Genomic DNA, 48,162 nt, shown 5'->3' on the forward strand with positions numbered 1-48,162 from the left:
CCCCCGCGGCGCCCGCCCCCGGCGGCGTGCGCATCCTCACCGGCACCCGGCGCGTCCGCCACGGCGGCGCCGAGATCCCGCTGACCCGCATCGAGTACGACCTGCTGCTGTTCCTCACCGAACATCCCCGCCGGGTGTTCACCCGACTGCAACTTCTCGCGAACGTCTGGGGCTACGAGCACGCCGTGGCGCGCACCGTCGACGTCCACGTCCGCCGGCTGCGGGCCAAGTTCGGGCCGGACACGCCGCTGGTGACCACCGTGTACGGCGTGGGCTACCGCCTCGCCGACGACGCCGAGATCGTCGTGGACCGCGACGCCTGACCTCGGCCGACCGGCACGCGGCGCACCCGGACCCGGGGTGCGCCGCGTTCACGTCCGCCGCTGATCCGCCATTGTGAACCCCCGGGGAGACCCCCCGTACCACCGCGAAACGGTGCTCTGCTGTAATCAACGGGCCTCGCACGCAGAGCGAGCGCACGGCTGCGATGTGTTCGTCAAATGTCACATTCATGCAACGCGGCCGCCCCTTGACCCTCGCAGAGACGCCGGGAAGCATCGATGAAGCGGCGTCCCGGGCCGTGGGGAGATACCCGGACCAGCCCAAGGAGGACCATGTCGGTCAGCCCCGCCTCGTCGCGCGCCGGATGGCATACGTCCCAACCCGCGGTCCCCGGTCGTCCCCCCGGCGGCCAGCGCCGTCCCGCCAACACCGCTGCCGCGCCCATGCTCACCGTCACCCTCACCATCCCCCTGGCCTGCGAGGAGTCGCTCACCCCGGCCGCCCGCCGGCTGCTCGACGCCGCCCGCGAGATGCTCGAACGCGGCGACGCGGTGGTCAGCGCGGGCACGGTCCCGGCCGAACGCCGGCCCGACGCCGTCCCGGCCGGCCGCGCTCCGGCGCGCCCGCTCGCCCCGACCATCCCGACCCTGCACATCCTCGCGTCGTCCCGGTCGGTGCTGCGTGACGGCGAGCCGCTGCCGCTGACCCGCCTGGAGTTCGACCTGCTGCTGCACCTGGTCGCCCACCCGCGCCGGGTGTTCACCCGGCTGCAACTGCTCAACGCGGTCTGGGGGTACGAGCACGCCGGCGTCCGCACCGTCGACGTGCACGTGCGCCGGCTGCGCGGCAAGGTCGGCGTGGACGTCCCGCTCGTCACCACCGTCTACGGCGTCGGCTACCGGCTCGCCGACGACGCCCGGGTCACCATCGACCGCACCGGCTGACCACCGGGACCACCACCCGCCGACCGCCGCCGGACGGAGCCCCGACCGCCCGGAGCGATCATGTGGTGACCCGCCCGCCCGCGCGGCAGGATGGTCCGATGCGCGTGCGCCCGATCAGCCCCGACCTGCTCGTCACCGAGCTGGCCGAGCGTCTCGCCCGCACCGGGACGCCCGGCCGGCTGCGGGTCGCCGTGGACGGCCCGCCCGCCGCCCGGCCGGACGCGCTCGCCGAAGCGCTCGTCGACCCGCTGCGCGCCGCCGGCCGGCCGGTGCTGCACGTGCGCGCCGACGACTTCCTCCGCCCCGCCTCGGTGCGCCTGGAGCACGGCCGCACCAACCCGGACGCGTACTACGAGAGCTGGCTCGACGAACCGGGACTGCGCCGCGAGGTGCTCGACCCGGCCGGCCCGGACGGCTCCGGCCGGCTGCTGCCGTCGCTGTGGGACGCCGCCGCCGACCGGGCCAGCCGCGCCGCGTACGTGGACCTGCCGCCCGGCGGGGTGGTGCTGGTCAGCGGCGCGCTGCTGCTCGGCGGCGCGCTGCCCTTCGACGTCACCGTCCACCTCGTGCTCTCCCCGTCGGCGCTCACGCGGCGCACCGATCCCGCGCTGCGCTGGACCCTGCCCGCCTTCGCCCGCTACGCCGACGAGGTCGTCCCCGCGTCCTTCGCCGACGTGGTGGTCCGGGCCGACGACCCGCGTCGTCCGGCACTCGTCGAGGCCGCCTGACCAGGGGCTGCGGACTCACCGGAAACACTCAGGAAACAGCCGGTTTGGCCCGCCGTGGGCGGGGGTAATCGCCCGGCTCACAGAGCACGGGTGATCTCGTCGCCCGCGCTCGCACAGTCGGACCGGGTCCGGGGCGCTGGCCGCCCCGGTCCGGTATGAGGACGTAGGAAAGGCAGGCAGCGATGCTCGTCCACGACACGACAGCCACCGGCCGCTCCCAGGCGGAGGTCGACCAGATCCGGCAGTCCCTGCGGTCGCGGTACGACGAGCTGACCGCCGAGTACGAGCAGACCGTGGCGCAGAGCCAGGTGCTGCGGCTGGTCGAGGTCGGCGACACCGCCGGCGACGACCAGGCCGACAGCGGCACCAAGACCGCCGAGCGGGACACCGCGCAGTCGCTGCTGCGGACCATCCTGGACCGGCGGGCCCAGTTCGAGCACGCGCTGACCCGCCTGGACGAGGGCACCTACGGCTTCTGCGAGGGCTGCACCGCGCCCATCCCGGTGGAGCGGCTGGAGATCTTCCCGTCCGCCACCTCCTGCGTGGCCTGCAAGCAGACCCGGGAGCGGCGGGCGGCCTGAACGCCGTTCCGGTTGCCGGTCGGTCCCCGACGCGGTGAACTGCCCCCATGGGTGACATCAAGGTGGGCACCGCCTCGTGGACCGACCGGACGCTGCTCGACTCCGGCTGGTACCCGGCGAGCGCCGACACGCCGGAGAAACGGCTGTCCTACTACGCCCGGCAGTTCCCGCTGGTCGAGGTGGACGCCACCTACTACTCGCCGCCGGCCGAGCGGACCGCCCGGCTGTGGGCCGAGCGCACGCCGGCCGGGTTCACGTTCAACGTCAAGGCGTTCAGCCTGCTGACCGGCCACCCCACCCGCGTCTCCGCGCTCTACAAGGACCTCCGCCCGGACACGGACAAGCGCAACGTCTACCCGGACGACCTGCCCGCGCAGGCGTACGAGGAGGTCTGGACCCGGTTCCTGTCCGCCCTCGACCCGCTCGTCGAGGCCGGCAAGCTGGGCGCGCTGCTGTTCCAGTTCCCGCCCTGGTTCACCATCAAGCGGGCCAACAAGCAGTACCTGCTGGAGGTGGAGCGGCGGTGCGCGCCGCTGCGCCCGGTCTTCGAGTTCCGGCACGCGTCCTGGTTCGACGGCGACAACGCCGAGGAGACGCTCGGGTTCCTGCGCGAGCACGAGCTGCCGTTCGTCTGTGTGGACATGCCGCAGGGACACAAGTCGTCCGTCCCGCCGGTGCTGGCGGCCACCGCGGACCTCGCGGTGGTCCGGTTCCATGGGCACAGCGACAAGTGGACCAGCAAGGACATCCACGAGAAGTTCGGCTACGACTACTCCAAGCGGGAACTGCGCGACTGGGCGCCGAAGCTGCGCGAGCTGGCCGGCCAGACCGGGCAGACGCACGTGCTGATGAACAACTGCTACCAGGACTACGCGCAGCGCAACGCCACCACACTCGCCGGCCTGCTGGACGCCTGAGCGTCTCACCCGGTACGGGTGAGGTCCGCTCACCCGCCCCCGGCGCAGCATGGACCGTGGGCGCCGGCTCGGGCGCCGCGACGAGGAGGTGGGTCATGACGGTACGGGTGGTGGCGGACCGACGCCGCGGTGGCGTACTGCACGTGGTCGGCAGCTCCGAGGCGGCACGGCGGGGCGAACGGCCCGGCCGGTTCAGCCCGACCCGGCTGTGGCGGGGCCCCAGCGGTCCGCCGCGCCGCGCCGACGACCGACGCTGGGAGACCGAAGCACGGGGGTGAGCCCGATGGCCGAACAGCTGTTGTCCGCGTTCGAGTCCTCGCTGGACAAGACGAACGTGATCCTCAAGGAGATCGAGTCCGCGTACGGCTGGCCGAAGGAACGGCGCAACCAGTCCTACGCCGCGCTGCGTACCGTGCTGCACCTGTTGCGGGACCGGCTGCCGGTGCAGGAGAGCACCGAGTTCGCCCAGCAGTTGCCGGTGCTGGTGCGCGGGATCTACTTCGACGGCTGGCAGCCGGAGAACGTGCCGATCAAGCTCAACCGCGACGACTTCCTGTACGAGGTGCGCCAGGGCTTCCCGTACGACGCCGAGGGCGGCGCGCAGCGGGTGGTGCAGGTCGTGCTGGACACGCTGCGCCGGCACGTGACCCAGGGCGAGTGGGAGGACGTGAAGGCCACCATGCCGGGTGACCTGCGTCAGATGATTCCCTGATCCGGCACCGGACCGGCCCGTCCCGCCCCCTCGGCGGGGCGGGCCGCGGGCGTCCGGGACACCGGCAGCCCGGCCCGCCGGGCCAGCCCGGCGAACGCGACCGCGTCGACGATCGCCGCGCCACCCGGGTCGTTGTTGAAGTAGACGTACGCCGGCTCGCCGTCGCCGAACGCCCCGGCCAGCCGGCGCACCCAGCCGGCCAGCGCGGCGCGCCCGTAGCGCGGCCACTGCCGTGCCCGGCCCTCGTGCAGCCGCAGGTAACCGAAGTCGGTGGTGCGCCACAGCGGGGTGACCGGCCGGCTGAGCCGGTCGGCCCAGACCAGCGCCGCCCGGTGCCGCTCCAGCACCCGCCGGGTGTCGTCGGTCCACCACGACGGATGCCGCGGCTCCACCGCCACCCGCACGTCGGCGGGAAACCGGCGCAGCACGTCGGCCAGCGCGTCCGGGTCGGCGCGCAGCGTCGGCGGGAGCTGCACCAGCACCGGCCCCAGCCGGTCGCCCAGCCCGGACGCCCGGTCCAGGAACCGGGCCACCGGCTCGGCCGGGTCGCGCAACCGCTTCACGTGGGTCAGGTAGCGGCTCATCTTCACCGCCACGCAGAAGTCGCCGGGCGTACGCTCCCGCCACGCGACGAACGTGTCCCGCTCCGGCAGCCGGTAGAACGCGTTGTTCACCTCGACGGTGGCGAACCGCGCGGCGAAGTGCTCCAGCCAGCGCCGCTGCGGCAGCCCGGCCGGGTAGAACCGCTCCCGCCAGTCCCGGTACTGCCAGCCCGACGTGCCGACCAGGAACATCGCCGCAGCCCTACTGAAGGTTGATCGGGAAGACCTCGAACGTGGCGCCGAACCGCGCGCCGAGCCGGCGCCCGGCCGGCCGGGCCATGCCCTCCAGGAACTCCTCGGCGTCGAAGCTGCCGTCGCCGAGCCCGCTCAGGTACGCCCCGTGCGCCCGCAGCGACGCCACGCCCCGGTCGAACGTGTCGCTCACGTCCACCCCGTGCCGGGCTGCCGGCGACCCGGCCGCCCACACCTCGCGCACCCGCGACCACGGCTGGATGCCGTCGGTGAGCTGCTCCGGGAAGATCCAGCGGTTGCCGGCGTCGCGGACCGCGTCCAGCGTGGCCCGGCCGCAGGCGATGTGGTCGGCCTGGTTCAGCGCGTACGCACCGTCCCAGGTCTCCCGGAAGTTGTTCGTCAGCACCACGTCCGGCCGGTGCCGGCGCACCACGGCGGCGATCGCCCGGCGCAGCGGCACGCCGTACTCCAGCAGCCCGTCGGGCAGGCCGAGGAACTCGACGGCCGACACTCCCACCACGGCGGCGGAGGCGCGCTGCTCCTCCTCGCGCACCACCCGGGCGCGCTCCGGCGACATCCCGTCGATGCCCGCCTCGCCGCTGGTGAGCAGGCAGTAGACGACCTCCTTGCCCTGCCCGGTCCAGCGGGCCACCGCGGCGGCGGCGCCGAACTCCAGGTCGTCGGGGTGTGCCACCACGGCGAGCGCCCGCTGCCAGTCCTCGGTCAGCGGGGTGAGCGGCTCCGGCTGCGTCACGTGCGTCTCCTCGCGTCGTCCTCCCGCCATCCTGGCATCCACCCGTCCCGGCCGCTTGCCCCGCGAACCGTCCGTACGGCGGCGTCCGGGCGTCTACGGTGTGGTTAGAGAAGATCGGGCGTGGGGTACCACCCGCTGCACACGGACCCCGGCACCACGCGGGGCGGCACACCGAGGGAGCACCCATGGCATTGAACGACGACGACATCCAGAGCAGCGGCGGCAGCGGCCTGGAGGGCCCGGCCGACGGCGGTGCGACCCCGGGTCAGCACGACGGTGGCGCGGACGGCGGCGCGGAGGGCCCGGCCGACGGCGGCGCGACCCCGGGTCAGCACGACGGTGGCGCGGACGGCGGCGCGGAGGGCCCGGCCGACGGCGGCGCGACCCCGGGTCAGCACGACGGTGGCGCGGACGGCAGCGCGGAGGGCCCGGCCGACGGCGGCGCGACCCCCGGCCAGCGCGACGGCGGCGCCGACGGCAGCGCCTGACACATGAGCACGACGCACGTCGACCCGCCGGGTGGCCACGGCCGCCCGGCGGTTCCGTTCTCCGCGACCGAGGCGCTGGCCCGGTGCGTGGCGGTGGAGCCGGCCAAGTTCGCCGCCGACCACTGGGGGCGCAGCCCGCTGCTGTCCCGCGCCGCCGAACTGCCCAACCCGGACGGCTTCACCGACCTGCTCAGCCCCGCCGACGCCGACGAGCTGCTCAGCCGCCGCGGCCTGCGTACCCCGTTCCTGCGGGTCGCCAAGGACGGCCAGCTCGTGCCGGCGGCGCGGTTCACCGGCGGCGGTGGCGCCGGCGCCGAGATCGGCGACCAGGTCCTCGACGAGAAGGTGCTGGCGCTGTACGCCGACGGCGCCACGCTGGTGTTGCAGGGCCTGCACCGCACCTGGCCGGCGCTCGTCGACTTCGCCCGTGACCTGGGCACCGCGCTGGCCCAGCCGTTGCAGGTGAACGCCTACCTGACGCCGGCCGGCAGTCAGGGCTTCGCCACCCACTACGACACGCACGACGTGTTCGTGCTGCAGGTGGACGGGCGCAAGCACTGGCGGATCCACCCGCCGGTGCTGGCCGACCCGCTGGAGCGCCAGCCCTGGGGCGGCCGGGCCGACGAGGTCTCCGCGACCGCCGACGGGCGCCCCGAGCTGGACGTCGTGCTCGAACCGGGCGACGCGCTCTACCTTCCGCGCGGCTGGCTGCACAGCGCCCAGGCGCAGGACTCCAGCTCGCTGCACCTGACCGTGGGCATCCGGGCGCTGACCCGGTACGCCGTGGTCGAGGAACTGCTCGCGCTCGCCGCCGAGGACGCGCGGCTGCGCGCGAGCCTGCCGTTCGGGCTCGACCTGGCCGACGCGGACGCGATCGAGCCGGAGCTGACCGAGACCGTCGAGGCGCTGCGCGACTGGCTGCTGCGGGCCGACCCGGCGGCGGTGGCCGGCCGGCTGCGCGCCCGGGTCTGGCCGGCCGCCCGCCCGGCGCCGATCCGGCCGCTGGCCCAGGCGCAGGCGCTGGCCCGGCTCACGGCGGACAGCGAGGTGGCGGTGCGCGGCGGCCTGCGCTGGCAGCTCACCCCGGCCGCCGGCGGACGGGTCACGCTGCGCGTGCCCGACCGGACGCTCACGCTGCCCGGCACCTGCGAGGCGGCGCTGCGCGCCCTGCTCACCGGTGAGGTGACGAGGGTCGGTGACCTGCCCGGCCTCGACGACGACGCCGACCGCCTGGTGCTGGCCCGCCGCCTCCTGAAGGAGGCCGTCCTGACCCCCGCCTGACGGGCGCGATCATGAGGTTGACCGGCGGCGCGACGGCGTGTCGCGCCGCCAACCTCATGATCGACGGCCGGAGAGGGGGCGCGTGGGGAGGGACGGTCAGCGGGTGTAGGTCACCGTCAGCAGGAGCAGGGTCGTGACCAGGCCGGAGGCGGCCACCAGGATCATCGGGCGCGGGGTCAGCACCGCGTGGCGGCGGTCGGCCAGCAGCCGGGCCGGCGCCAGCCCGATCACCGGGCCGAGCAGCGTCACCACCAGCGCCAGCACCGGCAGGCCCACCGCCAGGTCACCGCTGGAACCGGCGGCCAGCGCCCGCGCACCCACCCCCAGCGCGTACGCCACCAGCGCCCCGCCGATCCCGCACGCGACCAGCAGCGGGTTCACCGAGCCGGGCAGCTCACCCGGCGCCCCGGTGCGGTCCAGCAGCTCCCGGACCGCCCGCAGCAGCGGCACCGGATCACCGGCGGCGCCGCGTACCGGGCCGGGCGGGTCACCGAGCCGCCGGGCGCCCATGCCCAGCCGCGCCCGCAACTGCGCCCACAGGTGAGTGACCTCGCCGTCGACGCGCTCCACCAGCCGGGACGCCTCGGCCACCTCCGCCTCGGCCTGCCGCACCTGCTCCTCCGCCTCGGCCACCGCCCGGCCGGCGGCGGCCACCTGCTGGGCGTACCAGGTGTGCGCCTCGGCCCGCTGGGCGGACACCCGGGCGGTCAGCTCGGCGAGCCGGCGGATCTGCGCGTTGTACGTCTCACTGGCAACCGGTTCGTTCATCGGGAGGGACCATAAGGGATGATCACCTGTCCGGTGCGGTGCACCGCCCGGTCGAAGTACAGACCGCGCCACGGCCGGGGATACCAGTCCGGCCCGCCGCTGCCCGGATACAGCGAGGAGCCCAGCTCACCGCCCTGCACGTCCAGCGCCACCCAGGCGCCGATCTGATCCGTGCGCGCGCCCGCGCCGCCGAGGTCGACCCGCATCCGGGCCACCCCACGCCACCACGCCAGCACGTGCGTACGCCGTTCCGGCCCGTCGTGCAGGATCCGGCGCAACTGCTCCAGCCCGGTGCGCGTACCGGCCTTGCCGGCCAGCGCCGCGGCCGCCGCGTCCACCGCGTACAGCAGCAGGAAGTGCGGGGTACGCGCCGCACCCGGCGCGCCCAGCCCGTCACCCACCTCGGCCATCAGCTCCGGCACCGTCTCCTCGTCGTACCAGGAGGCGTCGCCTTCCAGGTCCTCGTACAGGGCGCGGGCCGCCGGGTCGGCGTCCGGGTCCAGGCAGGCGATCGAGAACCGGGCGGTGCCGGGCCGGTACTGCCGGGCCAGCGACCGGGCGGCGGCGTCGAGCACCGCGCACGCCTCGTCCACCCGGGTGCCCAGCACGGCGAGGTTGCGGCCCGGCGCGCGGGGCAGCCGCAGCGCCGCCGAGCGGGCCTGCACGTCGATGATCTCGCCGAGCAGCGCCACCGGGCTGCGCGGCACGCCCTGCTCCGGCGCGGTCAGCGCGCGGAAGTCCGGCGCTTCGGCCAGCTTCGGGATCGCGTCGCCGTCGAACAGCCGGGCCGGCGCGGCGTCCTGCGGGCGCATCCGCCACAGCCGGTGCTGAAGCTCGCTCCACGTCTCCCAGTCGCTGGCCGACGGGATCCGGGCCACCTCGTTCCCCTCGGCCAGGCCCGACTCGGCGTTGATCACCGCGTGGTGGCGGGGCAGCGACTGCGCCGCGTCGTTGCGCTCGGCCAGGATGCGCAGCGCCTTCGGCAGCGCGATCCGCAGCGTGAACTGGGCGACGAGCGCGGGCCGGCCCCACAGGGCCTCGATGCCGCGCACGTCCTGCGAGGCGAGCACCAGGTGGATGCCCTGCGACCGGCCCCGCCGGGCCAGGTCCTCCAGCAGGTCGGCGGCCTCCCGGGCGACCACGTCCCGGCCGGCGAGCAGCGCCTGGAACTCGTCGACCACCGCCACGATGCGCGGCCAGTGCCCCTCCGGGTCCACCGCGCGCAGCTCCGCCAGCTTGGTGACCTCGTGCTTCTTCGCCGCGTCGGCGCGGCGGCGCAGCTCCTCGGCGAGGAAGCGCAGCAGCGCCAGCCCGAACTCCCGGTCGGTGTTCACGTTGATGCCGACCAGCCGCATGTGCGGCAGCCAGCTCGGGTCGCGGCGGCCCTGCGCGAACCGGGCGAAGGACACACCCTCCTTGAAGTCGAGCAGGTAGAACTCCAGCTCGGCGGGGGAGTAGCGGGCGGCGAGCGCGCCGATCCAAGCGAAGATCAGGTTCGTCTTGCCGGTGCCGGACGGGCCGCCGATCAACGCGTGCGGCGGGTAGTCGCCGAGCGTGAGCAGCACCTGCCGCCCGTGCGGGCCCTCGCCGACCGGCGCGCTGAGCCCGTGCGCCGAGTCCTCCCGCCAGTACTCGTCCGGCGGCGGGAGCAGGTCGGTGAACGGCGTCGGCGGCGGGCCGGCGGCCACCCGGGACGCGACGGTGCGGCACGTCTCGGTGACCAGGGCGGGCGGCGGCGGCGCGTCGAGCACCACCGGCAGCCCGGCCACCCGGGCGTCGTCCCGCTCCACGGTGATCCGGGTGACGGTCGGGTCGTCCGGCAGCTCGATGCCGCGGACCACCAGGTGCACGCCGCAGGCCGCGCCGGTACGCACCACCCGGTCGAGCTGGCCGCGCTCGTGCCGGGACAGCTCGTCGCCGCCGAGCAGCACCGCCACTCGCCACGGCTCCGGGCGGCGTCCGGTCGCGGCGGCCAGCTCGCGCAGCGAGCCGTACTCACCGGCGAGCACCGTGGCGTTGATCCGGCGGATCTGCTCCACCAGGTCGTCCAGCAGCCGGCCCAGCCCGCCCGGCCCGACGAACGTGAGCAGCCCGGCCGTGCCGAGCGGCGCGAACCCGGCCAGGCCGCCGCCCAGGTGTTCCGGGTCGTACCCGTAGAGCCGCACCGCGCCCGGGTCGGCCCGCCCGACCGAGCGCAGCAGCAGCGCGGGCACCACGGCGGCCAGCCCGTCCCGGTCGCCGCCGGCCAGGTGCGCGTGCCCGGCGTCCAGCAGCGGGACCAGCGCCGGCACCGGTTCGGCGCCGTCGAGGCGTACCGTGCCGACGCGCAACGCGCCGGGCGGCTCGGACCGGCCGGCGGGCGTGGCCTGCCAGCGGTCCCAGGGCGCGGACGCCGCGCCGGGCGCCTCCCGCTGTGCCGCGGCGGCGGCCCGGCGGGCCAGCTCGGCGAGGCGGGCGGTGTGCCGGGCGTCGATCTCGGCCAGGCGCCGGTCGCGGGCGGCGCCCACCCGGGCGGGCACCGCGGCGGCGGCCTTGCGGGTACGGGCCAGCCGGTCCCGCCCGGCGGCCAGCTCGGCCTCGGCGGCGGTGAGCCGGGTACGGGTGGCGCCCAGGGCCTCGGAGAGCATCCCCCGGACCCGCGTCACCAGTCGAGCGCGGACGTCAGCCACGGGACGGCTCCCGATCGTCGGTGTCCTTGGGCAGGTCCCGGCCGAGCCGGTCGAGCAGTACGCCGGCGAGCACGCCCGCGGTGACCGCCGGGTCGGCCGCGTGCGGCTGCTCCGCGTCGTCGTCGCGGCGCGGCGGGGGCATCCGGCACACCCGGGTCAGCAGCGTGTCCAGCACCGGCCGCGGCAGCCCGGGCAGCAGGTCGCGGACCCGGGAGTCCAGCGCCCCGCGCAGCCGGGGCAGGTCGTCCGCGCGGGGCGGATGGCCGAGCAGCTCACCGGCCAGCTCGCGCAGCAGCGGCGGGGTGATCGCGGCCAGCCCCAGCCCCACGTCGGCGTGCGCCCGGCGCAACTCGCGGTGCAGCCGGTCCCGGTCGCCGGAGCGGATCCCGGCCACCACCCGGCGCAGCAGCTCGTGGGAGTCCTCGACGCGCTCGTCCGGCTCGTCCGGCGCGCCCTCCCGGCCGCCGGTCAGCTCCGCCACCCGCACCGCCCACCAGCGCCGTACCGCCGGCTGCTCACCCGGCTCGGCGGCCGGGCCCGGTGCGGGCGGGTCCTCGCCGCGAGGCGTGTCGTGCCGGGGCGGCCGCTCGCCCGGCGGCGCCGGCCGTGCGCCGTCCGGCGCCAGCCCGATCGCGGCCAGGTACGCGGTGAGCTGCTCCTGCGCCACACGCAGCGCGTAGCCCGCGGTCTCGGCGTGCTCGGTGGCCGAGGACAGCTCCGGCACCCCCATCGGGTCGGACGACTCCTGGCGCACCCAGCGCAGCCGCTCCTGCGCCTGGCCGAGCTTCTCCAGCGCGGCGGCGAGCTGTGCCAGCGGCAGTTCCTCGGCGGCGGCGCGCACCTGCGCGCCGATGTCCTCGACGATGGACACAGGCCGGCCTCAGAGCGTCGCGACGTAGATCTGAGCCTGCTCCACCGCGACGAGTGTCGCGGCCAGACACTCCTCCAACTCCTGGCCGGCCTGTGTCAACGAGGCCTGGGCCGCCTCGACCGTCTCGTGGCCGCTGCCCTCCAGCGCGCCGGCCAGCGTCTGCTGCGCCTCGGCCAGCTTCTCGCCGGCCGCCTGCACCGCTGTCTGGCCGTCACCGATCTGCTGGAGAGCGACATCGATGGCGGCCTTCAGCTCGGCGACGCTCGCCACGGGGACCTCCTGGGGGCGGAAGAGATCTCCATTACAACCCATCCCGGCGGGTGGACGAACATCCACCCTCGCGGCGTTGCGGCCCCGGTGTCCGGTTCCGGCCCTGACGTGCGCGAAGAGTCCGGCACACGGGATCGGGCAGTCCCGCCGGCGGACTCCTCGGTCCTGCTGACGGGACCAGGTGACCTAGCGGACCAGCCAGCGCGGGCCGCGTACCTCCGCGCCCAGCGCGGTCACCCGCTCGCGCAGCTCCCGGTCGGCGGTGACCACCACCCGCCGCCGGTCCGGCGCGGCGGCGACCAGCTCGACCATCGTGTCGTCGCCGGAGCCGGGCGCGGAGACGACCTCCACGCCGGGCGCGGGCGCCACGTGCCGGGCCGCGCCCTCCACCACCAGCACCACCTGCACCGGCGGCGGCAGCTCCGGCGGCACCCCCGCCTCCCCGACGGGCGCCAGCGCGTCGCGCAGCCGGACCGCCGCGCCGGCCCGGTCCCGCCACCAGCCGTCCGGGCGCGAGCCCACCACGTTCGCGCCGTCCACGATCAGCAGCGGTCTGCTCTCCATGCCCCCAGCCTGCCATCCGGTGGCGTTTGTCGCGCCGACCGCCGGGTAGCCACCGCCGACCGTGCCGCGCGTGCCGGGTGCCGGTCGTGCCGACTGACTGCGGAGGACGAGATGATGGGACCGGGTGACTTCGGCAACGACCCCTGGGACGAGTTCCTGGCCCGATACTTCGGCCGGGGCGAGGGGGGACGCCGGCCGGCGCACCGGGTCGACATCACCCGCCTGATGACCGCCGACGCCCGGGAGATGCTCGCCGACGCGGCCCGCCGCGCCGCGCAGAAGCACAGCAACGACCTGGACACCGACCACCTGCTCTGGGCGGCGTTGCAGCGCGAGCCGCTGCGCGACCTGGTCCGCCGGGCCGGCGCCGACCCGGACGCGCTGCTGGGCGCGCTGGGCGGGCGCGGTGAGGGCGCGCCGCGCGGCGAGGTGCCGCCGAACCTGTCGCTGACCCCGGCCGCGAAGCGGGCGCTGCTCGACGCCCACCAGCTGTCCCGCGCGATGGGCGCCAACTACATCGGTCCCGAGCACATCCTGATGGCGCTGCCGCTGAACCCCGAGTCGCCGGCCGGCCGGATGCTCGCCGCCGGCCGGATCCAGCCCGAGTCGTTGCAGGCGGCCAGCGCCGAGCGCGGCGCGACGAACGCCCCGCGCCCGGACCGCGGCACCCCGACGCTCGACCAGTACGGCCAGGACCTCACCGAGCTGGCCCGGATGGACCAGATCGACCCGGTGGTCGGCCGGGCCGACGAGATCGAGCAGGCGGTGGAGATCCTGTCCCGGCGCACCAAGAACAACCCGGTGCTGATCGGCGAGGCCGGTGTCGGCAAGACCGCGATCGTGGAGGGCCTCGCGGAGCGGATCTGCGACGGCGACGTGCCGCAGACGCTGATCGGCAAGCGGGTGATCCAGCTCGACCTGTCCGGCCTGGTCGCCGGCACCCGCTACCGGGGCGACTTCGAGGAGCGGCTGAAGAAGGTGATCGACGAGATCCGCGCCCACCGCGAGGAGCTGATCATCTTCCTGGACGAGATCCACACGCTGGTCGGCGCGGGCGGCGCCGGCAGCGAGGGTGGGATGGACGCCTCGAACATGCTCAAGCCGGCCCTGGCGCGCGGCGAGCTGCGGGTGATCGGCGCGACCACGCTCGACGAGTACCGGCGCAGCATCGAGAAGGACGCCGCGCTGGCCCGCCGGTTCCAGCCGGTGCTGGTGCCCGAGCCGACAGTCGACGACACCATCTCGATCCTGCGCGGCCTGCGCGACCGGTACGAGGCGCACCACCAGGTCCGGTTCACCGACGAGGCGCTGGTGGCCGCCGCGGAGCTGTCCGACCGGTACGTCACCGACCGGTTCCTGCCGGACAAGGCGATCGACCTGATCGACCAGGCCGGCGCCCGGGTGCGGCTGCGCACCCGTACCCCCGCCGAGGACGTGCGCGAGCTGGAGCAGCAGCTCGACGAGACGCGCCGGGACAAGGAGCAGGCGGTCTCCGACGAGCAGTACGAGCGGGCCTCCGCGCTGCGCGACCGGCTCGCCGAACTGGAGGACCAGGTCCGCCGCGCCCGTGGCGACGAGGGGCCGAGCCACGTGCCCGAGGTGGGGCCGACGGAGATCGCCGAGGTGGTCTCCCGGGCCACCGGCATCCCGGTCACCCAGCTCACCGAGGAGGAACGCGACCGGCTGCTGCGCCTGGAGGGGCACCTGCACGAGAAGGTGATCGGGCAGGACGACGCGGTCACCGCCGTCGCCGAGGCGGTACGCCGGTCCCGTACCGGCCTGGCCGACCCGGAGCGGCCGATGGGCAGTTTCCTGTTCCTCGGCCCGACCGGCGTGGGCAAGACCGAGCTGGCCCGGGCGCTGGCCGAGGCGCTGTTCGGCGAGGCGGACCGGATGGTCCGGGTGGACATGAGCGAGTTCCAGGAACGGCACACGGTCAGCCGGCTGGTCGGCGCCCCGCCCGGATACGTCGGCTACGAGGAGGCCGGCCAGCTCACCGAGGCGGTACGCCGCCGCCCGTACGCGGTGGTGCTGCTCGACGAGATCGAGAAGGCGCACCCGGACGTGTTCAACATCCTGCTCCAGGTGCTCGACGACGGCCGGCTCACCGACAGCCAGGGCCGTACCGTGAACTTCAAGAACACCGTCCTGATCATGACCAGCAACCTCGGCTCGGAGCTGATCACCGGCACCCAGCGCACCGTCGGGTTCGCCACCGGCGCGCCCGGCGAGCAGGAGAGCGACGAGTTGCGGGAGCGGCTGATGCGCCGGCTCCAGGAGAACTTCCGCCCGGAGTTCCTCAACCGCATCGACGAGGTGATCATCTTCCAGCGGCTGGAGGCCGAGCAGCTGCGCCAGATCACCGGGCTGCTGCTGGAGGAGACCCGCCGCCGCATGCACGCCCAGGACATCCAGGTCGACTTCAGCACCGCCGGCGTCGACTGGCTCGCCGAACACGGCTACCAGCCCGAGTTCGGCGCCCGCCCGCTGCGCCGGGTGATCCAGCGCGAGGTCGACAACCGGCTGTCCCGGATGCTGCTGGAGCACGAGGTCTCACCGGGGCAGAAGGTCACCGTCGACACCCGCGACGGCCAGCTCGTCTTCGACGTCGCCGCCGGTGAGCGCGGCTACACGCCGGCCACCACGTCCCATCCCCGATGACCGGCCGGGGCCCGTCCCGGCCGGACCGGGACGGGCCGTCACCGAAGGACCGGAGGGCGGACATGACCGAACCCGAGGAAGTCCCCGACGACACCGGGGCCGGTGAACCGATCGAGGCGGCCCCGACCGCGAACCCGGCCCGGGTGCGGGTGCCGCCGGAGGGCCTGAAACAGCACCCACCGAACGAGGGCGAGCCGGCATCCGGGCCGCCGCCGGGAGAGGAGGCGTGATGGTACGCGAGGCGCGACTCGACCCCGAGGTCGAGGTGATCTGGGACGACTTCCACGCCGAGGTGAACGTGCCCTCCGAGACGCTGCGGCAGTGGCTGCTGACCCGCGGCTCGGGGGAGGAGGCGTTCGGCCCGGATCCGGACCTCGACCTGCCCGAGCCGGGCCGGCAGATCCTCGCCGTGCTGCGCAAGCGCAAGGTGGACCTCACGCCGGAGGACATCGAGGTGATGCAGGAGGCGATCACCCGGATCCGGGAGCTGACCGCGCAGCGGCCACGCCGGGGCAACGCCGACGACGAGTGGCGGCACGCCCTGCTCGACCTCGGCCACGACGTACTCGTCGAACGCTGAGCCGGTACGACGGCGCCCGGGCGGACCACCGCCCGGGCGCCGCCGGCTACTCCGACTCCAGGCTGGGCAGCCGCAGCCCGGCCGCGTCCGCCGCGGCCTGCCGGTCGGCCCGGGCGCGTTCCTCGCGGCTGAGCAGGTTGGCGTACTCGGTCACGTCGGCCGGACCCGGCACCTCCGGCAACCGGCGCAGGAACGCCTCCACCTCGGCGGAGGCGCTGGTGTGCGCGGTGGCCGCCTGGCGCAGCAGCTCCCGCTGGTCGGCGGCCGGATACAGATCAGTCATGTCGCCGGTGATACCCGGGTTCAGGCGATTCGCACCCCGCCCGAGCCGTTGGGCTGCACACCGAACTCCGGGTGCGCCAGCAGCCACCCCAGGTATTCCGGATGGTTCGCCAGCGCGTCGGTGTACGCCGCGACCGCCGCCGCCAGCACCGGCTCGGCCACCGCCGCGGCCGGCACGTCCGGATGCCAGCCCAGCAGCAGCCGCCAGCGCAGCGGCGTGCCGGCGAGCCGGCGGGTGACCAGCCCGGCCACCGGACGGAACGTGGCCTGGCACAACGCCACCGCCTCGCCCGCGTCCACCAGGTCCAGCGCGGCCCGCACGTCCGCCTCGTACACCTTCTTCGGGGTGAAGCCGGCGCGGGCACAGGCGGCGGCGAAGCAGTCGCCGAAGCAGCCGTCGCCCGGCGCGGCGACCCACCGCTCGCGCCGCAGGTCGACCAGGTCGACCTCGGCGTGGCCGGCCAGCGGGTGGGTCTGCGGCAGCAGCACGCAGATCGGCTCGACCGCCACCTCCCGCCAGCTCAGCCCGAACCCCGCCGACGGCGTCGAGTCGCCGCACACGCCGGTCAGCGCGAAGTCGAGCCGGCCACCGGCCACCATCTGCGCCAGCTCGTCCACCGACCAGGAGCCGTACGTGGTGATCTGCGCGTCGGGCCGCTCGGCGGCGAGCCGGTGCACCAGCCGACCCAGGATCGGGCTGTTCACCCCGCCGAAGCGGTACCGGCGCAGCGGATCGCCCGCACCGGCCATCCGGGCCGCCTCGTCCCGCAGGCCCTTCATCGCCGGCAGCAGCACCCGCGCCCGGTCCAGCACCAGCTCACCCAGCGCGGTGGGACGGGCGCCGCGGCGGTCCCGTTCGAACAACGGCCCGCCCAGCGCCCGTTCGATCCGCTGAAGCTGGGCGGTCAGCGCCGGCTGGGCCAGGCCGAGCGCCGAGGCGGCCTTGGTGACGCTCCCCGTCTCCGCGATCGCGCAGACCACACGCAGGTGTCGCAGCTCCAGATCCATACCGTGACGGTAGGACCACGAACCGATACACGGAAGGGGCGATCGGCTCACCCCTCGCGCGGATGCTCCAGGTCGCTCAGCCGGGTACGCCGTCCGGTGACCGCGTCGCGCACCTTGTCCAGCACCCCGACCGCCGGTTCGACGATCTTGTTCCAGGGCGGGGTGGCGGGCGTGCCGGGGTGCGGGCGGGTCGGCGCCGCCTCCTCCGCGATCTCCCACCGGTTGCCCAGCCGGATCAGATCGGCGTCGCTGGCCACCTCGCGCAGCGGCGTGACCAGCGCCGCGACACGGCTGACGTGCCGGCGGACCCGGTCGGCCACGTCCGCGACCGCCGGGTCGTCCGCCCCGGACAGCTCCTTGAGCGCGGTCAGCAGCCCGGCGTCGGCTTCGATCTCCCGCTCGACCAGCTCGGCGGCGTCCGGCATCGCGGCGCGGGCGGCCGGGAACAGGTACTGCTCCTCGGCGGACAGGTGCCGGGACACCGCGGCGGTCAGGACGTCGAGCACCTCGCGCCGGCCGGCCGCGTCCAGCGCCGGATCGGTGACCCGGTCGGCCAGCCCCAGCAGCGCCCGGTGCTCGGTGTCCACGAGGTCGGCGACGCTGCGCCCACCCGGCCGGTACGCGTCGTCGGCGGTGGGCGGCAGCGGCGGCAGGGGGACGGTCATGGTGCCCTCCTCGTGACGGCCGGAGTCGATGTCCGGGCGGTCCGGCGGTACCCGGCGCGGCGATCCGCGAAACCGCCGCCGTGCCACCGGCGGCCCGCGACCACCTCACCTGCTGGTATAAGGAAGCGATGACGAGCGACGCCGCCCCCGCCCGACCCGACGCCACCGACGAGGTCGTCGACCTCTGCCGCGACCTGCTGCGCATCGACACCACCAACACCGGCGACAACGACACCAGCGCAGGGGAGCGGCGCGCCGCCGAGTACGTGGCGGAGAAACTCGCCGAGGTCGGCGTCGACGCCGAGATCCACGAGTCGGCGCCCGGCCGGGCCAACCTGGTCGCCCGGATCCCCGGCACCGAGCCCGGCCGCGACGCGCTGCTCGTGCACGGCCACCTCGACGTGGTGCCCGCCGACCCGGACGAGTGGTCGGTGCACCCGTTCTCCGGCGAGATCCGTGACGGCTACCTGTGGGGCCGCGGCGCGATCGACATGAAGGACTTCGACGCCATGGTGCTCGCCGTGGTCCGTGACTGGCAGCGCACCGGCGTACGCCCCCGGCGCGACGTCGTGCTCGCCTTCACCGCCGACGAGGAGGCCGGCAGCGACTACGGCGCGCACTTCCTCACCCAGCACCACCGTGACCTGTTCGACGGCTGCACCGAGGCGATCGGCGAGGTCGGCGGCTTCTCCTACTCGGTCGACGAGCAGCGCCGTCTCTACCTGATCGAGACCGCCGAGAAGGGCATCGACTGGTTGCGCCTGCACGCCAGGGGCCGGCCCGGCCACGGCTCGATGGTGCACGACGACAACGCGGTCACCGCGCTCGCCGAGGCGGTCGCCCGGATCGGCCGGCACCGCTTCCCGGTGGTGATGACCGACACCGTACGGGCGTTCCTGGCCGAGGTGTCCGACGTGCTCGGCATCGAGATCGACCCGGACGACCCGGAGACCGCGATCGCCAAGCTCGGCCCGATCGCCAACATCATCGGCGCGACCGTCCGCAACACCGCCAACCCGACCCGGCTGGCCGCCGGCTACAAGGACAACGTCATCCCCGGCCGGGCCACCGCCACCATCGACTGCCGCAGCCTGCCCGGGCAGAGCGAGGAACTGGAGCGGCAGCTGCGCGAGCTGGTCGGGCCGGACATCGCCATCGAGTACGTCCAGCGCCAGCCGGCCCTGGAGACCACGTTCGACGGTGACCTGGTGGCGCGGATGTCGGAGGCGCTGCGCGCCGAGGACCCGGGCGCCCACCCGGTGCCGTACATGCTCTCCGGCGGCACCGACGCCAAGGCGTTCTCCCAGCTCGGCATCCGCTGCTTCGGTTTCGCGCCGCTGCGGCTGCCCGCCGACCTCAATTTCTCCGGCCTGTTCCACGGCATCGACGAGCGGGTTCCGCTGGACGGACTACAGTTCGGCGTGCGGGTTCTGGACCGCTTCCTCCGTACCTGCTGACCGCGCCCGCCGCGGCGCCGCCGGCGCGGAACCTCCCCCCATCGCGAAGGGACTGCCACACATGACCGACCAGCACGGTGAGCTGGACGCCGCCCTCGAGCGGGTGATCGACGCCGCCCGCGCCCACCTGGCCGCCGTCCGGGCCGCCCAGGGCCGGATCGACGACGACGCCGTCTGGCAGGCGTACGTCGCGTTGAACAACGCCTCGTTCGCCTACGACGAGCAGCTGCTCGACGCGTTCGGCGAGGTGACGCCCTGGGACGTGGAGTCGATCGACCCGGACGAGGCCGACGAGCGCTTCGGCGCCGTCGAGGGCGGCGAGCCCACCGACCCGCACCCGCGGGTCATCTCGGTGCGGCAGCGGCGCGACTACCGGGTGCCGAGCGTCGCCGCGCTGCTGCGCGCGGCCGAGGCGGCCCGCCGGGAGGGCACCCCGGAGGAGGACGAGCCGGCGCCGGTCGAGGGCGTCGGCGAGGCGGTGCTGGAGCTGCTGCAGAGCGGCGACGGCTCGCTGTCCGCGCTCGACGTGCCGGAGCTGGAGCCGCTGGACGGTGTGGTGATGGTCAGCGAGGTCGGCACCCCTGTCGACCTGGAGTCGTTCGACGACGACGACCCGGTCGGCCCGTTCCAGCCGGCCGCCGACGACCGGCTGGTCGGCCGGCTCGACGAGCACCCGTTCATGGAGCTCGACGAGGAGCACGACCACGCGCACTAGGCCGTGTGCGTCCCCGGGGCGGCGCCGCGTCGCGCGGCCCCGGGGACGGGCCCGTCGTCAGTACGACAGGCCCGGCTGCGACTGGTTGACCAGGCGGCGCCGCAGCACCACCTGCCGCGTGCCGTCCCGGTAGAGCCGCACCCGGGCCAGCTCCCAGCCGGAGAACTCGGCCTGGATCGCCAGCTGCGCCGCGGCGGTCAGCCGATCGACGTTCGAGGGCAACCGCAGCGGCGCGTATTCGTAGTCCATGCCCCTATGCTGCCCAGGTCGCGGGCCCTCCGCCACCCCCTGCGGGTGACCCGGATCGCCCTCACCCGCCTCAGCCGTCGCGCTCCGGGTAGCCCACCGGTACGGCCGACACGTCGTCCAGCGCCGTGACGATCTCCTCCGGCAGCGTCATCCGCTCCACCTGCAACGCGCCGAGCAGCTGCCCGACGGTGCGGGCGCCGAGGATCGGCGCGGTCACACCCGGCCGGTCCCGCACCCAGGCCAGTGCCACCTCCAGCGGCGACACGCCCAGCCCGCCGGCCGCGATGGCGACCGCCTCCACGATGCTGGAGCAGCGCGGCTCCAGGTAGGTGGCGACGAAACGCTCGAAGTGCGGCGACACCGCCCGCGAGTCGGCCGGGCGGCCGTTGCGGTACTTGCCGGTGAGCACACCCCGGCCCAGCGGCGACCAGGGCAGCACACCCAGCCCCATCCCCGCGCAGGCGGGCAGCACCTCCCGCTCCACGCCGCGCTCCAGCAGCGAGTACTCCACCTGCGCGGCGACCACCGGGGCGCGCCCCGGCCAGGCGGCCTGCCAGGCGGCGGCCCGCGCGGTCTGCCAGCCGGAGAAGTTCGACACACCCACGTAGCGGGCCTTCCCGCTGGACACCGCGTGGTCCAGGGCGGAGAGCGTCTCCTCCAGCGGGGTGTCCGGGTCGTACCCGTGCACCTGCCACAGGTCGACGTGGTCGGTGCCCAGCCGGCGCAGCGAGGCGTCCAGCGTGCGCAGCAGATGACCGCGCGAGCCGTCCCGGCGGCGGCTGCCCGGCCGCAGGCCCGCCTTGGTGGCGATCAGCAGCTCGTCGCGGTCCACCAGGCTGCCCAGCAGCGAACCGATCACCGACTCGGCGTCGCCGTCGGCGTACACGTCGGCGGTGTCGACGAGGTTGCCGCCCGCGTCGAGGTAGCTCTTCAGCTGGGCGGCCGCGTCGTCGGCATCGGTGTCCCGTCCCCAGGTCATGGTGCCGAGCGCGAGCCGCGATACCGCCAGCCCGCTTCGGCCGAGCGGTCGCTGTTGCATGGGTGAACCTTATTTCGAACCCGGCGTCACGGATATCCTCGCCGCAGTCAACTTCCCGCGCGACCTCCGCCCGGTGTGACATGTTCGGGGCGAGCCGGACGTCGAGGGCGCCACGCTCATTGCGTAACCTGATGCGACCTGTGGTGCGGACGGTGGGAGGATCAGTGCGACTCGGGCTCAACCTCGGATACCAGACGGCGTGGAGCACGCCCTTCGACCATCTGGCGCTGGCCCAGGAGGCGGACCGGCTCGGCTACTCGGTCGTGTGGGCCGCGGAGGCGTACGGCTCGGACTCGCCGAGCATGCTGGCCTGGATCGCCGGGCAGACGGAGCGCATCGACGTGGGCTCCGCGGTCATGCAGATCCCGGCCCGTACCCCGGCCATGACCGCGATGACCGCCGCGACCATCGACACGCTCTCCGGCGGCCGGTTCCGGCTCGGCCTGGGCGTGTCCGGCCCGCAGGTCTCCGAGGGCTGGCACGGCGTGCGGTTCGCCAAGCCGCTGGCCCGCACCCGCGAGTACGTCGACATCGTCAAGCTGGCGGTGGCCCGCAAGGAGGTCGCGTACGACGGCGAGCACTACACGCTGCCGCTGCCCGACGGCCCCGGCAAGGCGCTGCGGCTGGGCTTCCACCCGCCGCGCGAGCACATCCCGATCTACCTGGCCGCCGTCGGCCCGAAGAACCTGGAGCTGGCGGGCGAGATCGCCGACGGCTGGCTGGCTGTCTTCTACTCCCCGGAGTTCGCCGAGGAGCACCTCGCCTCGGTCCGGGCCGGCCGCGCGACGGCGGGCAAGGAGCTGGCCGGCTTCGACGTGGTGCCGTCCGTGCCGGTCGTGGTCGGCGACGACATCGCCACCTGCGCGGAGCTGGTCCGCTGGTACGCCGCGCTGTACGTGGGCGGCATGGGCAGCCGCAAGCAGAACTTCTACAACCAGCTCGCCACCCGGATGGGCTACGGCGACGCGGCCCGCGAGGTGCAGGACCTCTACCTGGCCAAGCGGCAGCGCGACGCGGCCGCCGCCGTACCGATGGAGTTCATCGACCGCACCTCGCTGCTCGGCCCGAAGGAGCGCATCGCCGAGCGGATGCGGGAGTACGCCGCCGCGGGCGTGACCACGCTGTCGGTGTCGCTGTTCGTGGCCGACCGGGAGAGCGGGGTGCAGACCCTGCGTACCGTCGCCGAGGCGCTGGAGCTGTCCGGAGTCGGCGAGTGACCTGGATCGAGGCCGTCGTCCTGGGCCTGGTCCAGGGACTGACCGAGTTCCTTCCGGTGTCCTCGTCCGGGCACCTGCGGATCACCTCGGCCCTGTTCTTCGGCCGGGACGCGGGCGCGTCGTTCACCGCGGTGACCCAGCTCGGCACCGAGGCCGCCGTCCTGATCTACTTCGCCAAGGACATCTGGCGGATCGTCCGGACGTGGTTCGTCGGCCTGGTCGACCGCTCGGTGCGTTCCAGCCTCGACTACCGGATGGGCTGGTACGTCATCGTCGGCACCATCCCGATCGGCATCTTCGGGCTGATCTTCAAGGACCAGATCCGCACCGCCGGCCGGAACCTCTGGCTGATCTCCTGCACGCTGATCATCGGTGCGATGCTGCTGGCCTTCGCCGAGTACTGGGGCCGGCAGACCCGCACGCTGGAGAACTTCCGGATGCGCGACGGCGTGGTGATGGGCTTCGCCCAGGCCGCGGCGCTGGTCCCCGGCGTGTCCCGGTCGGGCGGCACCCTGACCGCGGGCCTGCTGCTCAACCTGACCCGGGAGACCGCGGCCCGCTACTCGTTCCTGCTGGCCATCCCGGCCGTGGTGATCTCCGGCGTGTTCAGCCTGCCGGACGTGTTCGAGCCGTCGGCGCCGGGCACCGCCGCGCCGAGCGTGGCGCAGATGGTGGTCGCGACGCTCATCGCGTTCGCCGTCGGGTACGCGGCCATCGCCTGGCTGCTGCGCTACGTCGCCCACCACACGCTGTACGTCTTCGTGCTGTACCGGGTGGCGCTGGGCAGCCTGGTGATCTGCCTCCTGGCGACCGGCACGATCAGCGCCACCTGACGTCGTCGTGCGAGAGGTCGGCCACCCCGATGTCCGAGGTGGCCGGCCTCCGGCTTCGTCGCCTGCTCCGCCATGTAGGGCCGCGCCGTCGCGAGGCCGCGCGGCCCGGTGGCCGGGGGTGGCTAACCTCACCCGCATGTCGCGCTTCCGCCTCAGACCGCTGTACGGCGCTCCCGTGATGATCGCCATTCTGGCGGCCTATGCCTGGAGTCTGGGAAAGCCTTTCGACAAGCCGGAGCTGCCGGCCGAGCTGTTCGTGGTGACGGGCACAGTCGACTCGGTGCAGAGGACCTGGGAAAAGACGACGGGAGGAAGCAGAAACCTCGCCGCCGTGGTCCATCGGGTGCTGCTCCGCGAGCACCCCCGGGTCGAGTTCAGCGTACGAGAGCTGCCGAGCGAGGAACTGATGCCCGGCACGCCGGTCCGATTCGAGATGAGCAGGGATCCCCAGCCGGATCTGGAGCGCGCACGGTTGTACGACTACGCGACCTACGTGGTCACAGCGGAGACCTTCGTCGTCGATGGCACCGTGATCTACGACGCGTTCCAGGTCAGGGCGGAGGCCGAGGCACGGACCGACGCGGCCGTCAGGCGGTACCGCAGCATCTCCCTGGTGCTGTGGGCGGTGGTGGTCGTCTGGGTCGCGCTCCTGGTCCGGCGGCACCGGGCATCGCTGCAGTCACTGCGGTCCCTGGCGGAGCCCGACAGCGCGTCGGACGCGGCCGACAGGTTCCGGAGATGGGTGTACCGGGAGTAGGGCGGCAGCACGGGAAGCGGCCTGTCGTGGCGGGACGATCATCCGAGGGGCGTACCGCCTAGGGTGGTCAGCGTGGCGACCCTTCTGCTTCTGCGACACGGCCGGACCACCGCGAACGCCGACGGCGGCCTGGCCGGGCGGCAACCGGTCGAGCTCGACGACACCGGCCGCGCGCAGGCGGCGGCGGTCGGCGCGCGCCTCGCCGGGCTGCCGCTGGCGGCGGTGGTGACCAGCCCGCTCATCCGCTGCCGGCAGACCCTCGATCTGGCGCTGCCGGGCGTCGAGCCGGTGGTGGACGACGGGTTGATCGAGTGCGGGTACGGCGACTGGGAGGGGCAGTCGCTGAAGAAGCTGGCGAAGGAGCCGCTGTGGCCGGTGGTCCAGCAGCACCCGAGCGCCGCCGCGTTCCCGCAGGGCGAGTCGATGGCGGCGATGTCCGCGCGCGCGGTGGCCGCGGTACGGGCGTGGGACGCGCGGGTCACCGCCGAGCACGGGCCGGAGGCGGTCTGGCTGGCGTGCAGCCACGGCGACGTGATCAAGGCGATCGTGGCGGACGCGCTCGGCGTACACCTTGATCTTTTTCAGCGGATCGTGGCCGACCCGGCGTCGGTCACGGCGATCCGCTACACCCCGTTGCGGCCGTTCCTGGTCCGGCTCAACGACACCGGCGGTGACCTGTCGGCGCTGGTCCCGCCGCCGCGCAAGCGGCGCCGGCGCCCGGCGCGGGCGGCCGAGTCCGACGCGGCGGTCGGCGGAGGCGCGGGCGCGGCCGGGTGAGCCGGGCGTGCCGCGGCGCGTTCGCTCTGGGCGGATTCGGCGTCGGTGGGCTGCGCGGCGCTTCCAGACGCCGGATAGGGTCGTGGGTATGACGCACCAGGTGCACGCCTTCGAGCCGCCGGAGCGGTTCGTCGCCGGTACGGTCGGCCCGCCGGGGGAGCGCACGTTCTTCCTCCAGGCGCGCGGCGGCGGCCGGCTGGTCAGCGTGTCGCTGGAGAAGGTCCAGGTGTCGTTGCTCGCCGAGAAGCTCGAGGAGCTGCTCGCCGAGGCGCAGCGCCGCTTCGGCGTGAAGCTGCCGGAGCCGGTCACCACGGTGACCGGCGACAACGAGCCGCTCGACACGCCGGTGGACGAGGAGTTCCGGGTCGGCACGCTGGGCCTGGCCTTCGACGTGGACACCGCCACGGTGGTGATCGAGGCGATCGCCGTCGGCGAGGCGGAGGTCGAGGTCGAGCTGGGCGACGCGGACGACGACGCCGACGAGGACCCGGACGAGCCGGACGACGACCTCGACCGCCTCCGGGTGCGGCTGACCCCGGAGGCGACCCGCGAGTTCATCGAACGCGCCAAGCGCGTCGTGAACGCCGGCCGGCCCCCCTGCCCGCTGTGCGGCCAGCCGCTCGACCCGGCCGGTCACCTCTGCCCCCGGCACAACGGCTATCACCGGTGACCTCGTCGGAACTGCAGCCCCGACAGGACGGCGCCGAGGCGCTGCGGCTGCTCGCCGACGGTGAGCTGACCCTGGAGGGGCGGCTCGTCGACGCCTCCAACGCGACGCTGCGCGGCGTCATCGCGCTCGGCGACGTGACGGCGCACTGCGTCTACAAGCCGGTACGCGGCGAACGCCCGCTCTGGGACTTCCCGGACGGCACGCTCGCCGGCCGGGAGGTGTCCGCCTACCTGGTGTCCCGGGCCACCGGCTGGGACCTGGTGCCCCCGACCGTGCTGCGCGACGGGCCGTTCGGTCCCGGCTCGTGCCAGCTCTGGATCGACGAGCCGGACGACGCCGAGCCGCTGGTCGGCTTCGTGCCGGCGCGGGAGGTCCCGCCGCGCTGGTTCCCGGTGGCCGCGGCTCGCGACGACGACGGGGCGGCGTACGCGCTGGCGCACGCCGACGACCCCCGCCTGGCCCGGCTCGTCGTGCTCGACGCGGTGATCAACAACGCCGACCGCAAGGGCGGGCACGTGCTCGTCGGCCCGGACGACCGGATCTACGGCGTCGACCACGGCGTGAGCTTCCACGTCGAGGAGAAGCTGCGTACGGTGCTGTGGGGCTGGGCCGGCCGCGAGCTGCCGCCGGACGCGGTGGAGATGCTCGGCGGCCTGGCCGGGCAGCTGCGCGGGCCGCTCGGTGAGGAGCTGGCCGAGCACCTGACCATCGGTGAGCTGGCCGCGCTGGCGGAACGGGTCGAGCGGCTGGGCGAGAGCGGCCGGTTCCCGCTGCCGCCGCAGGAGTGGCCGGCGATGCCCTGGCCGCCGATGTGAGCCGCTGTCGCGTTGATCACCCGTAGGGCGGCACCCGAGCGTCTGACGGATCGTTAGGCTGGCGGTCATGGAGTCTTGGGCGGGACATGACGTGCCACGGCTGCCCGGCGAGGGCGTGTCGCTGAGGTTGTACGACTCGGCGCGGCAGGGCGCCCATCCCAGCCGGCCCGAGGGCGCGGCCTCGATGTACGTCTGCGGCATCACCCCGTACGACGCGACGCACCTCGGGCACGCCGCCACCATGATCACGTTCGACCTGGTGCAGCGGATGTGGCGCGACGCCGGCCTCGACGTGCGGTACGTGCAGAACGTCACCGACATCGACGACCCGCTGCTGGAGCGCGCCGAGCGCGACGGCGAGGACTGGAAGGTCCTGGCCATGCGGGAGACCGCCCTGTTCCGCGAGGACATGGAGGCGCTGCGGATGATCCCGCCGGCACACTACGTCGGCGCGGTCGAGTCGATCCCGGACATCGCCGAGAAGGTGCTGATGCTGCTCAAGGACGGCGCGGCGTACCGGCTCGACGACGGCACCGGCGACGTCTACTTCGACGTCGCCGCCGCGCCCCGCTTCGGCTACGAGTCGAACCTGACGCGCGAGCAGATGATCGAGCTGTTCGCCGAGCGCGGCGGCGACCCGGAACGCCCCGGCAAGCGCGACCCGCTCGACCCGCTGCTGTGGCGCGGCGCCCGCGAGGGCGAGCCCTCCTGGCCCGGCGGCGACCTGGGCGCCGGCCGTCCCGGCTGGCACATCGAGTGCACGGTCATCGCGCTGAACCTGCTCGGCGACCGGATCGACGTGCAGGGCGGCGGCAACGACCTGATCTTCCCGCACCACGAGTGCTCCGCCGCGCACGCCGAGCGGCTGACCGGCGAGGCGCCGTTCGCCGACCACTACGTCCACGCCGGCATGATCGGCCTCGACGGCGAGAAGATGTCCAAGTCCCAGGGCAACCTCGTCTTCGTGTCCCGGCTGCGGGCCGACAAGGTGGACCCGATGGCGGTCCGGCTGGCGCTGATGAGCGGGCACTACCGCAGCGACCGCTCCTGGACCGACGAGCTGCTCACCGAGGCGCAGGAGCGGCTGGGCCGCTGGCGGCGGGCCGCCGCCGCGCCGGCCGGGCCGTCGGGGGCGGCGTTGCTGGCCGAGGTACGCGAGCGCCTGGCCGACGACCTGGACACTCCGGGCGCCCTGGCGGCGGCCGACCGTTGGGCCGAAGGCGTCCTGAACGGCGTGACCGAGGACGAGACCGCTCCGGCCCTCTTCCGCGACACGGTGGACGCCCTACTCGGCATCGCCCTCTAGCCCCGGCCCTCGTCCGTCCGCCGAGTCCTGCCCTCTCGCGCGGCCTCGGCTTCCTCGCGCGGTCTCGCCCCTCTCGCGTGGCCTCGCCCCCTCGCGCCGTCGATCTTGCACTTGCGGCCCGCGTTCTGTCTTCTTTGCCCGGTTCTGCGGGGTCCGTAAGTGCAAGATCGCGCCGACCGGGGGAGCGGGTGGAACGTGATGGGTGTGTCGAGGGCGGTTTGACACCCGTGGTGTTCCACTCAGGCGTGCCCGGCCCGCAGCCCTCGGCGATCTTGCAGTTGTGGCCCTCGGGATGTCGTGAATGCCCTGTGTGCCGGGGCGGAAAGTGCAAGATCGCCGGGTGCCGGGTGCCGGGTGCCGGGTGCCGGGTGCCGGGTGCCGGGTGCCGGGTGCCGGGGTTGCGGCGGGTCAGCCCAGGACCAGGCCGGGGTCGGGGTCCTGGTCGGGAGCGGGGGCGGGGATCTTGTACTCCTCGGTGAGCGTGGTCATCGGGCCGGGCCACGTGGCCTGGGCGACCTCGATCGGCTTGTGCCGCTCGTCGTAGGCCACGTGCAACAGGTGCAGCACCGGGGTGTCGGGGCGGATCTGGAGGATCTCCGCCTCCTCCCGGATGGGCTGACGCGCGCTGATCGTGTCGGTGGCGGTGACGTACCGCCGGCCGATGACCTCCTCCGCCTCCTGGTAGAGCGGCCGGCCGAACGCCTCGGCCCGCTCCAGTGAGGTGCCGGCGGTGTCGGCGGGCAGGAACCACGACGCGCCGACCTCGACCGGGGAGTCGTCGGTGCGTACCAGGTGCCGACGGCAGAGCAGTTCGGTGCCGTCGGTGACGCCGAACGCGTCGGCCACCTCCGCCGGAGCGGGGGAGCGGCCGACCGAGACGAGCTGCTGGCGGTACCGGGCGGCCAGGTCGGTGTGGTAGCCGCGGAAGCCGCCGTACCGACCCCGGGACAGGCGGTTGAGGCGGCGCCGGGTGCCCCGGACGTACGTACCGGAGCCGGGTTTGGTGATCAGGATGCCCTCGACCCGCAGCTGGTCGACGGCGCGCTGCACGGTCTGCTTGGCGACGCCGAACATCTCGGCGATGGCCGGGATGGACGGCAGCCGCTCGCCCGGCCCCCAGTCGCCGCGGCGCACCTGGGCCTTGAGCTGCGCGGCGATCTGCCGGTGCGGGAACTCGGCCGCGCCCGGGTTGATCTGCATTGCCCGCCTCCTCAGGACAGCTAGGTTCCTAGGATGCCCTAGAGGCTGTGACGGCGCCACCCCGGACACGAAGAAGCCGGGCCCCGATCCGAGGCCCGGCTTCGGCAGAGCGAGAGCACTACCAGGAGCCGGCGGTCGGCCCGGCGGAACCGCCGCGGCGGCGCAGGTACTTCTCGAACTCCTGGGCGATCTCGTCCCCGGTCAACGGGGTGATGCCGGCGTCGCCGACCCGTTCCTCCAGCTCACGCACGTACTCGCCGAGTTCGGCGTCCTGCTCGGCGGCGCTGCGCACCCGCTGCTCCCACTCGGCGGCCTCCTCGGCCAGGTCGGCCATCGGCACCGGCAGGTCGAGCACCTCCTCGACCCGGTGCAGCAGCGCGAGGGTGGCCTTCGGGCAGGGCGGGTTGTTCGCGTAGTGCGGCACGTGCACCCAGAACGACACCGCGTCGACCTCGGCCCGCGTGCAGGCGTCGTGCAGCACACCGACGATGCCGGTCGGCCCGTCGTACCGGGTGGGGGTGAGCTGGTAGCGCTTGGCCGCGTCGGCGTCCGACGCGCTGCCGCTGATCGGCAGCGGCCGGGTGTACGGCACGTCGGCCAGCAACGCGCCGAGCAGCACCACCCGCTCGACCTCCAGGCTGTGGCAGATCTCCAGCACCTGCTCGCAGAACGTCCGCCACCGCATGCTCGGCTCGATGCCGCGGATCAGCACCACGTCCCGCTCGGTGCCCTCCGGGCTGGCCACCATGAACCGCGTGGTGGGCCACTCGACGCGCCGCGTCTCCCCGTCGGCCATGGTGATCGTCGGGCGGCTCACCTGGAAGTCGTAGAAGTCCTCCGGGTCCAGCTCGGTCACCTCCCGGGCCTGCCAGACCTGCTCCAGGTGTTCCACGGCGGCGGTGGAGGCGTCGGCGGCGTCGTTCCAGCCCTCGAAGGCCGCGATGGCGACCGGCGAGCGCAGTACCGGCAGCCCGTCGAACTCGGTCACGCCGTCACCTCACCCTGCTCGTCGGGCGCGGCGTCGCCCCGTCGCACTGTCGCACCCCTGTTGTCCTTCACGTCCGTCAGCCTACGTGCCGCCGCGGGGCCCGGCCCGTCGGCCGCGCCGGTCGCCGGGTCGGACCACCCGGGCGAACCGGCGGAAAGGTGTACGCCGGCCCGGTGGGCAGAATGTGGGAAGGCCCGGTTCGGGTGACTCTGCCGCACTCGGGCGCACTAACCTGGGGCATGTGCCTATTTCGTTGCGTGACCTGCTGGCCGATCGGATCCTGATCGCGGACGGCGCGATGGGGACGATGCTCCAGGCCGCCGACCTCACCCTCGACGACTTCGACGGCCTCGAAGGCTGCAACGAGATCCTCAACGTGACCCGGCCGGACGTGGTCCGCGGCGTGCACGACGCCTACCTGGCGGCCGGCGCGGACTGCGTGGAGACCAACACGTTCGGCGCGAACCTGCCCAACCTCGCGGAATATGGCATCCCCGGCCGCATCCGGGAGCTGTCCGAGGCGGGCGCGCGGATCGCGCGGGAGGCAGCCGACGCGTACGCGACGCCGGAGCATCCCCGGTTCGTGCTCGGCTCGATGGGCCCGGGCACCAAGCTGCCGACGCTCGGCCACGCGAGCTACGCGTCGCTGCGTGACGCGTACCAGGAGAACGCCGCGGGCCTGATCGCCGGCGGGGCGGACGCGCTGATCATCGAGACCTGCCAGGACCTGCTCCAGGTCAAGGCGGCGGTGGTCGGGTCGAAGCGGGCCCGGGCCGAGGCCGGCCGGGACGTGCCGATCATCTGCCAGGTGGCGGTGGAGACCACCGGCACCATGCTGCTCGGCAGCGAGATCGGCGCCGCGCTGACCGCGATCGAGCCGCTCGGCGTCGACCTGATCGGGCTGAACTGCTCGACCGGCCCGGCGGAGATGGGCGAGCACCTGCGCTACCTGGCGCAGCACTCGCGGATCCCGATCTCGGTGATGCCGAACGCCGGCCTGCCGGTGCTGACCGCCGACGGCGCGTACTTCCCGCTCAGCCCGAACGAGCTGGCCGACGCGCTGGAGCAGTTCGTCACCGACTACGGCGTGGCCCTGATCGGCGGCTGCTGCGGCACCACCCCGGAGCACATCCGGGTGCTGGTGGAGCGGCTGGGCGGGCGCGCGCCGGTGGCGCGGGAGCCGAAGCCGGAGGCCGGGGTCTCCTCGATCTACCACCACGTGCCGTTCGCCCAGGACGCCAGCATCCTGATGGTGGGGGAGCGGACCAACGCCAACGGCTCGAAGGCGTTCCGCGAGTCCATGCTCGCCGGGGACTGGCAGGCCTGCGTGGAGGTCGCCCGCAGCCAGGCCCGGGACGGCTCGCACCTGCTCGACCTCTGCGTCGACTACGTCGGCCGCGACGGCACGCAGGACATGCGTGAGCTGGCCGGCCGGTTCGCCACCGCCTCGACGCTGCCGATCGTGCTGGACTCCACCGAGCCGGCCGTGATCGAGGCCGGCCTGGAGATGCTCGGCGGCCGGTGCGTGGTCAACTCGGTCAACTTCGAGGACGGCGACGGCCCCGACTCCCGTTACGCGCGGATCATGCCGGTGGTCAGGGAGCACGGCGCCGCCGTCGTGGCGCTGCTGATCGACGAGGAGGGCCAGGCCCGCACCCGGGAGTGGAAGGTACGGGTGGCCTGCCGGCTGATCGACGACCTGACCGGCCGGTGGGGGATGCGCCGGGAGGACATCCTCATCGACGCGCTGACGTTCCCGATCGCCACCGGGCAGGAGGAGACCCGCCGCGACGGCATCGAGACGATCGAGGCGATCCGGGAGATCGCCGCACGCTACCCGGGCGTCAACTTCACCGCCGGCATCTCCAACGTGTCGTTCGGCCTCAACCCGGCGGCCCGGCAGGTGCTCAACTCGGTGTTCCTGCACGAGTGCGCCCAGGCCGGGCTGACCTCGGCGATCGTGCACGCCAGCAAGATCCTGCCGATGTCGCGGATCCCGGACGAGCAGCGCGAGGTTGCGCTCGACCTGGTGTACGACCGGCGCCGCGAGGGATACGACCCGGTGCAGCGGTTCATCGAGGCGTTCGAGGGCGTGGACGCGGCGTCGGCGCGCGCCACCCGGGCCGAGGAACTGGCCGCGCTGCCGCTGGACGAGCGGCTCAAGCGGCGGATCATCGACGGCGAGCGCAACGGCCTGGAGGCCGACCTGGACACCGCGATGGCGCAGGGGCGTACGCCGCTGTCCATCATCAACGACCTGCTGCTGGACGGCATGAAGGTGGTCGGCGAGCTGTTCGGCTCCGGCCAGATGCAGTTGCCGTTCGTGCTCCAGTCCGCCGAGGTGATGAAGACCGCGGTGGCGTACCTGGAGCCGCACATGGAGAAGACCGATGACGACGGCAAGGGCCGGATCGTGCTCGCCACGGTCAAGGGCGACGTGCACGACATCGGCAAGAACCTGGTCGACATCATCCTGTCCAACAACGGCTACGACGTGGTGAACATCGGCATCAAGCAGCCGATCAACGCGATCCTCGACGCCGCCGAGGAGCACCGGGCCGACGCCATCGGCATGTCCGGCCTGCTGGTCAAGAGCACGGTGATCATGAAGGAGAACCTGGCCGAGATGGCCTCCCGCGGCGTGGCCGAGCGCTGGCCGGTGCTGCTCGGCGGCGCGGCGCTGACCCGCGCCTACGTCGAGGACGACCTCCGGTCGATCTACCCGGGCCAGGTGCACTACGCCCGCGACGCGTTCGAAGGGCTGTCCCTGATGGACCGCGTGATGGCGGCCAAGCGCGGCGGCGCACCGGTGGTCGACCCGGAGCGCGAGGCGGCGCTGGCGGCCCGCCGGGAGCGCCGCGAGCGGCAGCGTGCGCAGGTCCGCGAGGCGCTGCCCGAACTGGACGACGCGTCGGTCCGCTCCGACGTGGCGGTGGACGTGGCGGTGCCCAAGCCGCCGTTCTTCGGCACCCGCGTCGTCAAGGGCGTGCCGCTGGCCGACTACGCGGCCCTGCTGGACGAGCGGGCCACGTTCCTCGGCCAGTGGGGGCTGCGCGGCGCCCGCGGCGGCAAGGGACCGTCGTACGAGGAACTGGTCGAGACCGAGGGCCGGCCCCGGCTGCGGTACTGGCTGGACCGCCTGATCTCCGACCAGGTGCTGGAGGCGGCCGTGGTGTACGGCTACTTCCCCGCGTACTCCGAGGGCAACGACCTGGTGGTGCTGGACGAGAACGGGCACAGCGAGCGGGCCCGGTTCGCCTTCCCCCGGCAGCGCCAGGAGCGGCGGCTGTGCCTGGCCGACTTCTTCCGGCCCAAGGGCGACCAGCTCGACGTGGTGGCGTTGCAACTGGTCACCGTCGGGCAGCCGATCAGCGAGTACACGGCGAAGATGTTCGCCGGCAACGAGTACCGCGACTACCTGGAGGTCCACGGCCTGTCGGTGCAGCTCACCGAGGCGCTGGCCGAGTACTGGCACCGGCGGATCCGGGCCGAGCTGGTGCTGCCCGGCGGCGGCACCGTGGCCGACGACGACCCGGCCGACCTGGCCGGTCTGCTGCGCACCGACTACCGGGGCTGCCGGTACGCGTTCGGCTACCCGGCCTGCCCGGACCTGGAGGACCGGGCGAAGATCGTGGAGTTGCTGGGCGCGGAGCGGATCGGGGTGCAGTTGTCCGAGGAGTTCCAGTTGGTTCCGGAGCAGGCCACCGACGCGATCGTGGTGCACCACCCGGAGGCGAACTACTTCAACGCCAAGTGACGCCGCCACCGTTCCTGAGCTGGGCAAAACGCTTCCGGCTCCCGGCTGGGCCGTCGCTAGGCCGCCGGGGTCAGTAGAGCCGTGCCCGAAGGCAGTGTCGATCGTCGGCCAGGGGACGACCTTGGCCGGGACGTACCGGGGAGCCCGGACCGTCTTGAGCGCGCAGGGTCGCTGATGGCCTTCCGGGGATCGACTGCCGCGTTCCGGATCATTGACAGGTCGTTGAAGAGGTCGCGGCGGTAGCTGGCCGCCATGCCCGAGTCTTGGAGTTGCTTGGCCCAGGCCCTCGGCGAGACGCCAGCGGCGGGCGGGTGCGGGAAGCCAAACTGCCGCCGTGGTGCGGCGTGCATGTGCGGGCAGGTGCTCGCCGCTGACGGGATGTATCAGCCGGCCGACGTTTGCGTAGGCAGGGTTTCGTCCTGCCGATCACGCGGGTCGGCGATCCGGTACTCCCAGCCTTCGCGCCAGGCGAAGTCGGCGTTGATCAGGTCCTCCAGCCGGACGCCGTTGATCCGGTGATCGAGGGTCCATCGGGTGGCGACGTGACCGATGACCAGGATGCGCTGATGGGCCCAGAGAAGCGGTAGATCGTCGAGGAATCGACCGACGCGGTGTACCGCCTGTCGCCAGCTTTCACCGCCGGGGTAGGGCTCGTCGAGGTACCGGTCCCGGTGCTCGTGTAGTTCGGCGGCGGGCATGCCGTTGCGGTGGCCGTAGTTGCATTCCCGCAGTCGCCAGTCGTGCAGCACGGGGATGGGGGTTCCTGAGAAGGCGATGTCGGCCGTCTCCGCCGCCCGGCGTAGATCCGAGGTGAAGACTGCGGCGATGCCGTCGTCTCGCCTGCGCTGACCAAGTTCCGCTGCCAGGGCTCGTCCTCGCGGCGACAACCGGCCGGGCAGCCAGCCGGTGGCGATGCCACGGTCGTTGTCCTCGCTCCACGAGTGAGTCTCAAAGACGATCTCGGTGGGCATAGGGAGAGGCTATCGGTGGACCGAGACCTGCGGGGGGTGCGGATTCGCGCACATGGATCGCCGGGACACACCTGGGTAGCGCGCCGTCGGCTGGCCTCCTGCCGGATCGCCTCCGTGAGGCTGTACGACACCTCATGCCCTCCGTCACCGCCGAGGCGGCCACCCACCCGCCGCAACCCGAGCGTCCGACAGCAGCAAGATGTCGCGCCGGCACAGATCAGTCTCGGGACGTGGGTGACACGTCCGGCTAGACGATCTTGTTTGTTCTACGGCGGGTCCTCGGAGTCGCACTGGTTGATCCTTCTGGGAGGCTGAGGGGGTGGAACAGTCTGCGTGGTCCGAGATTTCGGCGCTGGTGGCGGCGGCTCCGTATCCGGTGGAGGTGCTGCCGGTCGATTCGCAGCAGGCGGCAGCGTGTCTGGCGGCCCTGGAAATCACGACCAGGTCGTGGCTCGGGGCGGTGGTCGCCAACAGCGGTGGGCTGGTGATCGATCACGGTTGGCTTCGGTGCTCGGTGGTGGGCGCGACGGGCTGGCGGCCGAGATGGTTCCGGGGGCGGGTCGTCTGGTCGTCGCTTTCGATGTGATGGGCGGCCAGTTCGCGTGGTTGCAGGCGGAGCCGGCGGTGAGGCCGACGGTGCATTACTTCGGCCCGGAGGACCTGGCTTGGCAGGACCTTGAGCTTGGGTATGGCGACTGGTTGGAGGCGATGCTCACCGGCGCGCTGACGGGCTTCTATGAAGGCTTGCGCTGGCCGGGGTGGGAGGCCGAGGTGGCCGGCGTTGCTCTGGATCAGGGGATCAGCGCCTGGCCGCCGCCATGGACTCGGGAGGGCAAGGATCTCTCGGCGGTGTCCCGCAAGCCGATTCTGCTTGCTGAACTCGTTTCGGTTCACCAGGATGCGGCGCGTCAGCTCGGTTCTCTCTAGAACACCGCTGCCTCTCCGGTCTGCGGTCCGAGGCCGGTGTGGTGTCGGCGGCTTCGACGGTGAGGTTGCTCCGGCGTGGGCAATGCCGACGTGGATGCGTTGGCCGACGATGACCAGGGCTCCTCCGTCAGCGAGCGGTTGGCGGAGCTTCGACCGGCGGAACAACGCCGGCCGTCACCCGCGTGGGCGAGGTGGCGTCACGTGTCGTAGAGCCCGTCCCACGGCTCGTGGAATCCGAGGCGATCCGGATACAGCTCGACCCAGTCGACGTGGCTGCCGTCGCCCGCCCGGTCGCCGGACTCGTCGACCAGACCGAATACGACGCCGTCCTGACGGGTCTGGAACAGTCGTACGGCGACGTCGCCGTACGACTTGCCGGGCAGGCTCGCGAGCAGCTCGTCGAGCGCCTCGCTCAGCGCGCCTCGATCCGGAACCCGCGTGATGATCGAGTTCCGGTACGTCCCGTCGTGGTCGAAGAGGTGCACGTACGCGTGGTGGTCCCACGCCGAGGCGAGGAACAGCCCTCCGTCGTAGCGGCCGATCGTGTCCGTCCGGTGGTCGGGCTCGTGCGCAATGGGAATCAGCCGGGGCACGGGCACTCGATCAACGTAGCGTACGAGCACGGGGCGCCCGCCGCGATGGCGGACGCCCCGAAGCGTCGACGCGTCGGTCAGCCGATCAGCGTCACCGAGTAGTCGTACGTCGTCCCGGTCACCGAGTACGTGGCGGTCTGCCCGTTCTCGCAGTACGACACGAAGCTGCTCGGGGTCCGTTGCGCCCCGGCCACCGCGTCCACCACCGGCCGGACGTCGGACCCGACCGGCAGGGCGGTGGTGGTGAGGTCGATCGTCCGCGACTGGTTGATCGGGTACGTGTCGGTGTTCGCCGTCTCCAGACCGTTGCTCGCCTGAACACTGAAGGACATCACGAAGGCGGCGTTGTTCACCACGGCGATGCGCTGCACGCAGGGTTCGGCCTGCGCGCTGGCCGCGGAGGCCCCAGCCAGTGCCGACGCACCGGCGGCGAGCGTCCCGACGAGTGCGGCTCCGACGAGCCTGGCGCGGAAGGTCATGGTGTCACCTCTCGGTCGTACGTGACGCCGGGCGCCGACTGGCGGCGCCCGGCGTGTGGTCCGTATCGAAGTGCCCGAGTGTTTCGGATCGAACCCTGTGGATCGCATCATTTTGTGGCGGGCTCACGACTGCCGGTCGGTCCGGCGGGCTGACCGGTGCCAGACTGAGGGATCGATCCCGATGGCGTGCGAGCGTTCCGGTGCGAGGAGTCCGAAGTGGTGAACTCCGCCCTTTCCGCTGTCATCCACGCGGTCGGAGCCGGCCCGACACCGTTGGCGGACTCGGATCTCGACCCCGGTGCGGCGTACTCCACCTTCGTCGTGCTGTCCGGTATGTACTTCGCGCCCATTGTCATGTCCGGGCTCGGGTTTCTCTGCGCTGCGGGCATCGGGCTCAGCCGCCGGATCGGTACGGCTGCCGCGATCGTGATCGTCCTGTTCTACGTGTTGTCGCTGCTCGGCAGTGCCTTCACCTGGCCTGAACTGGAGCACCAGGGAAAACCGGCTGAGACGCTGTGGCTGATCGTGATCGGCTGCGGCGGCTTCGTGGTGCTGCCGTGGCTCGTCGCGTTCGGCGGCACCAAGGTGGCCCTCCGCCGTCGCGGAGCCACGGCCGAGTAGCCGTCAGGCTCCTCGCGGAGAGCTTGCCCGCAGGCTCCGCGTCAGGGCGGGGATCATCACCGCCGCCGCGACCAGATGCAACCCGACCAGGGCGACGACGGTCGTCACGGCCGCCCCGGCCAGGAACGGCGGCACCGTCGACAGCGCGGTCAGCGCCACCGCCGTCCACGCGAACCGCCGCGCGGGACGCGCGCTGAACCGCAGCAGTACGGCGGCGATGACGACGCCCACGAGCGAGAAGAACCCGGTCACCACGGCGAACCCGCCCAGCGGGATGGTCTCGCCGCCGCCGTCGGGGATCTCGAAGTCCACACCGGCGGCCCGGGCCAGAGCGGCCGCGAGCGTGGTGACCACCATCGCGCCGAGCGTGGCGACCAGGCCGGTGACGGCGAGCCGCCGGAAGCCGCGCGGGCGGCCCACTGTGACGGCGGTGTCGGTGCTGCTGATCATGTCGTTCCTCCGGGCGTCGAGGTGAGGGGTGAGGATCCGCACCGTCGCGGTACGACGGCCGGGGTTGCGCAGCGCGCGTACGCCGGTGCCGCGCAGCCAGAAACCGGCGTCCCGGCCGAGGACCGGCCCGGGAGTGCCGTCGCGCAGCTCCAGCTGCACCCGTCCGCGGGTGACCACGCCGTACGCGTGGTGCCACCGGGCCGCGACCACCGGAACGCGCGCGCCGCCGGGCAGGGCGAGCGTCCGCGTGGGCACTACGGCGTGGGGCCGGCCGGGAGGCGGTCCGGCAGCCCGAGCCGCGGGAACTGGTCGGCGTGGAAGGTGACGATCTCGGTGATCGCCCCGCCGGTGATGCGCAGGGCGTCGACGGTGAGCGGCAGGTACGCGCCATCGCGCTCCTGCCAGAGGTAGAACGCGACGGCGGGCTGCCGGTTCACGGCGGTGGGCACGGCCCGCAGGCTGCCCAGGCTCTCGAACCCGTCCGCCACCCAGTCGTTCACCACCGCGTCGCGGCCGATCTGCAGGCCCGGGGTGGGCGGCATCGAGCAGCGCACGTCGTCGCGCAGCATCGCGGCGAGACCGTCGACGTCCTTGGCGAGGCTGGCGTCGGTGAAGCGGCGTACCAGCTCGCGGGTCCGGCTGTCCGTCTCGTCGCCGGTCCAGTCCTGCCGCTGCGCCGGCAGGTGCTCCCGCATGCCCGAGCGGGCCCGCTGCAACGCGCTGTTGACCGAGTTGACCGAGTCGCCGAGCAGCTCCGCGACCTCCTTGGCCGGCCAGCCGAGCACGTCGCGCAGGATCAGCACGGCCCGCGGGCGCGGCGCGAGGTGCTGCACGGCGACCAGGTACGCCAGCTCGATCGTCTCCCGCGCCACAGCGACCGTCTCCGGCTCGTCCGCGCCGGCGGCGGGCAGCTCGTCGAGCAGCCGGTCCGGGTAGGGCTGGAGCCACCGCACCTCGCCGCCGGTCGCCGGCTCCGGACGGCACCTGGCGAGCAGGTCCAGGCAGGCGTTCGTGGCGATCCGGTACAGCCAGGCCCGGAACGTCGAGCGTCCCGCGAAGGTCTCGCGCCGCCGCCAGGCCCGCAGGAACGTCTCCTGGACGGTGTCCTCGGCGTCCTCGAACGACCCGAGCATCCGGTAGCAGTGCACGTGCAGCTCCCGCCGGTGCCGCTGCGCCAGCCCGGTGAACGCCGGTTCGTCGACCCCGGCCAGATCGTGTACGCCCAGTTCCGCCGGTCGCGTCTCCGCACCCATCACGTCATCCTCCCGCTTCGTCGTGTGCCGTCGTCTGTGAGACGGGTACGGGCGGGAAAACTCATCACCTGCGCTCGGCGCCGCCGTCAGCTCGTGCGCGGGGCGTACATGATGACCGCGACGCCGACCAGGCAGATGGCCCCGCCGACCAGGTCGTAGCGGTCGGGCCGGAACTTGTCGACGACCATGCCCCAGGCGAGCGACCCGGCGACGAACACGCCGCCGTAGGCGGCGAGGATCCGGCCGAAGTTCGGGTCCGGCTGGAACGTGGCCACGAACCCGTAGGCGCCGAGCGCGATCACCCCGGCGGCGATCCAGAGCAGCCCGCGGTTCTCCCGCCAGCCCTGCCACACCAGCCAGGCGCCGCCGATCTCGGCGAGCGCGGCGAGCAGGAACAGCAGGATGGACCGGACGACAGTCATGCGTCAGACCGTAGCGGGGCCGTGGTCCGGATCGGCGAAGGGCAGCGGGCAGCGGGAGCTGCCGGCGCAGGTGATCAGGTCGTCGCAGCCGGCCGAGATCGCCTCGCGCAGCGTGTCGCGGACGGCGGTGAGGTCCGCGAGCCGTCGCTCCACCTCGGCGAGCTTGTCGTGGGCCCGGGTCCGCAGGCCGGCGTCGTGCGTCCCGGCCGCCAGCAGGCCGGCGACCTCGGCGAGGGTGAAGCCGAGACGTTGCGCGGCCTTCACCACCCGCAGCAGGGTGACCGTCTCGGCCGGGTAGAGCCGATGCCCGCCGGGCGACCGCCGGGGCGCGGCCAGCAGCCCGCGCCGTTCGTAGTAGCGCAGCGTCTGCACGTTGACCCCGGCCGCGTCGGCGACCTGGCCGCTGCGCAGCTCCGGCTCGCCCATCACCGGCCCCGCGCGGCCGTCGCCCGCAGGGCAAGGGCATCGAGTACGACGACACGGGCGCCCGGAACGCGGATGTCGAGCCTCAGCGTGCCGCCGTCCGGGCGGGCGAGGTCGAACGTGAAGAAGGAGCAGCAGGCCGACTCGCGGGCGATCAGGTCGCGGGCGGCCGGTTCGGCGTCGTCGTCGAGGTGCAGCCGCAGATGCCCGGCGGCCGGCCGGTCGACGCCGCGCAGCGCGTCGCGGAACAGCGTGTCGAACTCGGCCAGCCGCAGCGGCCGCTCGGCGGTCGGCAGCGTGCAGGTGTCGGGCACCCAGGAATCGTCGGTCACCTCTCGACGGTAAGCCCGTACCGGGGTACCGGATGCAACCGCCGGTACATCCCTTCCTGAATACAGCAAATGCTGTACAGTCACGCCATGCGGACGCTGCACCACTCCCAGGCGCTGTCCCGTTTCGGTCACGCGTTGTCCGACCCGCTACGCGCCCGGCTGCTGCTGGCCCTGCGCGACGGGCCCGGCTACCCGGCCGAGCTGGCCGAGGCGCTCGGCACCAGCCGGCAGAACCTGTCCAACCACCTGGCCTGCCTGCGCGGCTGCGGCCTGGTCGTGGCCGTGCCGGAGGGGCGCCGCACCCGGTACGAGCTGGCCGACGCCCGCCTCGCCCATGCGCTCGGCGACCTGCTCGGCGTCGTGCTCGCGGTCGACCCGGCCGCCTGCCCGGACGCCGCGGACGGATGCTGCTGATGAGCCTGCCGCTGATCCCGGTCACGCCCGCCGGCCCGGCGCCGGACCGCCGCGCGCTGCTCACCCGCCGGGTGCGCCTGCTGGTTGCCGCGACCATCACCTACAACGTGATCGAGGCGGTGGTGGCGATCAGCGCCGGCGCCGTCGCGTCCTCGACCGCCCTGATCGGTTTCGGTCTGGACTCGGTCATCGAGGTGGCCTCCGCGGCAGCCGTGGCGTGGCAGTTCGCCGGTCCGGACCCGCAGGCCCGGGAGCGGATCACGCTGCGTGTCATCGCCGTGTCGTTCCTCGCGCTCGCCGCGTACGTCTCCGTCGAGGCGGTCCGTGCGCTGCTCGGCGGCGCCGAGGCCGCGCACTCACCGGTCGGGCTGGTGCTGGCCGGGCTCTCGGTGATCGTGATGCCCGTGCTGTCGGCCGCGCAGCGGCGCGCCGGGCGGGAACTGGGTTCCCGGTCGGCGGTGGCCGACTCGAAGCAGACGTTGCTGTGCACGTACCTCTCGGTGGTCCTGCTCGTCGGGCTGGCCCTCAACGGCCTGTTCGGATGGTCCTGGGCCGACCCGGTCGCCGCCCTGGTGATCGCCGTCGTCGCGGTCCGCGAGGGCCGCGACGCCTGGCGCGGCGACACCTGTTGCGCCACCTGCGGTCCGGGCGGCCCGCAGGCGTGATCACCGGCCGCTACCTGCGGCGACGTCGGGAATACGGCTGTGCTCGGCGGCCCGGCGGGCTACCGTCACCGGAGTACGGGCCGGCGTGGGTCAGGCGCGCCGCGTCCACGCCCGCGCCGTCGGAGTTGACGTGGCGGAAACGCCCGCGGACGAGCATGGGTACGACGAAAGGGGCGGACATGACCGACGAGGTGACGTCGCAGGTCCCGCCGGAACCGGCTCCCGTGCTGACCACCACGCCCGCCGGCACGGGCCCGGTCGGACCGCCGAGTAGCCTGGACCTGTGGGCGCGCGCCCAGGTGCTGCACCGCTGCTTCGGCGACGACGACGGCGAGCCGCACATCATGCGCGGCCTGGACTGACCGCGCCGTCAGCGCACCGTCACACCGGCCCGCGCCAGCGGCTCCCACCACGACGCGAGGTCGGAAACAGGCTCGGCGCGCGCCATGTACTCCGCCAGCCGCCGCCGTTGCTCCGCGCTCGGCGCCGGTGAGACCGTTGCGCCGTCGCCGACCAGCGCGTACCGGCGGCCGTCGACGGTGAGCACCATCGTGCCGAAGATCGTTCCCCGGGCCTCGACCCGGCCGGCGACGGCGGCGAACACCTCCGCGCCGTGCCGGTCCCAGGCGCGCAGCCGGCCCTCGTCCAGCGTCAGCAGCACCGGTACGCAGCGCATGCCGTTCCAGAGGCTGCGTCGCCAGTAGACGATTCCCGCGTACGGCGACTCCACGACGCCGACCGTACCGCTCCCGTGGCCGGTGAACGTTTCCCGGCGGCGGTACGTGAGAGCCGGTGAGTATCACCGGAGCCTGCCGGGGGTACTGCTGCGGGACACGGGTGCGACAGCCGGGAGGTCACGGTGGGGGACAGGGCGGGACGTCAGGGGCGCGGGCCGATCGCCGGGCTGGTGGTGGCCGCGCTGGTGGCGGCCGGCTGCATGGCCGGCGGTTACGACCAGGGCGAGCCGCAGCAGCCCGCACCCCCGCGTAGCGCGCAGCCCGAGTCGCAGACCACCCGCGCGGACGGCACGACGAGCGTGGCCGAGTTCAAGCAGGACATCCAGGACGCGGTCCGGCTGGCCGAACGCTACTGGGCGGAGCAGTTCCGCGCCTCCGGTCAGCGGTTCACCCCGATCCGGCGGGTGGTGCCCTACAGCCGCGAGGGCGAGGTGGCCTGCGCCGGGCAGGGGCTGCCGCGCAACAACGCGGTGTACTGCTCGGCCGGCGACTTCATCGCCTACGACGTGAACTGGTCGGTGGCGGCGTTCCGGCAGATCGGCGACGCGTTCCTGTTCTACCTGCTCGGCCACGAGTACGCCCACGGCATGCAGGTGCGGCTGGGTATCCGCTACAACTTCACCATCCAGCAGGAGTTGCAGGCCGACTGCATGGCCGGGGCGTACCTCGGGGACAGCGTGCGTTCCGGGGCGCTGGAGCTGGCCGACGGTGACCTGGAGGAGTTCCGGGAAGGGCTGCTCGCGGTCGGCGACGACCCCGACCAGCCGTGGTTCGCCGAGGGCTCGCACGGCACCGCCGAGCAGCGCAGCGACTCGTTCTTCCGCGGCTACGAGAAGTCGCTCGGCGCCTGCGGCCTCCGGTGATGCCGCGGGTCACCCCGATCGGGGACGGTGGCGGGCGCACCGGGCGCGGCTGGCAGGATCGGCGGGGTACGCGTACCGAAGGAGGCCCCCGCTGAGCAGCCCACACCCCGCCGCCGTGCTCTTCGACATGGACGGCACCCTGGTCGACAGCGAGAAACTGTGGGACGTCGCGTTGCAGGAACTGGCCGCCGTGTACGGCGGTGTCCTGTCCGACGACGCCCGCCGCGAGATCGTCGGCACCGGCATGGCCGACGCGATGCGGATCGTGCACGACGACCTGGGCCAGCCGGAGCGGGACGTGCAGGCCAGCGCCGACTGGATCAGCGCCCGGATCCTGGAGCTGTTCCGCACCGGGCTGCAGTGGCGTCCGGGCGCGCTGGCGCTGCTGCGCGCGGTACGCGACGCCGGCATCCCCACCGCGCTGGTCACCTCCAGCGGCCGGTCCCTGGTCGAGGTGGCGCTGGACACGCTGGGCCGGGACAGTTTCGACGCGGTCGTCTGCGGTGACGAGGTGGACGCGGCCAAGCCGCACCCCGAGCCGTACCTGACCGCCGCGCGGCTGCTGGGAGTGCCGGTCGAGCGGTGCGTGGCGATCGAGGACTCACCGACCGGCGTGGCGAGCGCGCTCGCCGCCGGGGCGGCGGTGCTGGCCGTACCGGCCGAGGTGCCGCTGGCGCCCGCCGACGGCGTACACCAGGTGGAGAGCCTGACCGGGGCGGACCTGGAGCTGCTCGCGGCGCTGCTCAACCGGTAGCGAAAAGGGCCCCTCCCGTCGGGAGGGGCCCCTTCCCGCCGTGTCAGTCGTGGGCGATGGCGCCCAGGACGTTGATCCGCGCGGCGCGGATCGCCGGCAGCACCGCGGCGACCACACCGATGACCGCGGCCAGGATCAGGAACGTCACCATCTGACCCCAGGGCAGGATCAGGTCGGTGATGCCCTCGTCCTTGAGCGCCTCGACCACCGCCGCGCCGAGACCGGTGCCGACCACCACGCCGAGCAGCGCGCCGAAGATGGAGATCACCACCGCCTCGACCGTGATCATGCGCATGGTCTGGGCGCGGCGCAGGCCGATCGCCCGCAGCAGGCCCAGCTCCCGGGTCCGTTCCAGCACCGACAGCGCGAGCGTGTTGATGATGCCCAGCACCGCGATGACGATGGCCAGCGCCAGCAGGATCTGGATCATCTGGAGCAGGGAGTCCAGCTGCCCGGTCTGCTGCTCGATGAACGCGGCCCGGTCGGCCACCGACACCTCGGGACTGTCCGCCAGCAGCTGCTCGACCTGCGGCTGCACGGCGCCCACCGACGTGCCGGGGGCCAGCTGGAGGAAGCCCTGGATCGGCTGCGGGATGGCGAAGTCCGCCGTGGCCTGCGGCGGCAGCGTCACCGGGTTGGTCAGCTGCGAGCTCTCGTAGATGCCACTGACCGTGTAGGTGCGGGCCTCACCGCGGGACAGCTGCACCGGCACCGTCGAACCGACGGCGAGGTTGCGTGCCTTCGCGGTGTCGGAGCTGACCAGCATCTGATCCGGCGCCAGTCTGCTGATGTCACCGGCGGTGGCCTTCGCCCCGAAGATCTGCTGGAGCGCGGCCACGTTGCTCGACGCGGCAACCCAGGTCCGCTCGCCGCCGACCACCGCCATGTCGCCGTACTCGCCGCTGACCATCCGCACGCCCGGGATCGCGGCGGCCTTCTCCAGGACCGCCGGGTCGAAGCTCGCCGGGCGCGGGCCGGTCGTAGACCCGGAGATCACCAGCTCCGCCTTGATGTTGTCCTCCGCCAGCTTGCCGATGCTGCCCTTGGCCGAGTCCAGGATCACCGTCACGCCGGTGACCAGGGCGATGCCCACCATCAGCGCGGCCGCGGTGATCGCCGTGCGACGCGGGTTGCGGCCCGAGTTGAGCCGGCCCAGCTTGCCCGGCACCGACCAGGAGAACATCGCGCCGAGCAGCGCGACCACCGGCCGGCTGATCACCGGCGTCAGCAGCGCCACGCCGATGAACGCGAACAGCACGCCGCCGAGGATGGTCGCCAGGGTGCTGTCGCCGGCGTGCCCGCCGAGACCCAGGAACAGCAGCACCGCGCCGATGCCGGTGACCACCGCACCGCCGATGGTGACCTTGGTGAGCGGCCGGTCCGGCGTGGCGACGTCCTGCATCGCGGCGATCGGCGGGATGCGCGAGGCGCGCAGCGCCGGCAGCAGCGCGGCGATCACCGTGATCAGCATGCCGACCGCGAACGCGCCGATCACCGCCGAGGCCGGCACGCCCAGCCCGGCCAGGGTCAGACCCCCGGCGAGCTGCCCGAACAGGTACGCCAGCAGCGCGCCCACACCGATGCCGGCGGCGAGCCCCAGCACCGAGGCGATCAGGCCGACAGCCAGCGCCTCCAGCACCACCGAGCCGATGACCTGCTTGCCGCTGGCCCCGATCGCCCGCATCAGGGCCAGCTCACGGGTGCGCTGCGCCACGATGATCGAGAACGTGTTGAGGATCAGGAACGTGCCGACCAGCAACGCCACCGCGGCGAACCCGAGGAGGATCTTGTTGAAGAACGACAGCCCTTCCTTGAGGCCGGCCGAGGCGTCGGCGGCGAGCTGCTCGCCGGTCTTGACCTGGTAGTCGGCGCCGAGCGTCCGGGCCACCTCGTCGCGCAGCGCCTCCGGCGTGGTGCCGTCGGCGGCCTGGACGCTGACGTTGCTGAACACGTCCGGCTCGCCCAGCATCAGCTGCTGCGCCACCGGAGTGGTGAAGTAGACCTCGTTGGCGCCACCGATCGAGTCCCGGCCGCCGCTGTAGCCGAACACGCCGACGAGCGTGAACTCCTTCTTCGGGGCGAGGGTCAGCACGCCGACCCGGTCGCCGACCTTGACCTTGCCCGCCTCGGCCAGCGCGGTGTTGATCACGATCTCGTCGTCGGCCTGCGGCGCGCGGCCCTCGCGGATCTCCACCAGGTCGCTCTCACCGAGCCAGTTCTGGCCCAGCTGCGGCGGGCCGAACGAGGTGACCACCTTGCCGTTGCTGCCGATCATGCGGGCGCCGTCGGCGGCCACCACGCCCTTGGCGTCGGCGACGCCGGGCACCGCCTTGATCCGGTCGAGCACCGACGCCGGCATCGGGGTGCTCAGCGGCATGCCCTCCGCGGTGGAGACGTCGATCTTCGGCTTCGCCTCGACGCTGACGTCGACCTCGGCGTACGCGTCGGCGAAGACCGCGTCGAAGGACCGCCCGAGCGTGTCGGTGAGCACGAACGCGCCGGAGACGAACATGACGCCGAGCACCACCGCCAGGCCGGACAGCAGCAGGCGCAGCTTGCGCGCCAGCAGGCTCTTGAGCGTTGCCCGCAGCATCAGTTGCCCACCTCGACCGGGGCGTCCAGCTTCTTCATCGTGTCCAGCACCGTCTCGGCGGTCGGCTCGATCAGCTCCGAGACGATCTGCCCGTCGGCGAGGAACACCACGCGGTCGGCGTACGCGGCGGCGGTCGGGTCGTGCGTGACCATCACGATGGTCTGGCCGTGCTCGCGGACCGAGTTGCGCAGGAACTTCAGCACCTCGGCGCCGGAGCGGGAGTCCAGGTTGCCGGTCGGCTCGTCCGCGAAGATCACCTCGGGGCGGGCGACGAGCGCCCGAGCGCACGCCACGCGCTGCTGCTGTCCGCCGGAGAGCTGCGCCGGGCGGTGCCCGAGCCGCTCCCGCAGGCCGACCGTGTCGATCACCGTGTCGTACCAGGCCGGGTCGGGCTTGCGCCCGGCGATCGACAGGGGCAGCAGGATGTTCTCCTGCGCGGTGAGCGTGGGCAGCAGGTTGAACTGCTGGAAGATGAAGCCCACCTTGTCGCGGCGCAGCTTCGTCAGGCCGGAGTCGTTGAGCCCGGTCACTGTGGTGTCGCCGATCATGACCGTGCCCTTGGTCACCGTGTCCAGACCGGCGAGGCAGTGCATCAGCGTGGACTTGCCCGAGCCGGACGGCCCCATGATCGCGGTGAACCGGCCGCGTTCGAACTCGGCGCTCACCCCCCGCAGCGCGACGACCTGCGCCTCGCCGCTGCCGTACACCTTCCACACGTCGTTCGCCCGGGCCGCGGCCTGCTGTCGGCCTACCGTCGCGGTCACGTCATCTACCTCTTCCGTCTGTCGTTCTCATGCCGCACCGCCCCCGCTGGCCGGTGCGGCGGAATCCATCCTCGGGGTCGGGAGCCCGTAAACCCTCCGACCTGGGGTGGAATCCGTGCCGATCTTCCGGTGAGGGTCGACCCCCATCCGGGCTCAGGGTGACCCCTGACCGGCAGGCGACGCCGACGTCAGGGCCTCACCCGGCGTGATGGTCAACACATCAGCCCCGCCGCTGGTCACGGTAGGTGACCCGCGCCACCTCAGCCGCCGGGACGGACCAGGCCCGTCTCGTACGCCAGCACGACCGCCTGCACCCGGTCGCGCAACCGTAGCTTCGTGAGCACATGCCCGACATGGGTTTTCACGGTGGTCTCGCTGACCGACAGCACCCGGGCGATCTCCGCGTTGGACAGTCCGCGCGCCATGTGGGTGAGCACCTCGCGCTCCCGGTCGGTCAGCGGTTCCAGCGCCCGCGCCGGTGCGACGGCCGGGTCCGGCAGCACCTGGGCGAACCGGTCCAGCAGCCGGCGCAGGACGCGCGGGGACATCACCGCGCCCCCGGCGGCCACCGTGCGGATCGCGGCCACGAGGTCCTCGGCCGGCACGTCCTTGGTCAGGAAGCCGCCCGCCCCGGCCCGCAACGCCCCGACGACGTGCTCGTCCTGCGCGAACGTGGTGAGCACGAGCACGCGTACCGGCAGCCGGGCCGACACGATCGCCCGGGTGGCGGCCACCCCGTCCAGGCGCGGCATCCGGATGTCCATCAGCACCACGTCGGGCAGCAGTCGCCGGGACAGCTCCACCGCCTCCGCGCCGTCGCCGGCCTCACCCACCACGTCGAGGTCGTCCTCCGCGCCGAGCACCATCCGGAATCCGGTACGCAGCAGCGGCTGGTCGTCGGCGAGCAGGACCCGCACCGGCCGGGACACGGCGCCCTCGGTCATGCGTCCCCCTCGTCGTCCGGGCGGCGGTCCGGCCGGGCATCAGCGCACGCCCACGCCCACCCGGCGTGAACCGGGCCGCGGTAACCACCGTAGAGGGCGTCGCCCGCGCGGTCGCCGATCAGGCCGCCCCGATCCCGCAGGTTGGCCGGGCTCCGCGCGCCCGGCCCGCGCGAGATCGGGGGCGGTCTGTGTGCCGGGCTCGGGCGGGATCGCGGGCGGTGTGCCGGGCTCGCGCGGGATCGTGGGCGGTCTGTGTGCCGGGCTCGCGCGGGATCGCCGGTCCCCACGGTGGCCCGGCATCGCATTCGTCCGCGGTGACCCGGCGCCCGGCTCGCCCCGCGGTGACCCGGTGCCGGAC

Annotated in this window: 56 protein-coding genes; 30 read left to right on the plus strand and 26 right to left on the minus strand. The window is 73.5% G+C overall.

Annotated features, from left to right (window positions below; genetic code table 11):
* The 7 genes from EAD96_RS17380 to EAD96_RS17410 form a co-directional block, all read left to right on the plus strand.
* Positions 1-323: winged helix-turn-helix domain-containing protein (locus tag EAD96_RS17380; protein ID WP_233585922.1), on the plus strand; the 323-nt coding region annotated here is incomplete at its 5' end.
* Positions 324-614: 291 nt separating this feature from the next.
* Positions 615-1,226, plus strand: coding sequence for a winged helix-turn-helix domain-containing protein (locus tag EAD96_RS17385; RefSeq protein ID WP_120570122.1), 612 nt, complete (start codon positions 615-617; stop codon positions 1,224-1,226).
* Positions 1,227-1,324: 98 nt separating this feature from the next.
* Complete coding sequence (locus EAD96_RS17390) at positions 1,325-1,954, plus strand: uridine kinase (RefSeq protein WP_121685063.1); 630 nt, start codon at positions 1,325-1,327, stop codon at positions 1,952-1,954.
* 182 nt (positions 1,955-2,136) lie between these two features.
* On the plus strand, positions 2,137-2,535 hold the full coding sequence (locus tag EAD96_RS17395) for a TraR/DksA C4-type zinc finger protein (RefSeq protein WP_013286049.1): 399 nt from the start codon (positions 2,137-2,139) through the stop codon (positions 2,533-2,535).
* A gap of 47 nt (positions 2,536-2,582) precedes the next feature.
* A complete protein-coding gene (locus EAD96_RS17400; RefSeq protein WP_120570120.1) occupies positions 2,583-3,452 on the plus strand; it encodes a DUF72 domain-containing protein in 870 nt (289 codons plus the stop codon).
* 95 nt (positions 3,453-3,547) lie between these two features.
* The gene (locus tag EAD96_RS17405) at positions 3,548-3,730 is read left to right on the plus strand and encodes a hypothetical protein (RefSeq protein WP_013476990.1); all 183 of its coding nucleotides are present in this window, start codon (positions 3,548-3,550) and stop codon (positions 3,728-3,730) included.
* Between the two features lie 5 nt (positions 3,731-3,735).
* Positions 3,736-4,164, plus strand: a complete 429-nt coding sequence (locus EAD96_RS17410; protein ID WP_120573804.1) for a DUF2267 domain-containing protein — start codon at positions 3,736-3,738, stop codon at positions 4,162-4,164.
* On the opposite strand, the gene EAD96_RS17415 is transcribed toward EAD96_RS17410, so the two are convergent.
* Together EAD96_RS17415 and EAD96_RS17420 are read right to left on the minus strand one after the other, a co-directional pair.
* The gene (locus EAD96_RS17415) at positions 4,149-4,958 is read right to left on the minus strand and encodes a DUF72 domain-containing protein (RefSeq protein ID WP_121685064.1); all 810 of its coding nucleotides are present in this window, start codon (positions 4,956-4,958) and stop codon (positions 4,149-4,151) included. The genes EAD96_RS17410 and EAD96_RS17415 overlap by 16 nt on opposite strands.
* Before the next feature lie 10 nt (positions 4,959-4,968).
* Positions 4,969-5,712 carry a PIG-L deacetylase family protein gene (locus tag EAD96_RS17420; RefSeq protein ID WP_121685065.1) on the minus strand — a complete coding sequence of 248 codons (744 nt, stop codon included), beginning with the start codon at positions 5,710-5,712 and terminating at the stop codon, positions 4,969-4,971.
* A gap of 185 nt (positions 5,713-5,897) precedes the next feature.
* Here EAD96_RS17420 and EAD96_RS17425 point away from each other — a divergent pair, with 185 nt between their 5' ends.
* The gene (locus EAD96_RS17425) at positions 5,898-6,200 is read left to right on the plus strand and encodes a hypothetical protein (protein WP_013476987.1); all 303 of its coding nucleotides are present in this window, start codon (positions 5,898-5,900) and stop codon (positions 6,198-6,200) included.
* Positions 6,201-6,203: 3 nt separating this feature from the next.
* Entirely contained in the window at positions 6,204-7,481 is a 1,278-nt protein-coding gene (locus EAD96_RS17430; protein ID WP_121685066.1) for a cupin domain-containing protein, read from the plus strand.
* Between the two features lie 96 nt (positions 7,482-7,577).
* Here the strand turns inward: EAD96_RS17430 and EAD96_RS17435 are convergent, their stop codons facing one another.
* The 5 genes from EAD96_RS17435 to EAD96_RS17455 form a co-directional block, all read right to left on the minus strand.
* The gene (locus EAD96_RS17435) at positions 7,578-8,249 is read right to left on the minus strand and encodes a hypothetical protein (RefSeq protein ID WP_120570115.1); all 672 of its coding nucleotides are present in this window, start codon (positions 8,247-8,249) and stop codon (positions 7,578-7,580) included.
* The gene (locus EAD96_RS17440) at positions 8,246-10,918 is read right to left on the minus strand and encodes an FtsK/SpoIIIE domain-containing protein (RefSeq protein WP_121685067.1); all 2,673 of its coding nucleotides are present in this window, start codon (positions 10,916-10,918) and stop codon (positions 8,246-8,248) included. Before EAD96_RS17440 ends, EAD96_RS17435 begins: the two co-directional genes overlap by 4 nt.
* Positions 10,911-11,789, minus strand: a complete 879-nt coding sequence (locus EAD96_RS17445) for a hypothetical protein (protein ID WP_120570113.1) — start codon at positions 11,787-11,789, stop codon at positions 10,911-10,913. The genes EAD96_RS17440 and EAD96_RS17445 overlap by 8 nt, the downstream gene beginning before the upstream one ends.
* 9 nt (positions 11,790-11,798) lie before the next feature.
* Positions 11,799-12,059, minus strand: a complete 261-nt coding sequence (locus tag EAD96_RS17450; protein WP_091428014.1) for a hypothetical protein — start codon at positions 12,057-12,059, stop codon at positions 11,799-11,801.
* Positions 12,060-12,245: 186 nt separating this feature from the next.
* Complete coding sequence (locus EAD96_RS17455) at positions 12,246-12,623, minus strand: hypothetical protein (protein WP_120570112.1); 378 nt, start codon at positions 12,621-12,623, stop codon at positions 12,246-12,248.
* 111 nt (positions 12,624-12,734) lie between these two features.
* Here EAD96_RS17455 and EAD96_RS17460 point away from each other — a divergent pair, with 111 nt between their 5' ends.
* The 3 genes from EAD96_RS17460 to EAD96_RS17470 all read left to right on the plus strand — a co-directional run bounded on the left by EAD96_RS17460 (position 12,735) and on the right by EAD96_RS17470 (position 15,864).
* A complete protein-coding gene (locus tag EAD96_RS17460) occupies positions 12,735-15,284 on the plus strand; it encodes an ATP-dependent Clp protease ATP-binding subunit (protein ID WP_121685068.1) in 2,550 nt (849 codons plus the stop codon).
* Positions 15,285-15,346: 62 nt separating this feature from the next.
* Positions 15,347-15,514: a hypothetical protein gene (locus EAD96_RS31215; protein ID WP_162959103.1), complete on the plus strand. Its 168-nt coding sequence runs from the start codon at positions 15,347-15,349 to the stop codon at positions 15,512-15,514.
* The gene (locus EAD96_RS17470) at positions 15,514-15,864 is read left to right on the plus strand and encodes a DUF3140 domain-containing protein (RefSeq protein WP_120570109.1); all 351 of its coding nucleotides are present in this window, start codon (positions 15,514-15,516) and stop codon (positions 15,862-15,864) included. Before EAD96_RS31215 ends, EAD96_RS17470 begins: the two co-directional genes overlap by 1 nt.
* 46 nt (positions 15,865-15,910) lie before the next feature.
* Here EAD96_RS17470 and EAD96_RS17475 read toward each other — a convergent pair whose 3' ends face one another.
* From EAD96_RS17475 to EAD96_RS17485, 3 genes are read right to left on the minus strand one after another with little or no spacing between them, the layout of a single operon-like run.
* A complete protein-coding gene (locus tag EAD96_RS17475) occupies positions 15,911-16,147 on the minus strand; it encodes a hypothetical protein (RefSeq protein WP_120570108.1) in 237 nt (78 codons plus the stop codon).
* Between the two features lie 20 nt (positions 16,148-16,167).
* Positions 16,168-17,154: a LysR family transcriptional regulator gene (locus tag EAD96_RS17480; protein ID WP_047893392.1), complete on the minus strand. Its 987-nt coding sequence runs from the start codon at positions 17,152-17,154 to the stop codon at positions 16,168-16,170.
* Positions 17,155-17,201: 47 nt separating this feature from the next.
* Positions 17,202-17,819 carry a hemerythrin domain-containing protein gene (locus EAD96_RS17485; protein WP_121685086.1) on the minus strand — a complete coding sequence of 206 codons (618 nt, stop codon included), beginning with the start codon at positions 17,817-17,819 and terminating at the stop codon, positions 17,202-17,204.
* Between the two features lie 128 nt (positions 17,820-17,947).
* Between EAD96_RS17485 and EAD96_RS17490 the strand changes: the two genes are divergently transcribed.
* Both EAD96_RS17490 and EAD96_RS17495 read left to right on the plus strand, forming a co-directional pair.
* Complete coding sequence (locus tag EAD96_RS17490) at positions 17,948-19,276, plus strand: M20/M25/M40 family metallo-hydrolase (RefSeq protein ID WP_120570107.1); 1,329 nt, start codon at positions 17,948-17,950, stop codon at positions 19,274-19,276.
* A 61-nt stretch (positions 19,277-19,337) separates the two neighbouring features.
* Positions 19,338-19,991 carry a hypothetical protein gene (locus EAD96_RS17495; RefSeq protein ID WP_013286069.1) on the plus strand — a complete coding sequence of 218 codons (654 nt, stop codon included), beginning with the start codon at positions 19,338-19,340 and terminating at the stop codon, positions 19,989-19,991.
* 57 nt (positions 19,992-20,048) lie between these two features.
* Here EAD96_RS17495 and EAD96_RS17500 read toward each other — a convergent pair whose 3' ends face one another.
* Positions 20,049-20,240, minus strand: coding sequence for a DUF5703 family protein (locus tag EAD96_RS17500; RefSeq protein ID WP_030274256.1), 192 nt, complete (start codon positions 20,238-20,240; stop codon positions 20,049-20,051).
* A gap of 70 nt (positions 20,241-20,310) precedes the next feature.
* Positions 20,311-21,279 carry an aldo/keto reductase gene (locus EAD96_RS17505; RefSeq protein WP_013286071.1) on the minus strand — a complete coding sequence of 323 codons (969 nt, stop codon included), beginning with the start codon at positions 21,277-21,279 and terminating at the stop codon, positions 20,311-20,313.
* Between the two features lie 164 nt (positions 21,280-21,443).
* On the opposite strand from EAD96_RS17505, the gene EAD96_RS17510 reads away from it, so the two are divergent.
* The 7 genes from EAD96_RS17510 to mshC all read left to right on the plus strand — a co-directional run bounded on the left by EAD96_RS17510 (position 21,444) and on the right by mshC (position 27,654).
* Positions 21,444-22,496 carry an LLM class F420-dependent oxidoreductase gene (locus EAD96_RS17510; protein ID WP_120570106.1) on the plus strand — a complete coding sequence of 351 codons (1,053 nt, stop codon included), beginning with the start codon at positions 21,444-21,446 and terminating at the stop codon, positions 22,494-22,496.
* Complete coding sequence (locus EAD96_RS17515) at positions 22,493-23,329, plus strand: undecaprenyl-diphosphate phosphatase (protein WP_121685069.1); 837 nt, start codon at positions 22,493-22,495, stop codon at positions 23,327-23,329. The genes EAD96_RS17510 and EAD96_RS17515 overlap by 4 nt, the downstream gene beginning before the upstream one ends.
* 136 nt (positions 23,330-23,465) lie before the next feature.
* Entirely contained in the window at positions 23,466-24,086 is a 621-nt protein-coding gene (locus tag EAD96_RS17520; protein ID WP_147457894.1) for a hypothetical protein, read from the plus strand.
* Between the two features lie 63 nt (positions 24,087-24,149).
* Positions 24,150-24,863 (plus strand): histidine phosphatase family protein, encoded by a 714-nt coding sequence (locus EAD96_RS17525; protein ID WP_121685071.1) that lies wholly within the window; start codon positions 24,150-24,152, stop codon positions 24,861-24,863.
* Positions 24,864-24,951: 88 nt separating this feature from the next.
* Positions 24,952-25,533, plus strand: a complete 582-nt coding sequence (locus EAD96_RS17530; protein WP_013286077.1) for a DUF3090 domain-containing protein — start codon at positions 24,952-24,954, stop codon at positions 25,531-25,533.
* Positions 25,530-26,348 (plus strand): SCO1664 family protein, encoded by an 819-nt coding sequence (locus EAD96_RS17535; protein ID WP_121685072.1) that lies wholly within the window; start codon positions 25,530-25,532, stop codon positions 26,346-26,348. The genes EAD96_RS17530 and EAD96_RS17535 overlap by 4 nt, the downstream gene beginning before the upstream one ends.
* Positions 26,349-26,415: 67 nt before the next feature.
* Positions 26,416-27,654, plus strand: coding sequence for a cysteine--1-D-myo-inosityl 2-amino-2-deoxy-alpha-D-glucopyranoside ligase (gene mshC / locus EAD96_RS17540; protein WP_120570102.1), 1,239 nt, complete (start codon positions 26,416-26,418; stop codon positions 27,652-27,654).
* Between the two features lie 408 nt (positions 27,655-28,062).
* Here mshC and EAD96_RS17545 read toward each other — a convergent pair whose 3' ends face one another.
* Positions 28,063-28,854 (minus strand): GntR family transcriptional regulator, encoded by a 792-nt coding sequence (locus tag EAD96_RS17545; RefSeq protein WP_121685073.1) that lies wholly within the window; start codon positions 28,852-28,854, stop codon positions 28,063-28,065.
* Positions 28,855-28,972: 118 nt separating this feature from the next.
* On the minus strand, positions 28,973-29,842 hold the full coding sequence (locus EAD96_RS17550; protein ID WP_013286081.1) for a PAC2 family protein: 870 nt from the start codon (positions 29,840-29,842) through the stop codon (positions 28,973-28,975).
* A gap of 241 nt (positions 29,843-30,083) precedes the next feature.
* Here EAD96_RS17550 and metH point away from each other — a divergent pair, with 241 nt between their 5' ends.
* On the plus strand, positions 30,084-33,599 hold the full coding sequence (gene metH / locus EAD96_RS17555) for a methionine synthase (RefSeq protein ID WP_199733209.1): 3,516 nt from the start codon (positions 30,084-30,086) through the stop codon (positions 33,597-33,599).
* 383 nt (positions 33,600-33,982) lie between these two features.
* Here the strand turns inward: metH and EAD96_RS17560 are convergent, their stop codons facing one another.
* A complete protein-coding gene (locus EAD96_RS17560; protein WP_121685075.1) occupies positions 33,983-34,570 on the minus strand; it encodes a histidine phosphatase family protein in 588 nt (195 codons plus the stop codon).
* A 376-nt stretch (positions 34,571-34,946) separates the two neighbouring features.
* On the opposite strand from EAD96_RS17560, the gene EAD96_RS31795 reads away from it, so the two are divergent.
* Both EAD96_RS31795 and EAD96_RS17565 read left to right on the plus strand, forming a co-directional pair.
* Entirely contained in the window at positions 34,947-35,156 is a 210-nt protein-coding gene (locus EAD96_RS31795; RefSeq protein WP_255498993.1) for a DUF2625 family protein, read from the plus strand.
* Positions 35,078-35,497, plus strand: a complete 420-nt coding sequence (locus tag EAD96_RS17565; protein WP_255498992.1) for a DUF2625 family protein — start codon at positions 35,078-35,080, stop codon at positions 35,495-35,497. The genes EAD96_RS31795 and EAD96_RS17565 overlap by 79 nt, the downstream gene beginning before the upstream one ends.
* A gap of 197 nt (positions 35,498-35,694) precedes the next feature.
* On the opposite strand, the gene EAD96_RS17570 is transcribed toward EAD96_RS17565, so the two are convergent.
* Entirely contained in the window at positions 35,695-36,096 is a 402-nt protein-coding gene (locus EAD96_RS17570; protein WP_121685076.1) for a hypothetical protein, read from the minus strand.
* 71 nt (positions 36,097-36,167) lie between these two features.
* Entirely contained in the window at positions 36,168-36,569 is a 402-nt protein-coding gene (locus EAD96_RS17575; protein ID WP_120570096.1) for a hypothetical protein, read from the minus strand.
* Positions 36,570-36,785: 216 nt separating this feature from the next.
* On the opposite strand from EAD96_RS17575, the gene EAD96_RS17580 reads away from it, so the two are divergent.
* Positions 36,786-37,190, plus strand: coding sequence for a hypothetical protein (locus tag EAD96_RS17580; protein WP_121685087.1), 405 nt, complete (start codon positions 36,786-36,788; stop codon positions 37,188-37,190).
* Between the two features lie 3 nt (positions 37,191-37,193).
* Here the strand turns inward: EAD96_RS17580 and EAD96_RS17585 are convergent, their stop codons facing one another.
* From EAD96_RS17585 to EAD96_RS17605, 5 genes are all read right to left on the minus strand, one after another.
* Positions 37,194-37,895: a DUF6069 family protein gene (locus EAD96_RS17585; RefSeq protein WP_121685077.1), complete on the minus strand. Its 702-nt coding sequence runs from the start codon at positions 37,893-37,895 to the stop codon at positions 37,194-37,196.
* Positions 37,895-38,893, minus strand: coding sequence for an RNA polymerase subunit sigma-70 (locus tag EAD96_RS17590; protein ID WP_121685078.1), 999 nt, complete (start codon positions 38,891-38,893; stop codon positions 37,895-37,897). Before EAD96_RS17590 ends, EAD96_RS17585 begins: the two co-directional genes overlap by 1 nt.
* Before the next feature lie 86 nt (positions 38,894-38,979).
* On the minus strand, positions 38,980-39,315 hold the full coding sequence (locus EAD96_RS17595) for a YnfA family protein (protein ID WP_121685079.1): 336 nt from the start codon (positions 39,313-39,315) through the stop codon (positions 38,980-38,982).
* Between the two features lie 3 nt (positions 39,316-39,318).
* A complete protein-coding gene (locus EAD96_RS17600) occupies positions 39,319-39,741 on the minus strand; it encodes a MerR family transcriptional regulator (protein WP_121685080.1) in 423 nt (140 codons plus the stop codon).
* Positions 39,741-40,070, minus strand: coding sequence for a hypothetical protein (locus EAD96_RS17605; protein ID WP_121685081.1), 330 nt, complete (start codon positions 40,068-40,070; stop codon positions 39,741-39,743). The genes EAD96_RS17600 and EAD96_RS17605 overlap by 1 nt, the downstream gene beginning before the upstream one ends.
* Before the next feature lie 87 nt (positions 40,071-40,157).
* Here EAD96_RS17605 and EAD96_RS17610 point away from each other — a divergent pair, with 87 nt between their 5' ends.
* The 3 genes from EAD96_RS17610 (at position 40,158) to EAD96_RS17620 (ending at position 41,511) form a co-directional block, all read left to right on the plus strand.
* Complete coding sequence (locus EAD96_RS17610; RefSeq protein ID WP_121685088.1) at positions 40,158-40,484, plus strand: helix-turn-helix transcriptional regulator; 327 nt, start codon at positions 40,158-40,160, stop codon at positions 40,482-40,484.
* A complete protein-coding gene (locus EAD96_RS17615) occupies positions 40,484-41,149 on the plus strand; it encodes a cation transporter (protein ID WP_121685089.1) in 666 nt (221 codons plus the stop codon). Before EAD96_RS17610 ends, EAD96_RS17615 begins: the two co-directional genes overlap by 1 nt.
* A gap of 179 nt (positions 41,150-41,328) precedes the next feature.
* Positions 41,329-41,511, plus strand: a complete 183-nt coding sequence (locus EAD96_RS17620; RefSeq protein ID WP_013286093.1) for a hypothetical protein — start codon at positions 41,329-41,331, stop codon at positions 41,509-41,511.
* Between the two features lie 8 nt (positions 41,512-41,519).
* Here the strand turns inward: EAD96_RS17620 and EAD96_RS17625 are convergent, their stop codons facing one another.
* Positions 41,520-41,879: a hypothetical protein gene (locus EAD96_RS17625; protein WP_121685082.1), complete on the minus strand. Its 360-nt coding sequence runs from the start codon at positions 41,877-41,879 to the stop codon at positions 41,520-41,522.
* Positions 41,880-42,008: 129 nt separating this feature from the next.
* Here EAD96_RS17625 and EAD96_RS17630 point away from each other — a divergent pair, with 129 nt between their 5' ends.
* Positions 42,009-42,749, plus strand: a complete 741-nt coding sequence (locus EAD96_RS17630; RefSeq protein ID WP_121685083.1) for a neutral zinc metallopeptidase — start codon at positions 42,009-42,011, stop codon at positions 42,747-42,749.
* A 115-nt stretch (positions 42,750-42,864) separates the two neighbouring features.
* Positions 42,865-43,503: an HAD family phosphatase gene (locus tag EAD96_RS17635; protein WP_120570086.1), complete on the plus strand. Its 639-nt coding sequence runs from the start codon at positions 42,865-42,867 to the stop codon at positions 43,501-43,503.
* 43 nt (positions 43,504-43,546) lie between these two features.
* Here EAD96_RS17635 and EAD96_RS17640 read toward each other — a convergent pair whose 3' ends face one another.
* The 3 genes from EAD96_RS17640 to EAD96_RS17650 all read right to left on the minus strand — a co-directional run bounded on the left by EAD96_RS17640 (position 43,547) and on the right by EAD96_RS17650 (position 47,804).
* Positions 43,547-46,096: an ABC transporter permease gene (locus tag EAD96_RS17640; protein ID WP_121685084.1), complete on the minus strand. Its 2,550-nt coding sequence runs from the start codon at positions 46,094-46,096 to the stop codon at positions 43,547-43,549.
* Positions 46,096-46,860 (minus strand): ABC transporter ATP-binding protein, encoded by a 765-nt coding sequence (locus tag EAD96_RS17645; RefSeq protein ID WP_121685085.1) that lies wholly within the window; start codon positions 46,858-46,860, stop codon positions 46,096-46,098. The genes EAD96_RS17640 and EAD96_RS17645 overlap by 1 nt, the downstream gene beginning before the upstream one ends.
* A 260-nt stretch (positions 46,861-47,120) precedes the next feature.
* Positions 47,121-47,804 carry a response regulator transcription factor gene (locus EAD96_RS17650; protein WP_120570083.1) on the minus strand — a complete coding sequence of 228 codons (684 nt, stop codon included), beginning with the start codon at positions 47,802-47,804 and terminating at the stop codon, positions 47,121-47,123.
* Between the last annotated feature and the right edge of the window lie 358 nt (positions 47,805-48,162).

It is taken from the genome of Micromonospora sp. BL1 (genome assembly GCF_003667485.1).
GTDB lineage: Bacteria > Actinomycetota > Actinomycetes > Mycobacteriales > Micromonosporaceae > Micromonospora > Micromonospora tulbaghiae.

Excerpts from the sequence above, each read along its gene's own strand:
- EAD96_RS17430 (WP_121685066.1), top strand. The coding sequence starts at position 6,204 with ATGAGCACGACGCACGTCGACCCGCCGGGTGGCCACGGCCGCCCGGCG.
- EAD96_RS17620 (WP_013286093.1), top strand. The coding sequence starts at position 41,329 with ATGACCGACGAGGTGACGTCGCAGGTCCCGCCGGAACCGGCTCCCGTG.
- EAD96_RS17470 (WP_120570109.1), top strand. The coding sequence starts at position 15,514 with ATGGTACGCGAGGCGCGACTCGACCCCGAGGTCGAGGTGATCTGGGAC.
- EAD96_RS17595 (WP_121685079.1), bottom strand. The coding sequence starts at position 39,315 with ATGACTGTCGTCCGGTCCATCCTGCTGTTCCTGCTCGCCGCGCTCGCC.
- EAD96_RS17460 (WP_121685068.1), top strand. The coding sequence starts at position 12,735 with ATGATGGGACCGGGTGACTTCGGCAACGACCCCTGGGACGAGTTCCTG.
- EAD96_RS17610 (WP_121685088.1), top strand. The coding sequence starts at position 40,158 with ATGCGGACGCTGCACCACTCCCAGGCGCTGTCCCGTTTCGGTCACGCG.
- EAD96_RS17575 (WP_120570096.1), bottom strand. The coding sequence starts at position 36,569 with ATGACCTTCCGCGCCAGGCTCGTCGGAGCCGCACTCGTCGGGACGCTC.
- EAD96_RS17390 (WP_121685063.1), top strand. The coding sequence starts at position 1,325 with ATGCGCGTGCGCCCGATCAGCCCCGACCTGCTCGTCACCGAGCTGGCC.
- EAD96_RS17435 (WP_120570115.1), bottom strand. The coding sequence starts at position 8,249 with ATGAACGAACCGGTTGCCAGTGAGACGTACAACGCGCAGATCCGCCGG.
- EAD96_RS17385 (WP_120570122.1), top strand. The coding sequence starts at position 615 with ATGTCGGTCAGCCCCGCCTCGTCGCGCGCCGGATGGCATACGTCCCAA.
- EAD96_RS17425 (WP_013476987.1), top strand. The coding sequence starts at position 5,898 with ATGGCATTGAACGACGACGACATCCAGAGCAGCGGCGGCAGCGGCCTG.
- EAD96_RS31215 (WP_162959103.1), top strand. The coding sequence starts at position 15,347 with ATGACCGAACCCGAGGAAGTCCCCGACGACACCGGGGCCGGTGAACCG.
- EAD96_RS17410 (WP_120573804.1), top strand. The coding sequence starts at position 3,736 with ATGGCCGAACAGCTGTTGTCCGCGTTCGAGTCCTCGCTGGACAAGACG.
- EAD96_RS17495 (WP_013286069.1), top strand. The coding sequence starts at position 19,338 with ATGACCGACCAGCACGGTGAGCTGGACGCCGCCCTCGAGCGGGTGATC.
- EAD96_RS17480 (WP_047893392.1), bottom strand. The coding sequence starts at position 17,154 with ATGGATCTGGAGCTGCGACACCTGCGTGTGGTCTGCGCGATCGCGGAG.
- EAD96_RS17590 (WP_121685078.1), bottom strand. The coding sequence starts at position 38,893 with ATGGGTGCGGAGACGCGACCGGCGGAACTGGGCGTACACGATCTGGCC.
- EAD96_RS17650 (WP_120570083.1), bottom strand. The coding sequence starts at position 47,804 with ATGACCGAGGGCGCCGTGTCCCGGCCGGTGCGGGTCCTGCTCGCCGAC.
- EAD96_RS17615 (WP_121685089.1), top strand. The coding sequence starts at position 40,484 with ATGAGCCTGCCGCTGATCCCGGTCACGCCCGCCGGCCCGGCGCCGGAC.
- EAD96_RS17505 (WP_013286071.1), bottom strand. The coding sequence starts at position 21,279 with ATGCAACAGCGACCGCTCGGCCGAAGCGGGCTGGCGGTATCGCGGCTC.
- EAD96_RS17560 (WP_121685075.1), bottom strand. The coding sequence starts at position 34,570 with ATGCCCACCGAGATCGTCTTTGAGACTCACTCGTGGAGCGAGGACAAC.
- EAD96_RS17530 (WP_013286077.1), top strand. The coding sequence starts at position 24,952 with ATGACGCACCAGGTGCACGCCTTCGAGCCGCCGGAGCGGTTCGTCGCC.
- EAD96_RS17395 (WP_013286049.1), top strand. The coding sequence starts at position 2,137 with ATGCTCGTCCACGACACGACAGCCACCGGCCGCTCCCAGGCGGAGGTC.
- EAD96_RS17600 (WP_121685080.1), bottom strand. The coding sequence starts at position 39,741 with ATGGGCGAGCCGGAGCTGCGCAGCGGCCAGGTCGCCGACGCGGCCGGG.
- EAD96_RS17640 (WP_121685084.1), bottom strand. The coding sequence starts at position 46,096 with ATGCTGCGGGCAACGCTCAAGAGCCTGCTGGCGCGCAAGCTGCGCCTG.
- EAD96_RS17455 (WP_120570112.1), bottom strand. The coding sequence starts at position 12,623 with ATGGAGAGCAGACCGCTGCTGATCGTGGACGGCGCGAACGTGGTGGGC.
- EAD96_RS17405 (WP_013476990.1), top strand. The coding sequence starts at position 3,548 with ATGACGGTACGGGTGGTGGCGGACCGACGCCGCGGTGGCGTACTGCAC.
- EAD96_RS17475 (WP_120570108.1), bottom strand. The coding sequence starts at position 16,147 with ATGACTGATCTGTATCCGGCCGCCGACCAGCGGGAGCTGCTGCGCCAG.
- EAD96_RS17545 (WP_121685073.1), bottom strand. The coding sequence starts at position 28,854 with ATGCAGATCAACCCGGGCGCGGCCGAGTTCCCGCACCGGCAGATCGCC.
- EAD96_RS17400 (WP_120570120.1), top strand. The coding sequence starts at position 2,583 with ATGGGTGACATCAAGGTGGGCACCGCCTCGTGGACCGACCGGACGCTG.
- EAD96_RS17485 (WP_121685086.1), bottom strand. The coding sequence starts at position 17,819 with ATGACCGTCCCCCTGCCGCCGCTGCCGCCCACCGCCGACGACGCGTAC.
- mshC (WP_120570102.1), top strand. The coding sequence starts at position 26,416 with ATGGAGTCTTGGGCGGGACATGACGTGCCACGGCTGCCCGGCGAGGGC.
- EAD96_RS17415 (WP_121685064.1), bottom strand. The coding sequence starts at position 4,958 with ATGTTCCTGGTCGGCACGTCGGGCTGGCAGTACCGGGACTGGCGGGAG.
- EAD96_RS17520 (WP_147457894.1), top strand. The coding sequence starts at position 23,466 with ATGTCGCGCTTCCGCCTCAGACCGCTGTACGGCGCTCCCGTGATGATC.
- EAD96_RS17490 (WP_120570107.1), top strand. The coding sequence starts at position 17,948 with ATGACGAGCGACGCCGCCCCCGCCCGACCCGACGCCACCGACGAGGTC.
- EAD96_RS17500 (WP_030274256.1), bottom strand. The coding sequence starts at position 20,240 with ATGGACTACGAATACGCGCCGCTGCGGTTGCCCTCGAACGTCGATCGG.